This window comes from Desulfotomaculum copahuensis (genome assembly GCF_001655685.1).
GTDB lineage: Bacteria > Bacillota > Desulfotomaculia > Desulfotomaculales > Desulfovirgulaceae > Desulfotomaculum_G > Desulfotomaculum_G copahuensis.
Window position 1 is genome coordinate 1 of the sequence record NZ_LYVF01000177.1, and the last position, 46,651, is coordinate 46,651.

Below are 46,651 nucleotides of genomic sequence, written 5' to 3' on the forward strand. Positions count from 1 at the left end.
CCCTCTGGGAATTGAAACGTTACCGACGCTTCCTCCTTCGGGTGCCATACTTTCAATCGCAAAACTGCTCATTCCCTCTCATGACCGGGGAACCGGACTTGCCCTTCACCTTCTGGATAAATGTTCCTACAATGGGCAAACTATATTTAAGTGATCGGTTCAAGAAATCGAGATTATAAAGCGCATTTTTGCCGAACCAACAAGCATCTGGCATTAATTCCGGTGGATGAAGTGTGTGCACATAAACCTGCTTATGGGCATTTATTCAGTCACGACCTGTTCAAAAGGAGGTGTCTTTTTTTTGCAAGCTGAACAAGAAGCCGCCGGTGAAAACTCCCCAATTTACCTGCCTGTTTCCGCAGTGGCGGAAATTTTATACTGTCCGCGCAATTTTTATTACCGCATGGTGGAAGGGGCGGATGACAGCAACGCCCACCTGCTGGAAGGACGCCTGCAGGAAGATCGCCGCAATGAAAGAGAACGCCTGGTGCGGGAAACCTCACTGCAGATCCGTTCGGTGACCGTATCATCGGAGCGCCTGCACCTGCTGGGCGTGATTGACGCCCTGGAAGAGCGGGGGGAACTTTACCCGGTGGAATACAAAAAAGGAGTGCGCCGGGACAACCTGAACGACGACGTGCAGCTTTGCGCCCAGGCCATGGCGTTGGAGGAACACCTGGGGCGCGAACTGCCCCGGGGTTTCATTTATTACGCCGGTTCTCACGCCCGGCGGGAAGTGCATTTTACCGCTGACTTGCGGGCTTTGGTTGAAAATACTGTGCACCGGGCGATGGCCATTCTGGAGGCAGGTGAAATACCGCTGCCGTTGGGCGATAACCGCTGTCACGGCTGTGCCCTGGAACCACGCTGTCTGCCTGAAGAGACAAAATATTTACGGGGTGAGGGACAGCGGCCGTCCCGTCCCTTGCCCGGTCTGAATCCGGGCCGGGTGCTCTATGTGGATCAACCCGGCGCTTATGTGCGCCGGAAGGGGCAGAGGTTGCTGGTGACCATGGAAAAGGAAACCATGATGGACATGCCGTTGTGCAATATTGACCAGGTGGTGCTGGTGGGCGGGGTGAATATTTCCACGCCGGTAATCAAATTGCTCTTGGAAAACGGGACGCCGGTATCCTTTCTTTCCACCGGCGGGTCCTTCCGGGGTGTCCTGGAACCGGCGTTGAACCGCAACTCCACCCTGCGCCTGGCGCAATACGGCGCCTATTTTGACGGGCGCGTCCGTTTAATGCTGGCCAGGCAGTTTGTCCGCGGCAAATTGACCAACATGCGCGTTGCGCTCATGCGCCACAACCGGGAACTGCACGACCCCGAAATATCCCTGGCCGTACGCCGTATGGCCGGTTATATCGCAGCAGCGGGAGAGGCGACGGAACTCTCTTCTTTGCTGGGACTGGAGGGAATTGGTTCCCGGGAATATTTCCGGGTTTTTGGCCGCCTGATCCGGCGGGAGCTGCCTTTTGTTTTTGAAGGGCGCAACCGCCGGCCGCCCCGGGACCCGGTCAACGCCATGCTGGGTTACTGTTATTCCCTGCTCACCAGGGACATGCGCAGCGCAGCGGCCCTGGTCGGTTTCGACCCGTACCTGGGCTTCTTTCACGAGGCAAAATACGGCCGTCCGGCGCTGGCACTGGATTTAATGGAGGAATTCCGTCCAATTGTAGCTGATTCGGTGGTGTTGGCGGCCATTAACCGGGGCACGGTAACAGAAAGTGACTTCGAGCAACGCCTGGGCGGTTGTTATTTAAACGACGCCGGGCGGGCGAAAATTTACCGGGCCTACGAAGAAAAACGCCAGCAGCAGATCACCCATCCCGTGTTTGGCTACCGGCTGCCTTACCGGCGCGTGTTCGAATTGCAGGCACGCTTTTTGGCCAAGGTGTTGCAAAAGGAATTGGACGGCTATATTCCATTTGTCGTGAAGTAACGGACCAGATGTTTCGGGCAAAGCGGTTCCGGCTTTGCTGCCATTGACTTATTGCGAGCCAATTATAAAACAACGGAACAAATATTTTGGGCAAAATTCTCTATATTGGAAGGAACGAAGGTTATAATGGAGAACTATATAATTGCCTATGATATCAGAGACGACCGCCGCCGGCTTAAAATTTACAAAACGTTGAAAGACTACGCCGTTCCAGTGCAGTACAGCGTCTTCGAATGCAGCCTGCGCAAGGAGGAATACCTCATGTTGCGCTACAAGCTGGAGAAACTAATCCGGAAGGATGAAGACAGTATCGTTTTTTACCGGCAATGCCCGCGTTGCGCCGAACGGGTGGAACGTCTGGGCACCTCCCGTGATCCTTTTGGTGATGGTGTTTTCATTGTGACTGCCGCCGAGGATTAACGCTGCGCAAAAAACCCCGGGGATCCGCGGGTAAAACAATTTTATGCGCCAGTTGGTTTTTCCCCGGCTTAAATATTTTACATAATGGGGTGGAACCATTTGTCTAATCAACCTGCTAAAGAAGAAGAATTGAAATCGCGTGGCGAGCGCTGGCGGGATTGGCCCCGTTCTTCGGAGGAGGAAAGGAAAGAGGCGGAGGAATATTACCAGCGGGAAATCATGCCTTTGTTGATTGACGTGTTCGTAACCAGGGAACGGCCCAGGGTAAACAAAGAATATAGTGGCATGATTCTTTCGCTGGGCACTTCATTTGAGCCGCTGGTGCTCTCCATCCTGGCCCTGCAGCCGGCCCGGGTGTGTTTCCTTTGCACGGAGGCATCGCGCCAGTACCTTGATCCGGTTATTCAATTTACCGGTCTGGTGCCCAGTTGCTATGAGGTGCGCAAGGTGGACAAAGACAACCCGCTGCAGATTTACCAGGCGATCAAGGAAGTATATAAAGACTGGGGTCAGCCGGCCAATATCGCCGTCGATTTTACCGGCGGTACAAAGGCCATGTCCGGCGGTTCGGCTATGGCCGGAGGGGTGATCGGCGCGGAGATGGTTTACATCGCCAGCAGCAATTACCTGGCCAACCTGCGCCGGCCTTTTCCCGGTTCCGAGCATTTGGAATTCATCCCCAGCCCGTACCAGGTTTTTGGCGATCTGGAAGAGGAAAAGGCTTTCGGTATGCTGGCCCGTTATGATTACACCAGCGCACGCCGTATTTTTGAAAACCTGGAGCGGCAGGTGCCCGATCCGCGCCGCTGCCGGGTGTTGTCGCTATTGTGCCGCGCCTACGAAGCCTGGGACAACCTGGACATCCCCGCGGCCCGGGACAATCTGACCGTGCTGGTGGAAAGCGTGCGCCAGTATGCCGCAATGCAAAGGGATTTTATTCTGGCCGACAAACTGCCTGTGCTGGAGTTTCAAATGCATGCTTTGAACGTGCTGGTGCAACAGATTGAGAAGTTCGCCAAATGCCTGAAGGAAAAGAAAAACCGCGATTCCGGTCTGATTGTGGAAATATTGAACGAGCGTGAATTTGTGCTCTCCCTCATGTTTACCCTGTACTGCAACGCCCGCCGCCGTGAGGAACAGGGGAAGCTGGACATGGCCTCTTTATTGCTTTACCGGTTGCTGGAACTGATCTCCCAGGTCCGTCTGGCCGTGCATGGTTTGGATACCGGGGCGCCGGATTATTCCCGGTGTCATGCTGAAGAACTGCTGTCCACATTAAATTCCCGTTACAAGAATTTCAATGGAGGGCATGTTTTTCACACCTTACCGGAACAGATCAGTTTATTTTACGGTTACCTGCTTTTAAGCGCCATGAAAGACGAACTGGCCGCAAAGGTAAATTTGAAAAGCCTGCGGGGGCAGGTGCAGGCCAGAAACTACAACATTTTCGCCCACGGCTTTGATTTTATCGGCGCGGAGCAGTGTGCGAGATTCCGTGAATTGGTGGAAGACCTTCTTGAAGCCCTTCTGGCGGTATGGGGCGAGGACAGGTTCCAGCTGGAAGAAAAGTTTAAGTTTGTAATTCCTCAACGGGGATAGCTGAGGGCAAGAGCTTAAACTTTGGCGGTATGGCCGCGGCCGGAAAAAACAAACCATTGTTTCCGGCCGGTTGTGGGGGTCGCGGTGAGTAAATGGCCGGATGCCGTTTGAGGCGGTTTGGGAAATGATTCCGGATGGAGTGAAGGGGCTTTGGAATTTTCAGATGTAATTAAAGGCGCTCTTTTGCATGATGTGGGCAAATTTATACAGCGTACCGGCAATGAACAAAGAAAGACGCATCAGGAAATAGGGGCGGCCTGGCTGAAGGAAAGGGGCGTTCCTGAGACGGTGGCTGTTTTTGCCGCCCGGCACCACGGCCTGTTACAGCAGGATCTCCGGCGTGAGATGGTGGACGCATTTGCCCCGCCCGTGAACGAACTGGTGATTGTATACGAGGCCGACAATCTTTCTTCCGGTGAGCGGCCGGAGAAAAAAGGGGAAGGTAAATGGGAACACGCAGTCCCATTGATGTCTGTTTTTTCTAAAATTTCACTGAAACACAGAGCAGGGCAGCCGGTTTTTAATCAATGCTGGTCTTTTCACGCACTGGCCGCCGGCGGTGAAAAATTAAACTTTCCCGGCTCATACGACGCGGTGCGGGCCGGTTACGGGCCGGATGGATATGGCCGGCTCCTGACCCCATTTACGCGGGATTTTGAAAAAATAGCGCCTGCCCTGCCGGTTGATAGCCTGCTTATGCTGTTGGAGAAATATACCGCCGGCATACCTTCGGAAACGCGGGTTGTGGAAGGAAAACCGGAAAGTCTGCCCGATGTGTCCTTGTTTGACCATTTGAAAACTACGGCGGCCATTGCCGCCTGCCTTTACCGGTATTACGAAGAAACCCGCCCGGAGTTCCGGGAAGCCTGCATCAAGGAAAAAATTCTGGACCGGCGGGACCGGCGGTACATGCTGGTGGGCGGGGATTTTTCCGGTGTGCAGAAGTTCATTTATACCATCAGTTCCAAAGGGGCGCTGAAAACCCTGCGGGCGCGTTCTTTTTTCCTGGAACTGCTGACCGAACATGTTATTTCCCGTCTCTTAAACCGGATGAAACTGCCCCGGACCAATATTATTTATTCCGGCGGCGCGCGTTTTTACCTGCTCGCGCCGGCCACCACCGGGTGCCGGGCCGCCCTGGAAGAACTGGAGGCGCAAATCAACACCTACTTATATAACACGTACCGGGGACGGCTTTACCTGGCCCTGGACAAGATAGAGTTTGCCGGTAATGCGTTTTTGCCGGGAAATGAAGGGCGGCGGGACATCGCCGGGTTGTGGCAGGATCTGGCCGAAGGTTTGCGGGAAAAAAAGAACCGCAAGTTTATCGGGCAGATCGCCGGCGATCCGGACGGCTTCTGGTCTCCGGCCGGGCCGGAGGAAAAGGTGTGTGCCGTCTGCCATGATGAAGTGAGCACCACCTTGCCCCTAACGGTATTTGATGATCACGAACCGGTGGAAGTTTGCCCCGTATGCAGGCGGCTGTATGAACTGGGGGATGAGCTGCCCGGAACAAAATTTATCGCCGCATGCGAAAAGCGGCTGGAAAGGGCTTCCTGCGTACAAATTGAGGATACTTACTATGCCTTTTACCCGGCCGGGAAAAGCTTTACCCCGCCGCCATGCCGTTTGCTTTACGTTTTGAACAGCTGGTCAATTGATGATTATTTGCTCCCGCGGGCGGCGCAGCTTTTCACCGCTGACTATGCGGCCCGGCAGGGGCGCGCTTACAAGGGGTTTGACATGCTGGCCGAAGAAGCCGCCGGAGCGGAGCGGATTGGCATCCTGCGCATGGACGTGGATAACCTGGGACACGTTTTTACCTGCGGACTGCCTGGTCACGAACGTACTTTTTCCCGCCTGTCCACCCTCTCCCGGGAACTGACCCGTTTTTTCAAATTTCACCTCAATGAAATATGCCGGGGGGCGGGTGAGGGTTTTCAGCCGTTCAGGCTGCTGCCCGGCCGGGGAGAAAGGAACGTCACGGTGGTTTACGCCGGCGGGGACGATTTGTTTGTGGCCGGTTCCTGGGATCAGGTGGTGGAGCTGGCTTTTGACATTAATTTCTGTTTCCGGCGTTACACCGGCCGGAATCCCCACCTGACCATCTCCGGCGGTATGGTGGTGCATGATGCCAAACACCCCCTGTACCGGCTGGCGGAAATGGCCGGTGAGGCCGAGGAGCGGGCCAAGGACAACGGCCGGGACAGCATTGCTTTGTTTTATTCAACAGTGCCGGACTTTACCGCGGATGACCGGCCTTTATTCACGGGTACGTACAAATGGAGTGAGGCCGGGCGCCTGGTGGATGAAATATTAAAACCGGCCGTCAGCGGGCTGGCGGAAGTAAAGGATGGCGGAAAACGGGTGCAGTTCATGTTCAGCAAGGGATTTCTGCACCGCCTGGCGGCCGTGACTGATATCTGGCGCCGGGAGGGCAGGCTCTACCTGCCCCGGCTGGCCTACATACTGGCCCGGGAGGGTGAGCACAACGGCTTGAAAAACAACCGCACGTGGCAGGAATGGAAAAAAAGGATTTACCATACGGAGCTTATCGGCTGTTTGCGCACGGCAATTACCTGGATGGAGCTATTGAGCAGGAGGGGTACGGAATGAACATGCGGAACCAGCGCGGCGGGGGCGGTCAGCCAGGAGACGGCAGGGTGGTGGAGCAAATTGTCGCCGGCATTAACAGTTTAAAAAGGCTTGCCGACCTGCCGGTCGACCGGTTGGTGAAATACGCGGAGGATATGGGCAGGCACCTGGTGCAGATTAATTTAAAAACCAACCAGATCAGGAAGTTCCTTGACGCGGTGAAAAAACTGGAAGCTGTAAAAACCGCCGGAGCGGGGGGAAGCGGCAGGGAATTTTTCGACCGGGACGGGGTTAAATTGCTCAAGCCCAAACTGGCTTATGCCGCCGGCCGGCAAAGTGAGGTCAAACCATTGATGAGATTGCTGGATCCCTGCATCGACCGGGTGGAAACAAAAGAAGATTTCAAGCAGTTCGCCCGGCTGGTGGAAAGCATTGTGGCCTATCACCGGTTTTATGGCGGAAGAGATTAGGAGGGTTGGGCAATGGATGAGCGAAGGACAAGACCACTGAAGGGTAAAGTCATTCTGCGCGGCAGGATGATTTGTGATACCGGTTTACATATCGGTGCCGCCGGCAACAACCTGGAAATCGGCGGGCTGGACTCGCCGGTGGTGCGTGACCCGGTCACCCGGGAACCCTATGTGCCGGGCAGTTCATTGAAAGGCAAAATGCGTTCGCTCCTGGAAAGGAAGTTGAATCTTCCCTTTAACAGATACGGCGGCAACGGGGTCTACCGGCACGAATGTACAAACCGCGGATGCCGCGTCTGCCGGCTGTTCGGCGCCGCTGGCGGCAGGGAGGGCGATAACATCCCGGGCCGTCTGATTGTCCGGGATTTGAGTATGACTGCCGGAAGCAGGGAGCAGCTTGCGGAAATTGAAACCGGTCTGCAGTACACCGAGTGGAAATTTGAAAATTCACTGGACCGGGTTACGGCGGCGGCCAATCCCCGGCAGTTGGAGCGGGTGCCCCGGGGTACGGAATTTGATTTCGAGCTCATTTATACCGTGGAAACCGGTGACGAAGCGGTGATCAAAGAAGATCTCAATCATGTGGTGCAGTTGCTGCGTCTGGTGGAAGACGATACCCTGGGCGGGCACGGCTCGCGGGGGTATGGCAAGGTGCGCTTTGAGGTCGGCTCTTTCGAGGGCCGGCGGATTGATTATTACGCCGGGGAAAAGGATGCGCTGCTTAATCTGCCGGTTAAAACAACTTCCGAATGCACGGCGGTGGTGGATCAAATGGCAGCGTTTTTCAACCGGGAGAATTGCTGATGGAACGGTTTATAGTCAAGCTGCGGTTTATTTCCCCGTTGCACCTGGGCGGGGCGGGCATCGGCATGGAAACGGCGGAGAAATTCGTCCGTTCCGATACGCTTTTCAGCGCTTTGTGCCACGCGCTGGCCAATGTTTACGGCCGGGAGGACGCCGCGGAGATGCTGGCCGGTTTTGGCGCCGGCAAACCGCCGTTTAAAATATCGTCGGCCTTTCCCTTCAAGGGGGAGACATTCTTTCTGCCGCGTCCACTGGTTCCGCCGGTCACGATGCAGGAAACGGCGGACATGGCCGCGCACAAAGAGCTGAACCGCCTGTCTTTCGTATCCCTGGATGTTTTCCGGCCGTGGGTGCGTGGTGAAGCGGTGGGGATGGACCCGTTACCCGCCATGAAGGAAAGGTTGGCCGCTGCCGCCGTTTATCACCGGGTGCCGCGGGTGCAGCTGGACCGGGTGAGCTGCGCCTCCGGGCTCTTTCATGCCGGCCTGACGGTGTTCGGGCGGGAGGCCGGGCTGTATTGCCTGCTGGAACTGACTGACGAAGGCTGGCGGACCGGGCTGGAAAACGCTTTTACCTGGCTGGGGGAAAGCGGGTTGGGCGGTATGCGCGGGCTGGGCTGCGGCCGGTTTGTGCCGGAATGGGGCCGGCCGGGAGCGGAGTGGCGCGGGCTGTGGGAACCGGTTTCCGGTGGCGGCGCCTGGTGCCTGCTTTCTTTGCTGCACCCGGCTGCACCGGAAAGGAAAATGCCTCTGCGGGAGGCCCGTTATGAAATCGTCACCCGCGGGGGGTGGGCCGCTTCCCCCTTTGTCCCGGGTCAGGTCAGAAGAAAGACGTGCAAAATGTTTGCCGAGGGATCGGTGCTGCCCTATCAACCGGCCGGTTGTCTGGTGGATGTGACGCCCGCCGGCTGGGCGGGGTCGCACCCGCTGTACCGGTACGGCTATGCCCTGGCCGTGCCCGTGGAGGTGAAAACGCAATGCGCCGCCGGATAAAACTGAAAACAATCAGCCCCGTACATATCGGCGGCGGAACGCAGGAACTGACCCCGCTGGAGAGCGTGGTTTTGAACGGCCGCTGCTATGTGGTAAATGAGGCCGGCCTGGGCCGTGCGCTGCTGAAAGAAGGTAAGCTTGATATCCTGACCGGTGAGATAGGGAAGCAGGGTTCGCGCTTCAGTCTGGAAAACTTTTTGCGCGGGCAGGGCCTTTTAAAGCAAAGCTTTCTGGAAGGGTGTGCCGCCTATTCCTGTGAAACCGCCGCCGGCCGGACGCCTGCCGGGCTGAGGCCGTTTGTCAGGGACGCTTACGGGAGGCCCTTTGTGCCGGGTTCTTCGCTCAAAGGTGTGCTCCGCACGGCGATCCTCTACACCCGGTTGAAGAAAATGAAAAACGAAAGCCCCCGGGATTTTCAGCGCTGTTTCACTGATGTGGTGAGAGGAAAATTAAACGAATTCAACCGCGCCGAGGACTGGAAAAGGCACAGGCCCTGGTTCAAGGACGGCTTTAAACGGAACATGGCCGGGCAGGTGGAGCGGGAACTGCTTCAGCGTTTCGACCTGCCGGTGCCGGACGCACGCAACCGGCGCGGACCAACCGCCCAGCAGCGGGATGTGCTGCGGGCGGTAAAGGTTTCCGATGCCGTTCCCTTGGATAAAAACGGACTCGTTTTGGAAGAAGTGCAGGTAACAAGCATCACCGGCGAAAATGAAAGCTACGTAAAAACCCCGGTTTTCGTGGAAGTTATGCCGGCGGGAGTGGAAATTGATTTTGAGATTATCCTGGATGAAGCGATTCTTGCCGACTTTGGCGGCAACGGCCAGGCCGGCTTGCCATTTAAGACCCTGGAAGATATTTATCATATGCTGCAGGAGTTTTCCACCGGCTTATGGAAGTTTGAAACTGATTTCTGGAACGGTGTGAGCGGGCCGGGGACGGAGGAAATGCGGGAATTTTACCGCCGGGAGCCGGCCGCCATGCGGCTTGGCTGGGGTTCCGGCCTGGCTGGAACGGGCCTTTTCATGCTGTTGCCCGAGGCCCTGCGCCGGGAGTTGCGGGATGACCTGTTCGAGCCGCGCGGGCAGCAGGTTTTCCCCAAATCGCGCCGTGTGGCGGTAGCGGGAAGTCATTCCCGCCGTCCGCCGGGATGGGTTGTTACGGTGGAATAAGCAATTACGGAGGAAATTTTTTGCTGATCAGTTGTGTCATCAAATTAAGCACTAATGCAGAGCTGCTGGTGCCTCCTTCCATGGGACAGGTGCTGCACGCCTTTTTTCTAGATAGAGTCCGTAATCTGAGCCCGGAGTTGGCCGCCGGATTGCACGGCCCGGCTGCCGTGAAGCCTTTTACCGTTTCGCCCCTGTGGGGCCGGGTGGAGTTTACGGACAACCGGTGGCGGCTGTTTCCGGGAGAGGAATACGCCTTCCGGGTGACCTCGATTTCCCCCCGTCTATCAACCTGGATGCGTGATCACTGGCTGGCTTCTTTGTCAGCGGAAATTGAGCTGGCCGGAGCGCGCCTGCAGGTTGCCGGCGTCACCGTCGACCCGCAGGCGCATCCTTGGGCCAGCAGTTCGGATTACCGGGAAATTTATAACACCTGGATAAGCCGCGATGATGTACCCTACCAGTTTTCCCTTGAATTCCATTCCCCTACTGCGTTTAAGAACAGAGGGATTAATTACCCGTTGCCCGATCCACAGCATGTGTTTATGCACCTGCTGCAAAAGTGGAATCTTTATTCGCCAATCAACCTGGGGGATAATTTGTTGGCATACATTGAGGACAATGTTTTTCTGCGCTCATTTAAACTGCAAACGAAGATCATACACTTTGATCGCTACAAGCAGGTTGGTTTTACCGGGGTCTGTAGTTTTGGCATCCGCAGGCGGGAAGAAGAGATCATGGCCCGGGTGATCCATATGCTGGCCGATTTTGCCTTTTACGCCGGTGTAGGTTATAAAACCACCATGGGCATGGGACAGGTGAGAGTAGGGAGGTGATTGTTTGCATTTTGTGATTATCGGCAACAGCGCGGCCGGGGTGGCGGCGGTGGAGACGCTGCGCCGCCCGGGCGGGGGGGCCAGTGAAATCACTGTGGTTGCCGGCGAGCCGGAAACGGCCTATTCACGCTGCCTGCTGCCGGATGTGCTGGCGGGCAGGCGGGCGGAAGCTTCGATCCGGTTGCGTCCGGCTGATTTCTACCGGCGGCTTGGTGTGACGCTGTTTTCCGGCGTGCGGGCGGTGGAGCTGCAGCCCGGGGAGAAAAAGGTACTGCTGAAGGACGGCCGGGAGCTGACCTACGACCGGCTGCTTTTGGCCACCGGGGCGGCGGCGGTGCGGCCGGAGCTGCCCGGAGTGCGTGCGGACGGCGTGTTCGTCCTGCGCACCATGGCCGATGCCCGGGCGCTGTCGGCCGTGGCCCGGCGGGTGACGGCGGCGGTGGTGGCCGGCGGCGGCCTGGTGGGGCTGAAGGCGGCGCTGGCCCTCAAACTGGCCGGAGTGGCCGGGGTGACCGTGGTGGTGGCCAGCCCGCGCCTTTTGATCCGCCAGCTGGATGAGCGGGCGGCGGCCATGGTGGAAGGCGAACTGAAAGAATTCGGCGTGCAATTTATTTATAACGCCGGGGTGAAGGAGTTTATCACCGGTACCGGCGGGCGGGCGTCCGGTTGGCGGCAGGATGGCGGGCGGTTCTCACCGGGTGAACATTTGTCCGGGCATGGTCCGGATGGTGGACGGGAGTTACCGGCCGGCTGCCTGTCCGGAGTGGTCCTGGATGACAGCCGGGAACTGCCGGCCGGCCTGGCCGTGGTGGCCAAGGGAGTGCGGCCGGAGACGGAACTGGCGGCGAGGGCCGGCGGCCGGGTGGGGCGCGGCATCAAGGTGGATGAGTATTTGTGCACCTCGTTGCCGGACGTTTTTGCTGCCGGGGACTGCATTGAGGTAACCGACCGCTTGACCGGTCAACCGGTCAATTCGGCGCTGTGGACGCTGGCCTTTGAACAGGGGCGCTTTGCCGCGGCCAACATGCTGGGGCAAAGGCGGGCCTACCCGGCCCCTTTAACCCGGCTGAACAGCGCCCGCTTCGGCGCTGTGGACGTTATTTCCGTGGGCCGCTTGGACGGCCCGGAGGTGTTCACGCTGGATGATCCCCTGTCCCGCACCTACCGGCGGCTGGTTTTCGACGGCGACCGGCTGGCCGGTTTCATCCTGGCCGGCCGGGTGGACGGCGCGGGGGTGTACACGGCACTGGTGAAATCCGGCCGTCCGGTCAAACAGCATATCCGGGCGCTGCTGGGGGGCCGGACGGGCGAGGTGGCTGTAAGTGGCTTAATGGCCAGATAACGCATTGATTACTTACGTTTGGGAGGGATTTTGATGCAATCTGCTGATCCGGCCGTGCGGGAAATGCTGGACGAGGCCCGCCGGCGGGGCGTGGAGACGGTGTGGGACCGCTATGCGGCCCAGTTGCCCCAGTGCGGTTTCGGAGAACTGGGGGTGTGTTGCCGCAACTGCATGCAGGGGCCGTGCCGGGTGAGTCCCTTTGACGACGGGCCTGCGCGGGGCGTCTGCGGAGCCACCGCCGACACCATGGTGGCCCGCAACCTGGTGCGGGCCATAGCAGCCGGGACGGCGGCGCATTCCGGTCACGCCAAACACCTGGCCCACACATTGAAAAAATCAGTACAGGGCAAAGCGCCGGACTACCCGGTGCGTGACGAGGCCAAGTTAAGGGCGGTGGCCGCCCGGCAGGGACTGGAAGCGGACGGCGTGCCGGCGGCGGAGTTGGCCGCCCGGATGGCGGAAGCCGCGCTGGCCAACTTTAGCGAGGGTGAGGAGCCGCTGGCCTGGACCACGGCCACTGTGACCGCCGGACGGGTGCAGGCGTGGGAAAAACTGGGCGTTTTACCGGTGGGTATCGACAGCATAATCAGCGAAATCATGCACCGCACTCACCTGGGAGTGGACGCCGATGCGGTGAACCTGCTGCTCGGCGGGGTGGCCTGCGCGGTGGCCGACTACACCGGCTGCCACCTGGGCACCGACCTGGCGGACATTCTTTTCGGCACGCCGCAGCCGGTGGTCAGCGAGGCCAACATGGGCGTGCTCAAGGCGGATCAAGTGAACATCGCCCTGCACGGACACAACCCGGTGCTTTCCGAGGTGATCGTGCAGGTGGCCCGGCAGATGGAGGACGAGGCGAAGGCGGCCGGTGCCGCGGGCATCAACCTGGTGGGCGTCTGCTGCACGGGCAATGAGGTGCTCATGCGCCACGGCATTCCGCCGGCCACCCATTCCATTTCGCAGGAACTGCCCATGCTCACCGGCGCCCTGGACGCCATGGTGGTGGACTACCAGTGCGTCTATCCCTCCCTGGTGGGCGTGGCCGAATGCACCGGTACGAAAATCATTACCACGATGGGTATGGCCAGGATTACCGGCGCCACCCACGTCGACTTCGAGGAGGAAAACGCCGCCGCCGGGGCGCGGCAAATCATCCGCCTGGCCATTGAGGCTTTTGGCGCCCGCCGGGGCCGGCCGGTGCAGATTCCGCAATACAAGTCCCAAGTGGTGGCCGGTTTTTCCGTGGAAGCCATCGTGGCCGCCCTGTCCAAACTGGACGCCGCCGATCCGTTAAAACCGGTGATCGACAATATTGTCGCCGGCAATATCCAGGGAGTGTGCCTGTTTGCCGGTTGCAACAACGTGAAGGTGCCCCAGGATGAAAACTACCTGGTCATGGCCCGGGAACTGGCGGCGCGTGACGTGCTGCTGCTGGCCACCGGCTGCGGCGCCGGCGCCTACGCCCGGCACGGCTACCTGACTCCGGAAGCGGTTGGCGAATATGCCGGTCCGGGGCTGAAGGCGGTGCTCACCGCCGTGGGCGAGGCCAACGGCCTGGGCGGGCCGCTGCCCCTGGTGCTGCACATGGGCTCCTGCGTGGACAACAGCCGGGCGGTGGACCTGGCGGTGGCGGTGGCCAACCGGTTGGGGGTGGATACGGCGCAGCTGCCGGTGGTGGCTTCGGCGCCCGAGTTCAAAACGGAAAAAGCGGTGGCCATCGGCACCTGGGCGGTGGCCTGCGGATTGCCCACCCACCTGGGCCTGGTGCCGCCGGTGCTGGGCAGCGCCACGGTGACCGGACTGCTCACCGGCGGGATCAAGGATCTGCTCGGCGGCTACTTTATTGTGGAAACGGATCCGGTCAAAGCGGCGGAAAAACTTTTCGCGGCCATTCAGGAACGCCGCCGGGGGCTGAATCTGGCCACCCGGTCCTGGTAAGGGGGGCGTGATGATGCCCAAACAAGTTTTGATCCGCTTCGAGCGTTGCGTCGGCTGCCGTTCCTGCCAGCTGGCATGCGCGGTGGCCCACTCAGAGGCAAAAAGCCTCTACGGGGCTGTGCTGAACGGGGAAAAGCCCCGCGCCCGCGTCTTCGTGCACCAGGCCGGGGAGCACAAGGCGCCGCTCAACTGCCGCCACTGCCAGGACGCCCCCTGCATCGACGCCTGCATCGCCGGGGCCATGCACCGCAAAGCGGACGACACGGTGACCAACATTGGCGGGGAACAGTATTGCACCGCCTGCTGGATGTGCGTGATGGTCTGTCCTTACGGCGCGGTACGCAGCGACGCGGCCGGCACCATGGCCGTCAAGTGCGACCGGGAATGCAAGGATGATCAGGGCGTGCCGGCCTGTGTGCGCGCCTGTCCCACCGGCGCCCTGGTTTACGCGGAGGTGGACGCATATAGCGCCGGCAGGCGGCAGGGCGTCCTGCTGCAGGCGCTGGGCGGGGTGTAGGGAAAAGCGGCTTTTAAGGTTAAAGTCCGGCGGGGAGATTCCCGGCCGGATTTTTATTGCGTTTGGTGTTCGAATTGAATACCGCTGCCGCAAGGATGAAAGATTACAAAAGAAGGATGGGTGACTGTAAAGGTGGCCAGGGCACTGGATGTGAAAATCGAAATATCACTTAAAAAGGGTTGAGCGGGTTACTTTTCGCCGCTGCCAACCTCAATGGCGTCGCCGTCCTGCAGGGGTTCCATATAGCCGGCCGCGTGTCCGTTTAAGGTTAGCTTGACCGGTGGTTTGATTTTACCCGGATCCATTTCCAGGTGGTTGAAGATGTCGATAAAAATGTACGACCGGCGGCCGCTTAAAACCACCGGCCGGCCGTTGACAGTGACGGTGATAATGTTCTGTCCGGCGTCCGGGCCGGCCGGCGCGCCGGTTTGAACATTGTTTTCGGGGTTTAAGGGTGCGCCGTCGCTGGTGTTTTTCTCTGATTGCCGTCGTGCGGGAGACAGGCCGGGAATGCCGGCGGGTTTGGCCGGTGATTCTGTTCGCGGCGCAATATTTGCCGTATGGCGCTTGATTGCTTCTGCTTCCGGCGCAATATTTGCCGGACGGCGCCCGTTTGCGCCTGCTGCCGGCGGTCCGGCCGGACCGTCCGGAATTGTCCCGGCGCCCTCTTTTACCTGGCCCGCTACCGCCCTGCTCATTTCCATCCGGGTTTTGTTTTCGCCGCGTTCCACCCCGTCCGTCGCCGCCTGTTTTTTATCCCTGCTGCCTCCGGCTCCGGCCGCGTCCGGATGAGTTCCGTCATCCCCGCATGTCACCCGGTCTTCCGGCCGCAGGTGGTAGCCGCCGTTCACCGGCCGGCCGTTGACCAGAAAGGCCGGCAGGCGGGCGGGCTCTTCTTCGCCCCGGGCGGCCGTGTATTCCCGCCACCAGCTTTCCAGCGGCCGGACGGCGCATAGTTCCAACTCATCCCCGCTGTTGATTGCTTCCTCCGGCGCCGCCGGCCGGCCGTTGACCAGCACCCGGCCGTGCACTGCCACCGCCTCGCCGGTTATGTATACCCTAAAACTGGTGTCGGGCACCACCGCCGCCACTGTCGCCCGCGCGTCCGCGCCGTTCACCGCCGGACGCGCTGTGATGCGGTCGCCGTGGCCCACTTTGGTCTGCATATTGGCCGGCCGGTCGTTGACCAGGATTTCCGCCGGGCGGGAGAGTTCCCCGTAAATCACCTGCGGCCGGCCGTTCAAGGTGAAGGAGAGGTTTTTGCCGTTGTGGCCGATTAGCAGGCGCGGGTTGAAGCCGGTCAAGCCCAGCACGTTGGCCACGGTGAATTCTTTGGCGTTGAACAGCCGGTGCTCCACTCCGTTGACCATGATGTGGATGAAGTCATGGCCCAGTTTGCGCAGCGCCACCATAGCGATGCCCGCCACTGTCACCCCTTCCGGGCCGGCAATGCGGTCGTCGGTAACCCTTAGTACTTCCCCCAGCGCGCGCCGGTCCCGCAGCACCACCCGTTTGGCGTCCAGTTCCAGCCGCCGGGCCAGTTTCTCCGTCAGCCCGGGCACCCGGCCGCCGCCGCCCACGCAGAAGACCGTGCGGGGCGGCCGGCCGCCGTTGACGGCTAAAATCTGCCCGGCCACCTCGCCGGCCAATCGGTCCAGGGCGGGCTCAATGCGCTCGAGCAGCCCGGTACAGGAAATGGTTTCTTCCAGGCCGGTGATGTCGGTGTAGCTGATTTCCCCGCCGTGGATCAATTCCCGTTTCATCCGCTCCGCGGTATCGAAGTCCACCAGGCAGGCCTGCATGATCCCTTCGGTGATTTCATCGCCGGCCACGGGCACCATGCCGTAAGCGGTGATGGCGCCGTCACGGGTGACGGCGATGTCGGCAGTTCCGGCGCCGATGTCCACCAGGGCCAGGTTGAGCAGGCGGTAGTTTTCCGGAATGGCCACCTCGATGGCCGCGATCGGCTCCAGGGTCAGGCTCAGCGGCTCCAGCCCCACCCGTTCCAGCACCGCGTAGAGGCTGTTCACCACCGAACCGGGTAAAAAGGTGGCCAGCACTTCAACGCCCGCGGTTTTGCCCCGGTGTCCCACCAGGCTGGAAATGGCGTAGCCGTCCAGATAGTAGGAGACCACACTGTAACCGACGCAGGTGAAATCACGGGCGTCATCCGGCAGTTCGTCCGCCAGCTCCCGGTGGGCCTGCTGCACGGCGGCCATTTCCAGGGCGTTCACCTGCGGCTGGTCGATTTCTTCGTCACTGATCTCCTGATCCGTCCGGCAGCTTCTGGTGATCAGCGAACGGCCGGCGGCGGCGATGGCCACGCTGTTCAACGGGAAGCCGAGCTGCTTTTCCAGGTCCGCTTTGACCGTCCGCACCACCCCGGCCACACCGGGGATGTCGTGGATCTGGCCGTCCTGCATGGTGCGCCGGCTGTGTTCCGCCAGTTGCTGTGCGACTACTCTGAGGCAGCCGTCTTCCGGCACGGCCGCCAGGCCGATCACCGTGCGGGTGCCGATATCCAGGGCGAAGATGATGTTGGCGGGGGAAGGTTTTTGTGTCGCCATTTTACGCATACCTTTCCGGGAATGACAAATTATTCTGTGTTAATAGTATCACGGCCGGAAGGGAGGGACAATAGTCAAGGCCGGTATTGCGGGACTTTTGTCCGTTATGGCAGGAGAATTCCGGCTGCCGGCGAAATATGCCGGAAAGCTGTTGTATTAATCCAACACTGCCGGGTGGATGCCGCCGGGAAAAGTGTTTGTATGGCAGGCAGGAGCTGTTTAAACCTTATGTGGGACTTGTTGGAACATCTGAACCGGTTAACCCGGAAGCGGGGGCAAAAAGCCTGGCTGGTGGGCGGCTTTGTGCGCGATCTGATATTGGGACGGCCAGGCCGCGATGTGGATGTGGCGGTGACCGGCAGCGGAGCTGCCCTGGCCGGGGAACTGGCCGCCATGACCGGAAGCGCCTTTGTGCCCATGGATCCGGCACATGATGTTTCCCGGGTGGTCCGGAAAACAAAAGCCGGCGTGGAACAGCTGGACATCACCGGTTTGGCGCAGGTTGACCTGCTTGCCGACCTGCGCCGGCGGGATTTCACCGTTAATGCCATGGCCCTGCCCCTGGGGGATTACCTGAGCAATCCGGCGCCGACGCCGGGGCAGGGCGCGACGGTTGCGGGGAACCGGCAGGAAGAGCGTTTGAAGGGACACATTGCCGGTGATTCCGGCAAGTGTAACGGCACGGCGTGCCGCGGAAAAGAACATTTTGACGGGGGGGCTGTTTCTTACCGTGTCCGCCCCCGGGCCGGCACACCGGGAACTGTGCAACAAACCGGCCCGGCGCTGCCGCCGGACGCCCGGCTTGATCAAGATGTTTCGCCGTCGCGGCAGTATCCAACGGCAGTCCCGGAGCCCTCATCACCGGGCGAGTTGATTGGCCATGCCGCCGGTCCGGTTCCAGGTGGACTGATCGACCCCCTGGGCGGTCTCGTTGATCTGCGCCGCGGCCTGATTCGCGCCTGCGGCCCGCGTTCCATTGCCGACGACCCCCTGCGCGCCCTGCGGGCGGCCCGCTTTGCCGGGCAGGCGGGCTGGCGCATTGAGGCGGAAACGGTGCGGCTGATCCGGGCAGCCTCAATGCGCGCGGTGGCCCCGGAACGGGTGCTGGAAGAACTGGTGCACATACTGTCGCTGCCCGATGCTTGCCGGGTGATCCGGATGCTGGACGGCGAGTTGGGCATCCTGGAACAGCTTTTTCCGGAAATTGTCCCCCTGCGGCGGATGGAGCAAAACGGCCACCATGTGGATAATGTCTGGGAGCACTCCTTAAAGACGCTGCAGTGTTTCGAGACGGTTCTGGAAGAGTCCGGTTATAACCAGGGAGCAGGTGGTACGCGCAATTTTCCCCGCTATAAGCAAAGCAGTTTGGATTCGGAGATTGGAACCGTAACTGGCACTGCCCAGGGTATTTTCCAAAAAAACTCTCCCGGGACGCCGTGCCTTCCCGCCGCATCTGATGTTACGGAAGACGGCCACCGGACAGAGCCGGGAAAAGACCCCGGTTCCGGCGGTGGTTACCCGGGTGGAAACAAACGGGCCGGCAGTAGCGTATGCCTCGATCCGTCCCGGGAAGGTACCGCTGGCGGCGGGGTGGACGGGGTGGCGGGAAAGGAAGCGCACTTTCCGCCCCCGGACCCGTTCGTCTTACCCCCGCAGGTGGCCGGGCCGCTGGCCGCCTATATCAATTCCCCCCTGACCCGCGCCCGCAGCCGGCTGCCGGTATTAAAGCTAGCCTGTTTGTTTCACGATACAGGCAAGCTGACCACCCGCGCCGTAGCGGCGGACGGGCGGTTCACCTTCTACGGCCACCACACCGCCGGTGCCCCGGCGGCGGCCGCCATCGCCCGGCGCCTGCGCCTGTCCCGGCGGGAGGCGGATTTGTTGGCCGCCCTGGTGCGCGGACACATGGACCCGCTATTTTTGTACAAATCACGCCCGGTAAGCGGCCGGGCTGCCTACCGCTTTTTCCGCCGCCTGGGGGACGAGGTGCCCGGCTGTCTGCTGATCAGCCTGGCCGACATCTCATCCAGCCGCCTGGCCGCCGGGGCGGCGGCGGAAGCGGCGGCCTACCGGGACTTCATTGCCGGCATGCTGCAGCGTTACTTCAAGGAGCCGGCTGCCTCCGGCCGCTCCCGGCCGCTGTTGAGTGGCCGGGAAGTCTGCCGCCTGCTGGACATTGAACCCTCCCCCCTGGTGGGCCGGCTGCTGGAGGAACTGGCCGCCGCCCGGGCGGCCGGCGAGGTGCGCACCTGCCGGGAGGCGGAGGAGTGGGTGCGGAAGAATAAAAGTAAAATGCTTCTTGAAGATCTAACATAAACTGGTATTTAATCCTATTCCATAATTTTTTGCATTATGGGGTGAACTAGATTGACAGAAGGGAGTTTCAGCAGAAATTTAGAAAATAAATATGGCAGTAAGATTTATTTGAGCTGCTGGTTAAGTCCGCCTCAGGGTGGGCTTTTTTTGCGCAAGAATTTTTCCCACGCCCCGCGTTAAAAGATGTAATCACTGGGAATGAGGACAGGAGAGCCGGTGGACGGGTGAAAGTAAGGTGTATCATATGGGCGGCCAGCCCAAAGAAAGAAAATTCATCATTCTGCGTCAAGATTTTCAAAGTTGGGAGGACTTGAACAAATCAAAAAGAAAGAATTAAGTAGGAGTATTTTACTTAAAAACAGGTCTTCTGTCACACCAATGGTTATGCAGATTTTAAAATGAGAGGGTGGTATTAATGGATAAAAACAAAACTTTCCTAAACGGTGGGGCGTAGTAAATGACCGGGGCGGGCATCGGCACTGCAGCGTCCGGCTGGATTGGGGCGGGCATCGGCAGGAACACCGGGAAATTTTCGGTGTGCCGGGTGCAGCCGTAGGGGCGCTGATTGGCGCAGTGATCGGTACGATTGACGGAACACAAAATTCCGGGGACGATCAGCATTAAAAAGCGAGCGAAAAAATTTTCCTCCGACAGGAGGTTGTCGCTCATATCCGGTAGACTTTATATGAATTTAAGTCTGCCTGTGTCCTGCCGGCAAGGCATCCCGCGTCCGGTTGCGGTTGGGGATGTGTATTTGCCGGTATAACACCGGAGAAAAAGGTGATTGAAGTTGAAGAAAACGCTGGTTACCTTTATCGGCACCGGTAAATATAGTGAAACGACTTATCTGAATGATAAAGTTAGTGCAAAAACAAAGTATTTTCCGGTTGTGGCTGCCTTTCTTGCCTCCCCGGAGCGAATACTGGTGGCCCAGACCACGGAAGCAAGGGAGATGCACTGGGAGTCCCTGCGTAAGGAATTACTCGAACGGGGATTGCCAGAGCCGGAGGAGTTGTCCATTCCCAGTGGAAAAACAACTGCCGAATTGTGGGAAATATTCAGGAGAATCATGGCAGCAGTAGAAGGGGAAAATGAAGTTGTTTTTGACATTACCCATGCCTTTCGTGCCATTCCCCTGATTTCTTTTCTCAGTGTGGCCTATTTAAAATTTGTCCGGGGAATTAACATCACTGGTTTATATTACGGTGCCTATGAGGCCAGGGACAAGGAAAAAGAGATCAGCCCAATATTTGATCTGACCGGTTTTTGCGAACTGCTGGACTGGATTGTGGGTGTCAACACCTTTGTCAATTACGGTGCGGCACAGGAACTGGGCGGTCTGCTGCGGCGGGCGCAAAGAGCGAAAAAAATGGCCGGGGGTACAGGGCGCTGCGAATTGAACAGGTTCGGGCAGTTAATCAGCGGAATCTCTGATGCCCTGTTGACTGTGCGCCCTTTTGAGGTACTGGAAAAAACCACGCAACTGGAAAAATACCGGGCCGGTTCGGAATTAAGACAGCAACTGGAAAACGATATTCAAAACTGGGCACCGCCGTTCGGTATGCTGCTGGATCAACTGTTGAGTGATTATCTTCCTTTTGCCGGAGACAAAGATCATACAAAGGAATTAAACTTGCAAAGGCAACTGGAGATGATCCGCTGGTATGTGCATAGACAGTATATTCCCCAGGCACTTTCCTTGATGCGTGAGCTGGTAATCAGTGAGCAAATGCGCCGTTATGGCAGGCTGGCGAAAGCTTTGGATGTAGATTTGCGGGAAGAGTTTTCAAAAAGGCTACATGATCAAATAAAAAACAAAACGCCGCTGGGCAATTTATGGAGCCGCCTGCCCAATTTGCGCAACGATGTAGATCATGCCGGATGGCGCACGGATTCCATGCAGGCTCAAAAAATAATGCGTCAAACAAAGGAATGCCTTGCTTTTCTGGAAGAATATTTCAGGCAGGAAGTAGAGTTTCAACCGGAAAGGACGGATCAGGAACCAACAGTGTTGTTCAGCGCCCTGGGCATGTCTCCGGGGTTACTCTACACGGCGATCAAGCGGGTTGAGCCGGATTTCCTGCTGGTGCTTACCTCGCGGAAAGCAGCCGCTGCCCTGGATGAGATCCTGGCGCGCGCCGGCTACACCGGCAGGCATGAAGTAATCACCATCACCGACCCTCATACCAGTTTTGACCAGGTAGCGGAAGTACTGGCGAAAGTAAAACAATCTCTTGCTGGCCTACCCCGGTATCACCTGTATATAAACCTGACCGGCGGTACCACCTGCCTGCAATATATCATTTCCCGGGCGGGCAAGGCGTCAACGGACACATATGCGGCAACAACCACCGTGGCCATGATCGATCGCCGGCCGGCAGCGGAACAAAGGGAGAACCCATATGCATTGGGTGAAATGGTGGTGGTGGAGAGCAATGAGATGGGTTTGCGCTTTAATGAATGAGTACCGGGAATAATGCAGGAGGTGAGAAGCGAACGATGAATGAGCTGGTGGCGACTTACAAATTGACCACCCCTTTATTCATGGCCGGAGCAGATCAAACGGGTGCCGAGATGCGCGCTCCCTCGATCAAGGGCGCCCTGCGCTTCTGGTACCGGGCTATTGCTTTGTCTCAATTAGGCAGTTGGCAGGAGGTGCAGGAAAAGGAGCGCAAGATATTTGGCAGTTCTAAAACCGGGCAGGGGCGGTTTTTGATTACGGTTGAAAGAAAAGGGTTATCCAGCTCGAAAACCTTTGATTTTAAACACGATCAGGCGGGCATTGTCTATCTTGGTTATGGTTTGAAAGACGCCCAAAGAAAATATTTTGAACCAGGTGCTAGCATCACTGTTAAGCTGCTTTTTAAGCCGGGTTCCGGTGAAGAGACGGTTGAGCCGGTAATGAAGGCATTGATCGCCCTGGGTCTGTTCGGCGGGCTCGGTGCCCGCGCTCGGAACGGCCTGGGTTCAGTGGCGATTACTTCTTTACAAATCGATGGTGTTGAAAAATGGGACAACCCAAAAGATGAAAAAGAGCTAAAAAAAAAGATTGCAGAATTTGTGCAAAGCCTTGCTCCATTGCCGGCGGAGTTACCAGCCTATACCGCTTTTAGTGCGCAAACCCGTATTGACGTGGCTGGTGCTGACCGCGATCCGGTCAAATTGCTGGATGACATCGGCAAAAAAATGATGGTCTACCGGCGGGATATTAAGAGCGATTCCGCTTTGATCAGGAAGTTCCTGAGTGGTGGTGATATATCCGCCCATCCATACCGGGTGGCCTTCGGCCTGCCGCATAATTACTTTTTTAAATCCGATGGTAATAAAGCAAATGTTAATGCCGTTCAAAGGGAGCGCCGGGCCGGCCCCCTGTTTATCCATGTCCACGCCCTGGCCGGCGGGCGGTATGCGGCAGTACTTACCCTGTTGCCGGCGGAATTTCTGCCCGCGGAAGAACAAATAAAAATAACCGGCTCCGGCAGGGATAAAAAGTTACCGTGCCGGGTGGATTACGGGGTTATTGAAAAGTTTATGCTGCAGTTTCCCAACCGGTTGGAGGTGAGACCTTGAAAACAATGCATTTCACCCTGGGGCCGGTGCAGGGGTTTGTGGCCCAGGCCCGGCGTACACGGGATCTATATGCCGGATCCTTCTTGCTTTCTTATCTGGCCGGGCAGGCCATGTATGCCGTTATTAAGGACAGAGGAAGAATTATTTTCCCGGACGTTTACGATGAAAAAGATGAAGTCAGTGATCCCATTTTAAAAGCTATCAAGACCATGAACGAAGAGAAAAAGATAATTGCTCCCGTTCCAAAGATCGGTACATTGCCCAACCGTTTTAAGGCGCAAGTTCCGGGTGATTTTGATCCTGGTTTATGCCGGCAGGCCGTGCTTGATTCCTGGCGCAGCATCGCCGCTGAGGTGTGGAAGAGATATGTCAGTAAAGTAGCCGAAGAAAATGGTAAAGGGGTCAAGGAGATCTGGGACCGACAGGTGGAGGGTTTCTGGGAGATCAATTGGGTCATAGGTGAGGATAACAGCCTGCTTGACCGGCGCAAAAACTGGCGCAGCCACGTGCCGACCGTGGAAGCGGGGGATAAGTGCACGGTCATGGGCAACCTGCAGGAGCTTTCCGGCTACATCCGCACCCAAAAGGAGCAGCGGAAGTTCTGGGAGACGCTGCGTAAGGAATTGCCCGGACTGGAACTCAGACCCGATGAACGGTTGTGTGCCGTCGCTTTGATTAAGCGGTTATACCCGCTGGTAGCCAAAGAAACCATCGGCTGGGAACTGCCCCGCTACTATCCGTCCACCTCTTACATGGCCGCGGTGCACTGGATTGCCCGTACTATTGAACAAAAACCGGACTGGGCTGAGAAATTCGCCGACCGGGCTGGAAAGATGAACCGGGAGTACGGAGCGCGTTTCCAATGCATCGCTGCCGCGATGGACAAGCAGCCACGGGCGGCCGGCCTGGCCCGCCTGGACGGCAATTGCTTTTATGCCAGTACACTGGAAAACGACAGGCTGTGGCCGGAAGATAACTCCGTCCGCAGGGAGGAGTTGCGCGAACTGCTCAGGGAGTACGGGGAAAAGCCATCCCCTTTTTATGCCCTGCTGCTCATGGACGGCGACCAGTTAGGGGCCTTGTTGCAAGCCGACAAGGAGAGTGACGGCGCGCAAATCAGCCGGGCGCTGTTGGATTTCAGCAAGCAAGTTGGGGAAAATGTTCAAGCGCATAATGGCATCACCATTTACGCCGGCGGCGATGACGTATTGGCCTTGCTGCCCCTGGAGGACGCTCTGGCAGCGGCGGTGGCTCTACATAATAGTTATAAGGCTGTTTTTCAAAATGCTGCCATAGAAAAGGCCACTATTTCCGGGACGATCATCTACGCCCACCATCACGCCCCGCTTAAATCCGTGCTGGCGAAGCTGCATGACCTGCTGGATAAAGTAGCCAAAGACGAGACCGGCCGCGACAGTCTGGCCGTGTGCGTTTGGAAAGGGGCCGGCCCGGTGCTCACCTGGTCTGCACCCTGGGCTGCGTTGCTGGAGGAACCGGGATGTCTGGAGCAGACAAACCAGGAACAGTCAAATTTAATTGACCAGCTGGTTGATGCTTTTGTGGCTGGAGACAATAAAACTGGGGAATACAATAGTTCCTTTTTCTATAATATCCGCTCCCGGTTTGAAATTTTGGCGGATGAGAAGAAAGATACTGACCGGGCTTCTTCCCGGTTGACTGCCGGCGGGGAGCAAGGATTGTTGAAAAAAGAGGAAGATATCGTGAAATTACTCACGGCGGAATATTTGAAAAGCAGGGCGCGGGAGGAAGGCGGCCTGTCCACAGACATGGTCGAAAAGCGCATGCGGAACCTGCTGCGCCTGTGCCGCCGCTCCTGGCGGGAAAACGGCAGCCTCTTGATAGCAAAAGGCCCGCTGACAGTGGATGGAGCGCTTTTGGTTCGCTTCCTGGCCACAAAGGGGGTGCGGGATTAAGATGGATTTTAGTGGCAGGCTCTGGTTATTCAGGGCGATGGATACGTTTTTCTTCCGCGATGCTTCTCCCTTTAATGCCGGGGAGGGCGGTCAGACCGGGGCACGGAGCATGTTTCCGCCTTTTATGAGCACCTTGCAGGGCGCCGTACGCATCACCCTGGCCGCGGAAAGGGGCTGGGCACCCGAACGGCCGGAGGAATGGCCGCCGGAACTGGGGACGCCCGATGACCTGGGTCGGGTCGAGCTGCGCGGGCCTTACCTGCTCAAGGGGGAAGTTCTTCTATTCCCAATGTCGCTGCACATCCTGCATAAAGAAGATCCCGCCGGCGGGAAAGGTACTTATGCCCGTCTTAAGCCGGGTGAAGAGGTCAAATGCGATCTGGGACGGGTACGTCTGCCTGTATCGCAAAACAGTCTGTCCGGGGCAAAACCACTGGAAGATGCCTGGCTGGATGTGGAAGGCATGCAGGACGTATTGAACGGCGGGCTGCCCGGTAGTAATCATGTTTACCGCACCGATAGACTGTGGCGGGAAGAAAACCGGGTGGGCATTGAACGGGATAAAAAAAGCCGCACCGCCGCGGAGAAAAAGCTGTACTCCTGTGTGCATATACGTCCGCAAAAAGAGCTTGTGCTGGCTGTGCTGGTCAGTGGTATTCCAGAAGACTGGCATCCCGGTGCTGGCCGGGTTGTGCGCCTGGGCGGCGAGGGCAGAATGGCCCGGGTGGAGGTTAAACGGCAGGGGGTGGAGCTGCCGGACGCTCCGGAATTAAAACCGGCTGGTGGAGTGGTGCGCTTCACAGTGACCCTGATCACACCCGGCCGGTATGCGGTTGAAAAGATGCCCGAAGTAATCAGAAAGGGTCCGCCCGGTGTGCCAGGGGAATGCGTCAGTGCCTGCATCGGGAAATTGCTCACGGTGGGCGGCTGGGATTCATTGAAGCGCCGTTCCCGCCCGGCTGAACCGGTTATTCCAGCCGGGAGCACCTGGTTTTTTGAAGCGAACGAGAGCGATCTGGCGGAAATCATGTCCCTGCACAGAAAAACAGACGGTACTAACTGGGGATATGGCCAAATGCTGCTGGGAAGATGGGAGGAATAACATATGAAATCCGTTATTATGGGTTTGCTGGCGGAAACTGCTTTACATCCGGGAACAGAACAAAGTGCCGGGGTAATCGATTTGCCCGTGGCCCGGGAAGCAGTCAACGGTTATCCAGTGCTTGTCGGTTCCAGCTTAAAAGGTGCTTTGAGGGATCTGGCGGAACAGAACTGGGGGGAGAAAAACTCGCGGGTGGAAAGCATCTTCGGCAAACAGGATAACGCCGGGGCGGTGGCCGTGACCGACGCCCGGTTACTGCTTTTGCCAGCGCGTTCACTGACCGGCCACTATAAATGGGTGACCTGCCCGTACCTGCTGGAACGCTACCAGCGCGACCGGGAACTGGTTGGTATGCCTTATGATTTTAATATACCAGAAGTAAAGAAAGAGCAGGCTATGATCCACGCTGACGGTAAAAGTGATCAGCAAGATGCTTTTTTCCTGGAAGAGCTGGTTTTCAATGTAAAGCGGCAGGACCTGTCCAGTTTAATCAACAGCGTTTCCGGGCTGATCAGCCACCAATCGGTCCAAAACCGGCTGGCCGGCCAGCTGGCGGTGATCAGTGATGACGACTTTGCCTATTTTGCCCAGTATGGCCTGCAGGTTAACGCCCGCAATGTTCTGGACAATAAGAGCAAAACCAGCAAAAACCTCTGGTATGAAGAAACCATTCCGCCGGACAGTCTGTTTTACGCCCTGCTCATTCCCCGTCCGGGGGCGGATGATGTGCTGACAGAGTTACAGAAGCTGTTCACTGCACGACCTTACCTGCAGGTAGGCGGTAATGAAACGGTCGGCCAGGGCTGGTGCGCAGTGACCTGGCTGGCTGGGAAGGATGGTGGGCGATGAGCAGGACGCTGGAGCAGAAACGGGCCGCCCATGCGCTGGAAAAGGTGGAGCAGATAAAAAAGTTGCATGAAGATGAACAGAAAAAATATTCTTCATATGTTAAAAGTCTGCCGGCCGCCATTTTAATGAACGGGCTGGGACAGGCCGCCGCCGGCCTTTTGGCGCGGGCTAAGGGCAAACCGGAGGACATGCACGCCATGCTATTCGCTCACCTGGAGGAATGGCTCTGCCGGAAGAATGAAAACTCCCCTTACCAGGGAGGGGAAGGACTTATTGTGGCCATCACCGCCCGGGATCGCAATGCCTACCTGCGTGCCCAGGTAGAGGCGCTGGCCTGGCTGCAGTGGCTAAAAAAATTTGCCACGGCCTATTTAAAGCAGCCGGAGGGGGATGAGGATTGATGCTGCCGTTATATAACCACGGGCGTGTTATTCCGGGAAAATTGCCTGCCGGCGCTCATACGGGGCTTTGGTATGATAAATTTGGGGCGCAGTGGCAAAAGGAAAACGATAAATGGACATTTGAGAAGTTAAGTTGGATAAAGACAGTTACTGACGGCCGGGTCGGCCGGGCGGAACTGATCGCTGAAATGAAGAAGCGCCTGCTTCAGCTGGCCGTCTCCCGGGGCGGAAAGGTATGCTTCTTCAAAACAAGCGGCCGTTTTGTCACCGGCCTGGGCCGGGAGCACCCGGTAGAAAACGGCTTTACCTGGCATTTCCTGCTCGGCGCACCCTTTCTGCCCGGTTCTTCCGTCAAAGGCCTGGTGCGGGCCTGGGTCGGGAATTGGCAGCAGGATGAGGGTAATGTCATTAACCGGATTTTCGGTCCGGATGGAAAAAAGGAGCGGGTAGGGCGTGACTTTGACCCTTGCGATAGCAAAGCAAGAAACGTGGGCAGTGTCATCTTTTTCGACGCCCTGCCGGTCGAACCGGTCAAGCTGGAAGCGGATGTAATGACCCCTCACTATACTAAATATTACCAGAGAAACGAGCCGCCCGCTGACTGGCACAGCCCCAATCCCATCCCCTTTTTAACCGTGGCCGGCGAACAGTCTTTTGTTTTTGCGCTCGCCCCCAGGCGGCCGGAAAATAAAGATGATCAGGCGGATGTGGAGTTGGCGGCCGGATGGCTGGCGGAGGCTCTGGCCGCAATAGGCGCCGGGGCCAAAACAGCGGTTGGCTACGGGCGTTTCATCAGGGATCAAAGAAAAGAAGCGGACTGGAAACAAGAGCAGGAACGGGCCAGACAGCAGGAGGAAGAAAAAAAGCACGCCGCTGCTTTAGCTGCCCTGAGCCCCGTGCGCAGGGAAATGGAGGCGGACGGTTACAGCACGGATGAGAATAAGTTCATGCAGCTAATGACCGAAAAGTGGCTTAAACAAATGGAGTCTCCGGATGCCGCTCCGGAAACACGCCAGGAAATAGCCAGCCTGCTGGCCGGCTGGTATCAGAGAAACAAACCCGACATGTGGGAAAAACCGAATAAGAAAAATAAGGAAAAGATCGGCAGGATTAAAAATGTCCTGCAGTTTTGATACGGAGAGGGATAATTGAAAATGAAGCTTTGTCTTTTGGGGTGGGCGCTTCTATAGCTTCTCCGCCTGCTGGAAAAAGGGCGGCCCTATCGCCGCCCGAAATATTTTTCCAGCCAGTGGAAAAGCGCATCCCCGGCCGGCCGGTAACAGCCGGTGAACTGGTGGTCGCCGTCTTTGATCCAGACCAGTTCCCGGGGTTCTCCGGCCGCGTTGTAGATTAACTGTGCGTCGCTGGGTGGCACCACGGCGTCTTTCAATCCCTGGGTCACCAGCAGGGGGCGGGGGGACAGGCGGGCTGCGTCGCCGGGCACGTCGTAAAGTGACAGGTCGCGGAAAAATTCCCGGTGCAGATAAACAATCCCGTCCCCGCTGGACAGGGGCACCGGTTTCGCCGGGTCTTCCGGCAGCTCCGGGGCGAAGCCGTGGAAAAGTTTGATCAGGCGGGCCGGGGCGGCCCAGGTGCACACGCCGGCCACCCGTTTGTCCCGGGCGCCCTGGCAGATTACGGTGGAGCCGCCGAAACTGCGGCCCATGGTGACCACCTGGCGGAATCCCTGTGCCTGCGCCCAGTCCACCGCCCGGCTCAGGTCGTCGATTTGCCCGCTGAGGGTGAGGTCGCTGAACTCGCCGCCGCTTTCACCGTTGCCGGAAAAATCGAAAACCAGCACGGCCCGGCCCCGCCGGGCGAGTTCCTCGCCCAGGGCCAGCGCCCGGCCGCCGCCTTCCTTGGAGCCGGTGAAACCGTGGCAGATAATGACTATTCTTTCCGTGATCCCGGAGGGCCGGCACAATAGACCGGCCAGAGGCAGGCCGCGGGAATTGGTAAAACGGATTTTTTGCCAGGCCGGTTCTTTTTTGAGCATAAAGACATCCCTCTTTCGATGTTATAGATCTTTCTTTTCCTATACATGCGCCGGGCAACTTTTCCCGGCAGCCCCGGGCGGTTAAATAACCACTGGCGGCGTAACTGAAAGCAACCGGCCGTTGATGTCACAGCGGGATGCCTTGTCCAACGCCGGGAAAGAATGCGGCTGCTTTTCCGGGCGGGAAAATTTTCATATTCAGGGCAGGGATTCCGGCTCCGGCAAAGAAAATACATTTGATGAACGGCTGGTTTCGGGACATGCTATTCCGGAAACAAAATTTAAGGAGGAGTTTTTATGCTGCCGGAAAAACTACTGCAGGCACTGAACGAACAGATTACCTATGAATTATATTCCGCCCATCTTTATTTGTCCATGGCCGCCTATTGCGCCGGGGAGGAACTGAACGGCTTTGTCAACTTCTTCAAGGTGCAGACGGAGGAAGAAAAGTTTCACGCCATGAAGTTCTTTGATTTCATCAACGATCGGAACGGCCGGGTGAGACTGGGCGGACTGGATGAGCCGCCCGCTGATTTTGCCTCCCTGCCGGCTGTCTTTGAAAAGGCCTATGCTCACGAGCAGATGGTGACGGGGCGGATTTACCGTTTGATGGACATTGCCACCGAAGAGAAGGAGCATGCCACAATCAGCTTTCTCAAGTGGTTCATCGACGAGCAGGTGGAGGAGGAATCCACCTTTAATGGGATTATTGTCAAGCTCAAGCGCATCAGCGACGACTCCACCGGTCTTTACAACCTGGATGCCGAACTGGCCACCCGGGTCTTTACGCCGCCCGCACCCACGGTCTGAGGGAATAAGCCGGATGCCGCTGCCCAAGCTTTGATTTGAAGGAGGTCTTATGCATGGCCGGATTGTTCACCCCCCTGGAAACAGCCAAACTGCAGTTGAAGAACCGGATTGTCATGCCCCCCATGGCCAATTATTTGTGCCCGGAAAGCGGGCAGATGAGCGATGCCCTGATTGAGCACTACAACCGGCGGGCGGAGGCGGCGGTAGCCCTGCTCATTGTGGAGCACAGCTATGTACGCCCCGACGGCCGGGCGAACAAAAAGCAGCTGGGCATTCACGACGACGCCATGGTGCCCGGGTTGAAGCGCCTGGTTGATGAGGTGCACCGGCGCGGCGCCAAAACAGGCATTCAGATCACCCACGCCGGCAGCAATACCAGTGCCGCTGTGCTCGGCCGGCCGCCCCTGGCCCCCTCGGCGGTGCCCCATCCCGCCGCCGGCGGGGAGATGCCGCAGGAGCTTTCCACCGCGGATATGGCCGCGTTGAAGGGGGCTTTTGCCGCCGCCGCCCGGCGGGCCAAAGAGGCCGGTTTTGACATGGTGGAAATCCACGGCGCCCACGGCTACCTTTTGAACCAGTTTTTCTCCCCCCTGACCAACCGGCGCACGGATGAATACGGCGGTTCCTTCGAAAAGCGCCTACGCTTTCCGCTGGAGGTGGTGGAGGCGGTGCGCCGGGCGGTGGGGGACGACTACTGCGTCTTCTGCCGTTTCGGCGCGGATGACCGGATGCCCGGCGGCCTGACGACGGAAGACGCGCGCCGGGCCGCCCCGGCACTGGCGGAGGCCGGGGTGGACGTGCTGGACCTTTCCGGCGGCCTGTGCGGGGCCAGGTTGGACGGCAGCGGCTTTTTCGTCTATCTGGCGGAGGCGGTCAAGCCGGCGGTGAATGTGCCCGTGCTGGTCACCGGCGGCCTGGGCGACCCCGTGCTGGCCAATGCCGTGATCGCCGAAGGCAAGGCCGACCTGGTGGGCATCGGGCGCGCCCTGCTGGCTGATCCGGAGTGGGCGCTCAAGGCGCAGGCGGCGTTGAGCTGATCCCGTCCACAATGGCCACGCCGCTGCTGGTGCCCAGGCGGGTGGCGCCGGCGGCGATCATGGCCAGCGCCTGATCGATGGTGCGAATGCCGCCGGCCGCCTTCACGCCCATGGCGGCGGGGATGCTCCGGCGCAGCAGGGCGACGTCCGCCGCGGTGGCGCCGGCCGGTCCGAAGCCGGTGCTTGTTTTGACAAAGTGCGCGCCAGCTTGTCCGGCCAGACGGCAGGCGCGCACTTTTTCTTCTTCCGTCAGGTAGCCTGTTTCCAGAATCACCTTGACCAGCCCGTCCTGCTTTACTGCCTTTATCGCCGCGACCACTCCCCGGATGTCGGCCTCCACCAGGGCGTCGTCTCCATCCTTCAGCGCGCCGATGTTCAATACCATGTCCACTTCGGCGGCCCCCGCGCTTGCCGCCTGCCGGGCCTCCTGCGCCTTTGTTTCCGGCGTGTTCGCCCCCAGGGGAAAGCCGGTCACGGTGCACACGGCCACCGGCGAACCGGTCAGAAAGCGGGCGGCTGTGGCCACGTGCACCGGGTTGACGCATACGGCGGCAAAACCGTCCCGCACCGCCTCGATGCAGAGCCGCCGGATGTCTTCCGTGCCGGCGGTGGGTTTGAGCAATGTGTGGTCGATCATGGCGGCCAGTTGCCGTTTGCTTAAATCCATTACATAAACTCTCCTTCAGTTGAACTCTCTGTTCTAATTATAGACCGCACCGTCTCTTTCCTGCCGGTGAAGCTTCCTCACGCGCAGTTTTCAATAATTTTTACCTGAAAGGTCATATTTTTGCCTGATTGCTCAACTTGTTACGATAAGGACGGGAAAAATGATAAAATTAACCGGTACGGGAGGTGGTACGGATGGCGGAAACTACGGCCGGTGAGCCGGATTTCTCCGGTATGACCGGCCGGGTGCCGGTCCCGCGGCAGTTTGACCCGTGCCGAACATGGCATGTACTCGGACATCCAGTCACACCCCCGCTGTCATACAGCATTTAAACCGAGGCTATTAAAAATTTCTGGCAGGATTTTTGCGTTCCGTAGCGAAATCTTCATTAAAAAGATAAGCATGTTAACTATTCGGGCGACATATTTTTACGGGAGGGATAATTTTATGAAAATCATTGCCCTTTGCGGCAGTCCGCGCCGCTCACACACCCGCACGGGCCAGTTGACCAGGGAACTGCTGGCCGGGGCGGCCGCCGCCGGCGCTGAAACGGAGTATGTGGACATCGGCCAGTTGAAGCTGCATTTCTGTCTGGCCTGCGACAAGTGTCACGAACTGGGCCATTGTGTGCAGAAGGACGATTTCGAACCGTTTATGGAAAAGGTGCTGGCCGCCGACGGATTTGTGCTGGCCAGTCCGGTTTATTGCTACCAGGTTTCGGCGCAATTGAAGGTGTTCATTGACCGCCTGGGTCGCTACATTCACTGTCAGAAACTGCTGGGCAAGTACGGCGCCGTGGTGGCTACCGCCGGCGGCGACGGTCAGGAGCAAACGACCGATTACCTGAGCTTTATGCTGCTGCAACTGGGGGCGCAAACTTCCGGGCGGCTGGCTGTGACGCTGGAGGAAGACGGTCCGGTGCCGGCCGGTTCCCCCCTGCTGGCGCAGGCCCGGCAGACAGGGGCGGATCTGGTCAGGGCAATCAAAGAAAAAACGGAATACCCCGAACAGCGGCAGGCGCAGGAAGGCATCCGGGCCTATTTCTGTGATGTGGTGAACCGGCGCCGGGACCGCTGGCCGGCCGAATACGAATATTTCAAACAACAGGGCTGGCTGTAAACGGCATTAAAACTGTAAACGCTATCAGGAGTCCGGCCATCTTTACCGGGGGCCGGATTTTCATTTTGTGCGCTGCCGGCAAAGGAATAAAACAAACAACTGTCGTATTAGTCATCTACCGCCAGTTTTGTTGTCATCCACCGGTGCGGTGCCATGTTGCGGATCATAGCGCCAAAATGAACATTATACGTGAAAGGAACCAAATATGATCACTTTGGATCCGACCCGAATGTTGCTCAATCTTTCCACCTGCCTGGATTTCACCCGCCGCGGCATGGGCCGGCACCACCGGCGGGTGGCCCTGACGGCGCTGCGCCTGGGGCGGGCCGCTGGGATGGGCGGGCGGGAGCTGAATGAACTGTATGCGGCGGCGATTATTCATGACGCCGGGGCGGTGACCTGGCCGGAAAAAGCGGCGCTGGAGGAGTTCGAGGTTGCTGATCCGTGGACGCACTGCCGGCGCGGTTATGAATTCGCGTCCGGGGTGGAGGCGCTCGGCGCGGTGGCGGAAATCATCCTTTGCCACCACGATCGCTGGGCCGATCCGAATCCTTCCGGACGCTGCCGGGAGGGGATCCCCCTGGCGGCACGGATCATTCACCTGGCCGACCGGGTGAATGTGCTGGTCAATGATGATCAGTTCATTCTTGATCAGCGGGAAGGTATTTTGGCCCGGATCAAGGAAAATGCCGGGCGGGTTTTTGATCCGGACTTGGTGGCGGTTTTTATGGATGTCGCCCGCCCGGAGAGCTTCTGGCTTGACCTGGTGACGGCTTGTTTGGACGATGAATTGCTGGCGCAGGCCGGAGGGGGGAAAACGGCCGTGGATGAATCCGGCCTGCTGCCCCTGGCCCGTTTATTTTCCCGGGTCGTGGACGCCAAAAGCCCGTTCACCTGCCGTCATTCCGCGGGAGTCGCGGCGGTGGCCGTTTTTTTGGCCGGCCGGCTTGGTTTTGATGCCCGGGAACGCCTGCTCGTCGAGACGGCCGGCCTGCTGCACGATCTGGGCAAGCTGAGCGTGCCGGAACAAATCCTGGAAAAGCCGGGCCCGCTGACGAATGAGGAATTCAATGTAATCAAACAGCATACATATTATACCTACCGTTTGCTGGCCCCCGGTTTCCCCGGCCTGCCCGTGGCCGAGTGGGCCGCCTACCACCATGAAAAATTGAACGGCCGGGGATATCCTTTTCATCTGAATGCGGAAATGCTCTGCCGGGGGGCGCGCCTTATGGCGGTGGCCGATATCTTCACCGCATTAAAAGAGGATCGCCCCTACCGGCCGGGATTGTCCTGGCCGGAAATCGAGCGCATCATTTTCAACCAGGTGGTGACCGGCGGGCTGGACCGGGAGGCGGCGGAAGCCCTGTCCGGCGGCCGCCGGGAACTGACGGAAATTTGGGCGGAGCTGGCTTGCCGGCTTGACGGCACGCCGCATGCCGGGCGGCAAGTATAAAAGCCCCCGGAAGTATCCGGGGGCGGCGCAAGCCGGGCACGGGTTGCCGGGAACGGTCGCGCCGGTCCGGTATAAATGGCATCAACCGGTTGGCTGGCTGCGGCAATGCCACGCCGGCTTTGCCGGCGGGCTGATGAAACGGTGGCAAAACGCTACCCGCGCTGCACGCCGGGCGGCACCACCAGTACCGGTACGGTGGAGGAGGCAATCACGCCCCGGCTCACCGAACCGAGCAGCATGCTGGACAGGTCTCCACGCCCGCGGGTGCCGATAATGATCAGGTCCGCTTTTTCTTCTTCCGCCACCAGCACAATCTGGCGGGCCACGCCCTCCAGCGGGCGTTCAATCCGCTGCGGTGGTGCCGGCAGTCCGGCGGCTGTAAAGATTTCCGTACTTTTTTGCATGGGCACTTCCGCCTCTTCTTCAAAGGGGACGTCAATGCCGCCCAGTTGTGACACACCTTCCCCCGACCAGCGCATGACATAGCAGAGCACAAACTGATCAACCTGCGGGTGCAGGCGGACGGCCTGCCTGGTTGCCTCCAGGGAGCCCTCCGAACCGTCTACGGCAATGATTGCTTTCATAAAAATCAGCCACCTGTCTTGATATTTGCTTCCTTAAGGTATTATACTGCTCATGGGCAACTGCTGACAAGCCCGCCGGTCCCGCCACGGTGCTGACGCATTAAATACCGCAGCGACATTACCGGGCTACAGAATTTTAACCTGCAATTAATGCGCTAAAATCCCGGTTTCAGAACCGCAAGATCTCATATAGCGTCATGAATGCAGCTTATGCGGCAGTACCGGACTCACCATTACTAACGCATAAGCTGAAGGCCGGCATTAAAATTTCTTCAACATTTGTCGCTTAATTGCCATATCCGTGGTTTTTGGCGTCAGCACCGGTTTGCGTCCGGCGGGCCTGATCTGATTGTAATATCCTGAGGAGTGGGGTGTTTGTGTGCAGGCGGAGGGGTTTGCCCTGGATAATGTATCCAGGGTGCTGAACAACGGCCGGGAAATTGTGATTCTGGACGGGATTACGGCCAACTTTCCCGGCGGCGCCGTCACCGCCCTGGTCGGACCGTCGGGAGCGGGCAAAAGTTCGTTGTTGCGGCTGCTGAACCGGCTGGACGAGCCCACGGCGGGAACAATCCACTGGCGCGGGAAGCCTCTGGCGGCTTATCCGGTCCGGGAGCTGCGCCGGCAGGTGGGCATGCTTTTCCAGACGCCGGTGCTGTTTCCCGGCACGGTAAAAGAAAACCTGCTGTACGGTCCCAAGGCGGGGCATTTGGACGCGCCGCCGGACCCGGCGGAACTGCTGGAGAAGGTGGGTCTGGACAATGATTTTTTGCACCGCGCGGTGGACGGTCTCTCCGGCGGTCAGGCCCAACGGGTGGCCCTGGCCCGGGCGCTGGCCAACCGGCCGGCGGCGCTGCTGCTGGACGAACCCACTTCAGCGCTGGATCACGATGCGCGGGATGAAATTGAAGCCTTGATCAAGGAACTGCAGCAGAAGGAAGCGCTGACGGTGGTCTGGATCACACACGATGTGGCCCAGGCCCGCCGGGTGGCCGGCATGCTGGCCGTGATGCGTGAAGGGCGGCTGTTGGCCGGCGGGCCGGCGGACCAAATGTTAAATGGGGCGGCGGATCCCTGGGTGCGGGCATTCCTGTATGATGCCGGGCATCCACACGATGGATGCTGCCGGCCGGCGCATGACGAAATGTCATAATGCCGCCGCTGCGCCGGCGACGCATCCGGCTTGCGGTGGCTGCGGCGGCGGGGATGAATCAAGCTGACGGGTACGGCGCCGGCTTTTGTGTTGCGGTCTCAATCCGGACGCCGCTTTTAATTGTGGGGTGAAATAAAATGACGGATACGGCGCTGATTTCCACTCTGGCTCTGGTGCTGGTGTCCATGTTGCTCTCCTTTTGGCAGCGGCTGCACCTGGAGCGGGAGTTGCTCGTTGGTACGGTACGCACTTTTGTTCAGTTGCTGGCCATCGGTTATGTGCTCACCTTTGTTTTTCGCCAGCAACGCTGGTATTTCACGGCAGCCGTGGTGCTGCTGATGATCCTGGTGGCCGCCCAAAACGCCGCTGCCCGGGGTAAAGGCATACCCGGCATTTACTGGCGGGTGATGCTGGCCATCAGCCTGGGGGGCGGGGTGACCCTGGCCATCATGCTGCTCCTGCACATCATTCAGAGCACGCCCCGTTTCGTCATTCCCGTGGCCGGCATGATTGTGGGCAACGCCATGGTGGCGGCCGGCCTGGTTTTAAACCGCTTTCAGGCCGACATGCGCCAGCGCGGCCGGGAGGTGGAAGCCGCCCTGGCTTTGGGCGCCGCCCCCCGTCAGGCGGTGGAAGGGGTACTGCAGGCGGCGGTCAAGGGCGGCATGCTGCCGACCATTGATTCCATGAAAACAGTCGGGCTGGTCACCCTGCCGGGCATGATGACCGGTTCCATTCTGGCCGGCGCCGACCCGCTGCTGGCGGTAAAATACCAGATTATGGTCATGTTGATGATCAGCAGCGCCACCGCCCTGGCCAGTATCACACTGGGCTTTACCATCTACCGGGCTTATTTCAACCCGGCCGAGCAACTGGTGTTGCCCGGAGGGGCGCGGAAAGATTGAACAAGCGAAAATGATTTCCCCTCCGGCAACGGTAAAAATGTCTGCCCGGAGGATTTTTTATTCCCTTGACATGATCTGTTCCTTCCGGAGCGGTAAAATACAAGGCAAGAGGTGATTGGACAAATGTACACCAAGCTGTGTCCCTATTGCGGCCAATATTCATACAGCGCTTGCCTGGGCAGGTGGATCTGTCCCTACTGCGGCAAAGACATCACCGCGGTGGCGGCCGCACCGGCCGGGGTTAAAAAAAAGGCCGGTTCCAAACAAAAATTTCCGCCGGATAAAGTATTTTTCTGTCTAATTGAAGGTATTTTTCCATCCGGTGTAGAACATTTGCGTCATAATATGTTCCGAGGGAGGTATTTATAAATAATGAAGATCCTTCTGGCCGTGGATGGTTCGGAAAATTCCCTGCGGGCGGCGGAACAGGCCTTGAAATTGGCCCGTTTGAATCAGGAAGTTCAGGTGACGGCCCTTTACGTCGGCCCCTCCTGTTATGATCTGTTTCCGGAACCGGGTGTTTGCGCCTGGATTCAGCAAAAGGAACTGGACAAGGAAATCGAAACCAGGGCCGCCGCAGCCCTGGACAAGGTCAAGGAAATATTCCAACCGGCGGGAGTTCCTTTACAGACAGCGGTGGAACGGGGCGATTCCGGCAAGGCGATCTGCCGCCTGGCCGAAGAAAAAGGTTTTGACCTGGTGATCATGGGCAGCCGCGGCCACGGCGATCTGGCCAATGTCTTCCTGGGCAGTGTCAGTCACAAAGTTTTGCATACGTGCCGCCTTCCGGTGATGATTGTAAAATAATTATTACCCTGCGGGCCGGCTCCGGGTATAATAGAATATATCTTTTCGCAGGAGGAAGTTTTTTTATGTCCGCCATTCTCTCTCTGATCAGAAGCCGCTATTCCGTCCGGCATTACAAACCCGATTCCGTGCCCGCCGCGCTTCTGAATCAACTGCTGGAATCGGCGCGCTGGGCGCCTTCGGCCGGCAACCTGCAGCCCTGGCATTTTTATGTGGTGACCGGGGAAGGGGACAAGGAGGCGCTGGCAAACTTCGCCCAAAACCAGCGTTTTCTGGCCCGGGCGCCGGTATGTATCGTAGTTTGCGCGGAGCCGGAACGTTCGGCGCGGGTTTACGGGGAGCGCGGCGATAATTTGTTTTGCATCCAGGATACCGCCGCCGCGGTGCAGAACATTCTGCTCACCGCCGTTGCCCTGGGCCTGGGTGCCTGCTGGGTGGGCGCTTTCGACCAGCAGCGGGTCGGGGACTATTTGAACATGCCGGAAGGCCGCATACCGGTGGCACTGATCCCGGTGGGCTTTCCGGACGATGATCCGTCCCGGCGGCCCAAACGCCGTGAGGTGGAGGATATTGTTACCTACCGGTGACGGTATGTAAAAAATCTGTCTTTGGCAAACAAAGCCATGTTGCATAATGATGAACCGGCCCGCGGCCGGTTCTGTTTTTATGCGTCCGGACCGGTCGCCGGATGTTTTGTTGATTAAAGGTCAAGGCCGCCTCACCGGCTGTCGGCTGCCAGACAAAAGTCATTGACATTAAAAATAAATTAATACTATAATATCAGTAAACGTCTTAACCTTCTTAATCTTTCCGGGTATTACCGTTTATGCCGCCGCAGTAGGGAGCAGTTTTTAAAATGTATAGCCCGGCTATTATTTAGCAAGAGATAAAAGATTTTTACCTTGTTTCGTAAAGGAGGGGTATAAATGGGAGCTGCCCGTTTGGAAACTGCAGCCGTGGACGAACTGGAAAAGGTACTCATCCGTCAGGCCGGTTCGACAGTGCATTATCCAAAGGGACATGTTATTTTTGCCGCCGGTGACCTGGCCGACCGGGTTTACCTGATTGAAAGCGGTTGGGTGAAGATATACCGCCTGTCCGCCGACGGGCGGCGGGTGACTGTGGGCAGTATCCGCAGTCCCGGGGAAATGATGGGGCTGGCCGAGACCCTCTGGGGAGGCGAGCGTACCTGCTTTGCCGGTGCCATTAACAATGTGACCATGGTGATTATACGTAAAAATAAATTCGAAGAATTGATGGGTGCCCATCCTTTTTTGGCCATCAAGGTCGCCAAGTTGCTGGGGGCCAGGATGCGGGAAGCGGAAGGGATTATTCATGAAATGGTCAGCTGGCAGGCGCCCGGCCGCCTGGCCCTCACCTTGTTGAAGATGGGCGAGCGCTGCGGGGTGGAAACAAAGAGCGGTATTAAAATTGGCTTGCAGCTCACTCACGAGGAATTGGCCAACATGGTGGGGGCATCCCGGCAGACGGTTACCTCGCTGTTGAATACTTTCAAACACGAAAACAGCATCGCCTATGAGGGACGGGAAATCAACATTGTCAACCCGGACAAACTGGCGCGATGGATCATGTAGTAAAAGGCGGCCTCTGGAAGGCCGCCTTTTCCGGCAAGCTGCCGTCTGACGCCGGAATTAAGCACATTTGATTATAACTTAACGTTATAATCAAATGTCAAGTTAATGTCGCATATATGACACTGGGGACGTCATCTTTCCGACAGGCTGAATGTCGTTAAGATGACGTCCTTTTGTCGTCCGGCTGACATTGATGTATGCATTAATTTGTTATCTTTTAGAGAGAGTTTTGTTAAGAAATTATTAATTGAGGGGGGAGGTATATCGGTTAAGGATGGGAATAAAAACGCGGCATGATACGGGCCGGTATAAAAGTTAAGGGAAGGTTAAAACTGGTTTGTTAGGCGGGGAATTATTATGAATGTATGGATCAAAATGATTGACAAAATACTTCATCCACACCGGGGAAAACAAGAGAAACTAATGTCGCGAATGGCTGAATACAGGGAGTTGTCTTCCCTCGCCCTGGAAAGTGAAAATAAGGTCATGTATTCTTTGCTGCAGAGGGAAATGAACGAGATGTTTTGCGAATACCTGACCTGGTGTTTCCTGGACGGGATTGGTTATCTGATCCCTCATGCGCTGGTCATGTGGCTGATTAGTATACATTTTCCGTATTTCACACTGCCTTTCGACCTGCCGCTGATTGGCAGCCAGGTTGGCGTAATTGTCTGGTATCCGCTGGGCATGATTCTATTCTATGCCGCCCGCTGGCTGGTACGGAAACGTACAAGCGGTGTCCTGGTCAACCCGGCAGTTAAATAAACCGGGATAAGATTTTCGGAGGTGCAATAAATGTTCTTTCATGTAGCGGGAGTCACCGTCAACCCCATAGTCATCGTGCTCTGGATGTTGTTTGTCGGTTTCGTGTTTTCCACCATCGGCGCCGCCGGCGGCATCCTGGCCGGGGTGGGTCATATCACCATTTTCGGGATGAAAAAGGCCAATGTGATCAAGCCGATGAACCAGATCCTCACCCTGGTCAGCCCGATCATTTCCACCCCTTTGTATCTGCGGGAAAAACGGCTGGTGGTGCCGGCCGCCGTTGTCCTGGGCCTGGGCGGCATTGTCGGGGCGCTGATCGGTTCTTATCTTTCCCATACCTATCTGCCGGACATGAAGTCATATCAGCCCCTTTTCGGATTAATCACTTTCGTGATTGCCGGACGGATGTGGTATGAGCTGACCCCCGGTTTCCGGGACAGGCAGCAAAAAGTGAAAAAGGCCACCAAGGCCTTCGAAGCCAAAGTAAAGGAGCTGAAGGCGGCCGGCAAACTGAACGAGATCAAGGAAATCGGCGTGAATTTCAGTGAAATGGGCATGAGCAACACCTTTACCTTCGGCGGGGAAACTTTTCGTTATAACGCCCTGTCCCCCTTTCTGGCCGGTATGTTTGTGGCCATCATCTCGGCGGCCCTCGGGGTGGGCGGCGGCTTCCTGCTGGTGCCCTACCTGAGCAGTATGCTCGGTTTTCCCATGTTCATCGTGGCCGGTACTTCCACCATGTCCATCCTGGTTTCGTCGCTCACCAGCATCGGCAACTACCTGCGCATGGGTAGCCATCTGGATTATGCCATGATTGGTTTTGAGCTGATTGGCATTTTAATCGGTTCCTACCTGGGTCCCACCCTTTCCAAGTATATCAAGGGTATCTATCTGAAGGGCTTTCTGGCCGTAGTGCTGACTTACATTGGCATCGGTTATGTTTTTGGCGCCATTATCCAGCATGCCACCGGGATTAAAATTATCTAAGACGGAGCCGGGGGCCGGGCCTTCCGGCTCCCGGAAAACAAATCTGGAAAGCAATACCCCCGGGTTTATATATTATCCAACCGGCCTGCTACTGCCGTGCAATTTTGAAAGGAGAAGATTGAATTGACCGATCCAAAGGCACCGATGACTTATGCCGAAGCACAGGAACTGTTCGAGCGTTTGTTGAAGCTGGATTACCATCCGGTGGCGATCAAGTTTTTCAAATCAACGGAAGAAGCGGATCAATACCAGGCGGAAAAAAGGGCGGCCGCCAAGCTTACTTTCTGCCAGTTTACGGCGGCCTCCCGGATGGCCAATTATGTGCTCAAGGGGAGCAATGAAAACATATTGTGTGAAAATTGCCTGACCACTTTTGGCTATACCGCTCCTTCCGATGAAGAAGCCAAAGGTCATTTCAAGTATGTGGCGGACGAGGAGTTCGCCAGACAGGTGCTGGCCACCAAACCGCGCCTGCCGCTGGGGGAAATGAAGGTTTTCATGACCGCCCCGCTGGCCAAGACGCCGGTGGATCCGGACGTGGTCATGTTTGTCTGCAACCCGCTGCAGGCCTACCATATTCTGAACGATTACATCGGTGCCTTCAAAGTGCATCCGCTGCAGTTCAATCATACGGTCAATTCGGCGGTTTGCGGCGGCGCCGTGTGGACATATTTGAACCACAAACCGAACATGAATACGATGTGTTCCGGCAGCTATACCTCCGGTAAAACGGAAAAGGGTGAGGTAAACGTCTTCATTCCGGGTGATCAGATTCTGGATGTGGCCAGGCAGCTGGCCTACCGGACGGAGGTATCCAACGGTGCTTCCTTCCCCTGTACCGGCACCGAGTGGCCCGGGTTGGACGTGTGCAAGAAATGTCCGATGGTCCGCTTCAAGGACGTGGAATAAGCGGCGGCTTTCCCCGGCCGGTACGGATTTTTTGCCGGCCGGGTTTCTCATTTGACGGGAGGGGTGCAAATGCCGGATGTCCGTTCAAGACTGGAAGAATTGATCGATTTTTGTCATGAGGTCGGCTACCGGCATCTGGGGCTGGTTTTCTGTTGTCAGCTGGAACGGGAGGCACATGAACTGGCCCGCATATTGAAACGTCATTTCACCGTGGAAACGGCCTGCTGCCGTCTCTGCCCGTCCGGTTCCGGACAACTGGCGCGGCGCCGGGTGACGCCGGGGGAGAAAAGAATATTCGCCCTGCAGGAACTTATCGCCTATTTAAATTGTTCGCCGGTTGAGTTGCATGTGGATACCGGCCTTTGCGCCGGTCCGGACATAGTGCTGCAAAAGCACTCGCCGGTGCCGGTGACCACTCTGGCGGTGAGGGATCCCCTGTTGGGTCACGATCCGCTGGGCGCGTTGAATTCGCCCGCCTGGCGGCAAAAGTTCGGTTTAAAGTGAGGCCGGCTTACCTGAATCCGGGATCAACTTCATCATAGGAAAGGCCGGTGACCACGGTATAGTCGCCATGCCGTTTTTCTTCCGGCGTGGCCGGCAGTGCCATCAGTTCCTCATTGCCGGGGGCGAGCCAGGGTTTTTCTTTCCGGGCCGCCGGCCGGTGTTTTCTTTTTTTTGTGGTCATCATACCACCTCCGGATATATTCTGGCCGGGCAAGTGTGCCGTGATGCGCCATGTGACCGGACAGACGAAATAATTTTTTGATGTTGAAAACTGCCATCCGAAAACATATTCTGCAGGAAAATGTTTCACCGGGTAGAATTATCCGGCAATAGTTTTTTTACGGGTGAAGATTATATGTTTCAGCTTGAACGCCGCCAGCAATTGGCTGTTTTGGTTGTGCTCGCCGTGCTTGTTTTCGGCGGGGGATACCGCTATGCAGTTTGGCAGAACCGGGCCGCCGCCGGGGACAAGCCTTCCCTGGAACAGCTTGCGCCGGCGGATGCCGCCCAGTCCCCGGCCAAAGAAATTGAGGCCTATGTGGTCGGGGCGGTGGAAAAACCCGGCCGTTACCGTTTGCCGTCCGGCGCCCGTTGGGGCGACGCCATTGACCGCGCCGTGCCCCGTCCGGACGCGGCGCTGGAGGCGTTGAACCTGGCCGCCCCGCTGCCTGACGGGCAGAAGGTGGTGGTGCCCACCCGGCAGGAAGCGGCTGCGGCTAATCCGGCCGCACCGGGGATGGCGTCCGGTTCCGGCGGCGGCCATGCCGCTCCATCCGGCGGGTCGACAAACGGGACCGGCCCGTTCGCGGCCCCCGCCGCCGGCGGGGGGGGTTCCGCCAGGAGTAAGTCCGGCGGTCCGGTCGGGATGGTCAACATCAACACCGCCGGCCCCTCCGAGTTGGACGCCCTGCCCGGCATCGGTCCGGCCCTGGCCCAGCGCATCATCCAGTACCGGGAAACCAAAGGCCTGTTTAAGACTCCGGAGGATATCAAGAATGTCTCCGGAATTGGCGATAAGAAATATGAGCAGCTGAAAGACTTTATTGCTGTCAATTAATGACGAAAGCCCCTGAAGTTACGTCCGCCAGTCTTTTTCATTTGTAGGTTGCGTTCAAAAATCATGGCCGTTGGGATTGCATTATTCAAGAACAGGGAACACCGGGCGGCGAAGGGAGTAATTTTATGTATCTGGATATGATTCAACCCCTGACGGTGGGGGGAACCGGGCAGACATCCACCTTGTCTTCCTCCCGGAACGGTACGGTTGACACCGCATTTGCCGTTTTACTCTCACAAATGCTGGATGATATGAACGCTGACGGCACGGAGGCACCGGGGCCGTCCGGGGGACGCCCGGCGGGGCTGCCGGCGGCGGGACCGTCCCTGCTCACGGCCGCCCTGCTGGCTTCACTTGCCGGGGGCGGACCGTCCGGGCTGCTCGCCTGGCTTTTCCCGCTCTTCGGCCGGCCGGACGCCTTTGTCCGCGGTATGCCGGCGCGGGCGGAAGCCGCCGGCAACGGCGGCCCGGTGCCGGCAGCAGGTCCGGGATCGCCGCCGGCCGGCATTGTTTCCGGGCAACAGCCGCCGGTCCAACTGGACGGCTTGTTCAATGATGCGGCCGCCCGCTACGGGCTGGACCCGGCACTGCTCAAGGCGGTGGCCAGGGTGGAATCCGGCTGGAATCCAGCCGCTTTTTCGCCGGCCGGGGCGCAGGGCTTGATGCAGTTGATGCCGGCCACCGCCGCCGCCCTGGGTGTGGACAACCCCTGGGATCCGCGGCAGAATCTGGAGGGCGGCGCCCGCTATTTGCGTAACCTGCTGGACCGCTATCACGGCCGTACGGACCTTGCCCTGGCCGCCTACAACGCCGGCCCCGGGGCGGTGGATCGCTACGGCGGCATTCCGCCCTACCGGGAGACGCAGCAATATGTGCGCCGGGTCGCCGGCGCGCAACGCGAGTTTATGGTGTAACATATTTCCGGGGATATACCCGTAGCAAACGGCCATGATTTGAACATAACCCGCAAATGAAGAGGCTGGTGGTCGCGTCATGTTTTGTTTCCGTACCGTAGAAGCCCGCTCCTCCGGTACGATCACCGCCTTCAAGAGCGGCCATTTTTACCTTAACAGGATTTTCGCTGTAGCAAACCGTCCTGGGAACGCATGCCGGTGACCTGAAGCCGGACTGCCGGCAAACTGTGATGGTTCTGCTGTTACAAACGATCGTGCAAGTTTCGTTCTGCCTTGTGGCCGCCTTCTTCCGCCAGAGCTTCTTCCGCCTCCTTGCTCAAGGAACGCGTTTCGGCACTGTCGGTCCAGCCCGTTTCCTCCAGGCCCAATTGACTCTCGGCGTTGGACAGATCGTCCTGGCCCAGTTCCCTGGCGGTTTCCCATTTCAGATAATCCAGTTGTCTTTCCGTGCGCAGTTGATCGTTTTCTTTTTTGTGACTCATCAAATCACCCCCGTTTAGCATGGCCTCAGTAGAGCGAAAATATGCCCGTAGTTGAACGGTTCCTCCCGCGACGATGGGGACGAAGCAAATGAATAAATTTGATCCGGAGTGTTTTCCTTGCCCAACAGGCCGCTGGTCTATTTAACCCTTGCCTTTGTGGCCGGTGTGATCACAGCCGGCTGGCTCACCTTGCCCCCCGCTACGGCCCTGTTGGTTTGCGGGAGCCTTTTCATTGCCGCCGGACTGGGTTACTTTTTATGCTGGTCTTTTAACCGCTGGCTGTTCTTTGCCGTCTTTTTTTCGCTTGGCTTTTCCCTGGCCGCCCTGGCCGTGGCCGGTATTCCCCCGGATTTGGACCGCTACGACGGTCACTGGGCGACTATTGAAGGAAGTGTGATCCGTGAGGCCGATATCCGCTCCGACCGGGTTTATTATTTGCTGGATATGGCCCGGATTGTGATCGGACGGGAAGACCGGGCGCTGCGTGTGCCGGTGCTGGTGCGCGCCCCGGCGGCGGGTCCGGTTTATTCGTACGGGGATCGCTTGCGCCTGCACGGTTTGTTCACCCGGCCGCAGGATGCCGGCAATCCGGGCGAGTTTGATTACCGCGCTTATCTGGCCCGGCAGGGGATTGGGGCCGTATTTCTGGTGCGCGATCCGCCTGCCATCCGCAAACTGGGGGTGGGCGGCAACCCGGTGCTGCGGTCCGTGCTTGCCCTGAAAGAAAAATTGCTGGCCGTGAGCCGGGCCACTTTGCCGCCGGAGCAAGCGGCGCTGGTGAACGGCATTGTTTTCGGCGCCCAGGGGGAAATCGACAGCCGTACCCGGCAGGTGTTCAGTGAGTCCGGGGTGGTGCACATCCTGAGCGTCAGCGGCCTGCACGTGGGGCTGGTCCTGGGTGCCGTGCTGATTCTGGCCGGCGTTTTACGCCTGCCTCATGCCGTCACGGCACCGGCGGCCAGCGCCGTGCTGATTTTATACGCCATCCTGAGCGGTCCGGGGCCGGCGGTGATCCGTTCCACTGTGATGGCATTGATGCTGCTCTGGGCCGACCACCTGGGCCGGGAACGGGACTGGCCGACCACCCTGGCGGCGGCCGCCCTGGTCTGTCTGATCTGGCGCCCGCTCTCCCTGTACGACATCGGGTTCCAGCTTTCCTTCGCCGCCACCTGGGGCATACTTTACCTTGGTCCGGAGTTGGACCGGCTGTGCCAGCGGCTGACGCCAATGCCCGTCTGGCTGCGGGGCACTCTCTGGGTCTCTTTGGCCGCGCAACTGGCCACCCTGCCCCTGGTGGCCTTTTATTACAACCTGGTTTCCCCGGTTTCCCTGGTCGCCAATCTGGTTGCCGTACCGCTGACCGGGATAATCATGGCCCTGGGCGCGGGCGCCTCCCTGACCGGCCTGGTATTTCCCGCCCTGGCCGGTATAATCAACGCCGGCACATCATTAAACCTGACCATCTTCATGGGTTTAATCTCGCTGGTGCATAAACTGCCCGGCGGGGTGGTTTTTGTTTCCACCCCGCCGTTGGCACT

43 protein-coding genes are annotated in these 46,651 nt (G+C 58.2%); 36 read left to right on the forward strand and 7 right to left on the reverse strand.

All coding sequences use genetic code 11. From position 1 onward, the window contains the following. Window positions 1-301 precede the first annotated feature (301 nt). From A6M21_RS13490 to A6M21_RS13545, 12 genes are all read left to right on the forward strand, one after another. A complete protein-coding gene (locus A6M21_RS13490; protein WP_066669701.1) occupies window positions 302-1,945 on the forward strand; it encodes a CRISPR-associated endonuclease Cas4/Cas1 in 1,644 nt (547 codons plus the stop codon). A gap of 126 nt (window positions 1,946-2,071) precedes the next feature. Next, window positions 2,072-2,365 (forward strand): CRISPR-associated endonuclease Cas2, encoded by a 294-nt coding sequence (gene cas2 / locus A6M21_RS13495; RefSeq protein WP_066669703.1) that lies wholly within the window; start codon window positions 2,072-2,074, stop codon window positions 2,363-2,365. A gap of 99 nt (window positions 2,366-2,464) precedes the next feature. Beyond that, window positions 2,465-3,964, forward strand: coding sequence for a TIGR02710 family CRISPR-associated CARF protein (locus A6M21_RS13500; RefSeq protein WP_161486075.1), 1,500 nt, complete (start codon window positions 2,465-2,467; stop codon window positions 3,962-3,964). A gap of 150 nt (window positions 3,965-4,114) precedes the next feature. After that, window positions 4,115-6,580: a type III-A CRISPR-associated protein Cas10/Csm1 gene (gene cas10, locus A6M21_RS13505; RefSeq protein ID WP_161486076.1), complete on the forward strand. Its 2,466-nt coding sequence runs from the start codon at window positions 4,115-4,117 to the stop codon at window positions 6,578-6,580. Next, window positions 6,577-7,029 carry a type III-A CRISPR-associated protein Csm2 gene (gene csm2, locus A6M21_RS13510; RefSeq protein WP_161486077.1) on the forward strand — a complete coding sequence of 151 codons (453 nt, stop codon included), beginning with the start codon at window positions 6,577-6,579 and terminating at the stop codon, window positions 7,027-7,029. The genes cas10 (A6M21_RS13505) and csm2 overlap by 4 nt, the downstream gene beginning before the upstream one ends. Before the next feature lie 12 nt (window positions 7,030-7,041). After that, window positions 7,042-7,833 carry a type III-A CRISPR-associated RAMP protein Csm3 gene (gene csm3 / locus A6M21_RS13515; RefSeq protein WP_066669707.1) on the forward strand — a complete coding sequence of 264 codons (792 nt, stop codon included), beginning with the start codon at window positions 7,042-7,044 and terminating at the stop codon, window positions 7,831-7,833. Then, a complete protein-coding gene (csm4, locus tag A6M21_RS13520) occupies window positions 7,833-8,825 on the forward strand; it encodes a type III-A CRISPR-associated RAMP protein Csm4 (RefSeq protein WP_066669708.1) in 993 nt (330 codons plus the stop codon). The genes csm3 and csm4 overlap by 1 nt, the downstream gene beginning before the upstream one ends. Next, a complete protein-coding gene (gene csm5, locus A6M21_RS13525; RefSeq protein ID WP_066669709.1) occupies window positions 8,810-9,997 on the forward strand; it encodes a type III-A CRISPR-associated RAMP protein Csm5 in 1,188 nt (395 codons plus the stop codon). Before csm4 ends, csm5 begins: the two co-directional genes overlap by 16 nt. Before the next feature lie 20 nt (window positions 9,998-10,017). After that, the gene (gene cas6, locus A6M21_RS13530) at window positions 10,018-10,830 is read left to right on the forward strand and encodes a CRISPR-associated endoribonuclease Cas6 (protein ID WP_066669711.1); all 813 of its coding nucleotides are present in this window, start codon (window positions 10,018-10,020) and stop codon (window positions 10,828-10,830) included. A gap of 13 nt (window positions 10,831-10,843) precedes the next feature. Then, window positions 10,844-12,172 (forward strand): NAD(P)/FAD-dependent oxidoreductase, encoded by a 1,329-nt coding sequence (locus A6M21_RS13535; protein WP_242868858.1) that lies wholly within the window; start codon window positions 10,844-10,846, stop codon window positions 12,170-12,172. A 33-nt stretch (window positions 12,173-12,205) separates the two neighbouring features. Next, window positions 12,206-14,110, forward strand: coding sequence for an anaerobic carbon-monoxide dehydrogenase catalytic subunit (cooS, locus tag A6M21_RS13540; protein WP_066669715.1), 1,905 nt, complete (start codon window positions 12,206-12,208; stop codon window positions 14,108-14,110). 13 nt (window positions 14,111-14,123) lie between these two features. Beyond that, window positions 14,124-14,627 carry a 4Fe-4S dicluster domain-containing protein gene (locus tag A6M21_RS13545; RefSeq protein WP_078060690.1) on the forward strand — a complete coding sequence of 168 codons (504 nt, stop codon included), beginning with the start codon at window positions 14,124-14,126 and terminating at the stop codon, window positions 14,625-14,627. Window positions 14,628-14,815: 188 nt separating this feature from the next. Here A6M21_RS13545 and A6M21_RS13550 read toward each other — a convergent pair whose 3' ends face one another. Beyond that, window positions 14,816-17,194, reverse strand: a complete 2,379-nt coding sequence (locus A6M21_RS13550) for a cell division protein FtsA (protein WP_066669719.1) — start codon at window positions 17,192-17,194, stop codon at window positions 14,816-14,818. A gap of 228 nt (window positions 17,195-17,422) precedes the next feature. On the opposite strand from A6M21_RS13550, the gene A6M21_RS13555 reads away from it, so the two are divergent. Continuing rightward, window positions 17,423-19,510: a tRNA nucleotidyltransferase/poly(A) polymerase-related protein gene (locus tag A6M21_RS13555; RefSeq protein ID WP_066669721.1), complete on the forward strand. Its 2,088-nt coding sequence runs from the start codon at window positions 17,423-17,425 to the stop codon at window positions 19,508-19,510. A 393-nt stretch (window positions 19,511-19,903) separates the two neighbouring features. Here the strand turns inward: A6M21_RS13555 and A6M21_RS13560 are convergent, their stop codons facing one another. Then, window positions 19,904-20,179 carry a hypothetical protein gene (locus tag A6M21_RS13560; protein WP_066669723.1) on the reverse strand — a complete coding sequence of 92 codons (276 nt, stop codon included), beginning with the start codon at window positions 20,177-20,179 and terminating at the stop codon, window positions 19,904-19,906. Between the two features lie 115 nt (window positions 20,180-20,294). On the opposite strand from A6M21_RS13560, the gene csx2 reads away from it, so the two are divergent. From csx2 to cmr6, 7 genes are read left to right on the forward strand one after another with little or no spacing between them, the layout of a single operon-like run. After that, on the forward strand, window positions 20,295-21,974 hold the full coding sequence (gene csx2, locus A6M21_RS13565) for a TIGR02221 family CRISPR-associated protein (RefSeq protein WP_078060694.1): 1,680 nt from the start codon (window positions 20,295-20,297) through the stop codon (window positions 21,972-21,974). A 35-nt stretch (window positions 21,975-22,009) separates the two neighbouring features. Further along, window positions 22,010-23,080, forward strand: coding sequence for a type III-B CRISPR module RAMP protein Cmr1 (gene cmr1, locus A6M21_RS13570; RefSeq protein WP_066669727.1), 1,071 nt, complete (start codon window positions 22,010-22,012; stop codon window positions 23,078-23,080). Between the two features lie 5 nt (window positions 23,081-23,085). Continuing rightward, window positions 23,086-25,014: a type III-B CRISPR-associated protein Cas10/Cmr2 gene (cas10, locus tag A6M21_RS13575; protein WP_066669765.1), complete on the forward strand. Its 1,929-nt coding sequence runs from the start codon at window positions 23,086-23,088 to the stop codon at window positions 25,012-25,014. Window position 25,015: 1 nt separating this feature from the next. Next, window positions 25,016-26,116 carry a type III-B CRISPR module-associated protein Cmr3 gene (locus A6M21_RS13580; protein ID WP_066669729.1) on the forward strand — a complete coding sequence of 367 codons (1,101 nt, stop codon included), beginning with the start codon at window positions 25,016-25,018 and terminating at the stop codon, window positions 26,114-26,116. Window positions 26,117-26,119: 3 nt separating this feature from the next. Further along, entirely contained in the window at window positions 26,120-26,965 is an 846-nt protein-coding gene (gene cmr4, locus A6M21_RS13585) for a type III-B CRISPR module RAMP protein Cmr4 (protein ID WP_066669731.1), read from the forward strand. Then, window positions 26,962-27,366 (forward strand): type III-B CRISPR module-associated protein Cmr5, encoded by a 405-nt coding sequence (gene cmr5, locus A6M21_RS13590; RefSeq protein WP_066669733.1) that lies wholly within the window; start codon window positions 26,962-26,964, stop codon window positions 27,364-27,366. Before cmr4 ends, cmr5 begins: the two co-directional genes overlap by 4 nt. After that, the gene (gene cmr6 / locus A6M21_RS13595; protein ID WP_066669735.1) at window positions 27,366-28,499 is read left to right on the forward strand and encodes a type III-B CRISPR module RAMP protein Cmr6; all 1,134 of its coding nucleotides are present in this window, start codon (window positions 27,366-27,368) and stop codon (window positions 28,497-28,499) included. Before cmr5 ends, cmr6 begins: the two co-directional genes overlap by 1 nt. Window positions 28,500-28,585: 86 nt before the next feature. Here cmr6 and A6M21_RS13600 read toward each other — a convergent pair whose 3' ends face one another. After that, a complete protein-coding gene (locus tag A6M21_RS13600; RefSeq protein WP_066669737.1) occupies window positions 28,586-29,362 on the reverse strand; it encodes an alpha/beta hydrolase in 777 nt (258 codons plus the stop codon). A gap of 297 nt (window positions 29,363-29,659) precedes the next feature. On the opposite strand from A6M21_RS13600, the gene A6M21_RS13610 reads away from it, so the two are divergent. Together A6M21_RS13610 and A6M21_RS13615 are read left to right on the forward strand one after the other, a co-directional pair. Further along, complete coding sequence (locus A6M21_RS13610) at window positions 29,660-30,172, forward strand: ferritin (protein WP_066669741.1); 513 nt, start codon at window positions 29,660-29,662, stop codon at window positions 30,170-30,172. Window positions 30,173-30,225: 53 nt separating this feature from the next. Then, window positions 30,226-31,209, forward strand: coding sequence for an NADH:flavin oxidoreductase (locus A6M21_RS13615; RefSeq protein ID WP_066669743.1), 984 nt, complete (start codon window positions 30,226-30,228; stop codon window positions 31,207-31,209). On the opposite strand, the gene deoC is transcribed toward A6M21_RS13615, so the two are convergent. Then, a complete protein-coding gene (deoC, locus tag A6M21_RS13620) occupies window positions 31,184-31,876 on the reverse strand; it encodes a deoxyribose-phosphate aldolase (RefSeq protein WP_066669745.1) in 693 nt (230 codons plus the stop codon). The two genes, A6M21_RS13615 and deoC, sit on opposite strands and share 26 nt — an antisense overlap. Window positions 31,877-32,323: 447 nt before the next feature. On the opposite strand from deoC, the gene A6M21_RS13625 reads away from it, so the two are divergent. Together A6M21_RS13625 and A6M21_RS13630 are read left to right on the forward strand one after the other, a co-directional pair. After that, window positions 32,324-32,995 (forward strand): flavodoxin family protein, encoded by a 672-nt coding sequence (locus tag A6M21_RS13625; RefSeq protein ID WP_066669746.1) that lies wholly within the window; start codon window positions 32,324-32,326, stop codon window positions 32,993-32,995. Between the two features lie 205 nt (window positions 32,996-33,200). Continuing rightward, window positions 33,201-34,451 (forward strand): HD domain-containing phosphohydrolase, encoded by a 1,251-nt coding sequence (locus A6M21_RS13630; protein WP_066669747.1) that lies wholly within the window; start codon window positions 33,201-33,203, stop codon window positions 34,449-34,451. Between the two features lie 152 nt (window positions 34,452-34,603). Here the strand turns inward: A6M21_RS13630 and A6M21_RS13635 are convergent, their stop codons facing one another. Continuing rightward, the gene (locus A6M21_RS13635; RefSeq protein WP_066669748.1) at window positions 34,604-35,035 is read right to left on the reverse strand and encodes a universal stress protein; all 432 of its coding nucleotides are present in this window, start codon (window positions 35,033-35,035) and stop codon (window positions 34,604-34,606) included. A 379-nt stretch (window positions 35,036-35,414) separates the two neighbouring features. Here A6M21_RS13635 and A6M21_RS13640 point away from each other — a divergent pair, with 379 nt between their 5' ends. From A6M21_RS13640 to A6M21_RS13685, 9 genes are all read left to right on the forward strand, one after another. Next, window positions 35,415-36,188: an ABC transporter ATP-binding protein gene (locus tag A6M21_RS13640; protein ID WP_078060700.1), complete on the forward strand. Its 774-nt coding sequence runs from the start codon at window positions 35,415-35,417 to the stop codon at window positions 36,186-36,188. A 137-nt stretch (window positions 36,189-36,325) separates the two neighbouring features. After that, window positions 36,326-37,093, forward strand: a complete 768-nt coding sequence (locus A6M21_RS13645) for an ABC transporter permease (RefSeq protein WP_066669750.1) — start codon at window positions 36,326-36,328, stop codon at window positions 37,091-37,093. Between the two features lie 372 nt (window positions 37,094-37,465). Next, window positions 37,466-37,900 carry a universal stress protein gene (locus A6M21_RS13655; RefSeq protein ID WP_066669753.1) on the forward strand — a complete coding sequence of 145 codons (435 nt, stop codon included), beginning with the start codon at window positions 37,466-37,468 and terminating at the stop codon, window positions 37,898-37,900. Window positions 37,901-37,965: 65 nt separating this feature from the next. After that, a complete protein-coding gene (locus A6M21_RS13660; protein WP_066669754.1) occupies window positions 37,966-38,487 on the forward strand; it encodes a nitroreductase family protein in 522 nt (173 codons plus the stop codon). A gap of 339 nt (window positions 38,488-38,826) precedes the next feature. Further along, window positions 38,827-39,495, forward strand: a complete 669-nt coding sequence (locus A6M21_RS13665) for a Crp/Fnr family transcriptional regulator (RefSeq protein WP_066669755.1) — start codon at window positions 38,827-38,829, stop codon at window positions 39,493-39,495. Between the two features lie 357 nt (window positions 39,496-39,852). Beyond that, window positions 39,853-40,260, forward strand: coding sequence for a hypothetical protein (locus tag A6M21_RS13670; protein ID WP_066669756.1), 408 nt, complete (start codon window positions 39,853-39,855; stop codon window positions 40,258-40,260). A 30-nt stretch (window positions 40,261-40,290) separates the two neighbouring features. Beyond that, window positions 40,291-41,247, forward strand: a complete 957-nt coding sequence (locus A6M21_RS13675) for a sulfite exporter TauE/SafE family protein (RefSeq protein WP_066669757.1) — start codon at window positions 40,291-40,293, stop codon at window positions 41,245-41,247. Between the two features lie 123 nt (window positions 41,248-41,370). Beyond that, window positions 41,371-42,156, forward strand: coding sequence for a DUF169 domain-containing protein (locus A6M21_RS13680; protein ID WP_242868857.1), 786 nt, complete (start codon window positions 41,371-41,373; stop codon window positions 42,154-42,156). Between the two features lie 69 nt (window positions 42,157-42,225). Further along, window positions 42,226-42,660, forward strand: coding sequence for a DUF1847 domain-containing protein (locus A6M21_RS13685; RefSeq protein WP_066669760.1), 435 nt, complete (start codon window positions 42,226-42,228; stop codon window positions 42,658-42,660). A gap of 7 nt (window positions 42,661-42,667) precedes the next feature. Here A6M21_RS13685 and A6M21_RS18970 read toward each other — a convergent pair whose 3' ends face one another. Then, on the reverse strand, window positions 42,668-42,841 hold the full coding sequence (locus tag A6M21_RS18970) for a hypothetical protein (RefSeq protein WP_201721902.1): 174 nt from the start codon (window positions 42,839-42,841) through the stop codon (window positions 42,668-42,670). Between the two features lie 174 nt (window positions 42,842-43,015). Here A6M21_RS18970 and A6M21_RS13690 point away from each other — a divergent pair, with 174 nt between their 5' ends. Together A6M21_RS13690 and A6M21_RS19305 are read left to right on the forward strand one after the other, a co-directional pair. Then, window positions 43,016-43,717: a ComEA family DNA-binding protein gene (locus tag A6M21_RS13690; RefSeq protein ID WP_066669768.1), complete on the forward strand. Its 702-nt coding sequence runs from the start codon at window positions 43,016-43,018 to the stop codon at window positions 43,715-43,717. Between the two features lie 125 nt (window positions 43,718-43,842). After that, a complete protein-coding gene (locus tag A6M21_RS19305) occupies window positions 43,843-44,631 on the forward strand; it encodes a lytic transglycosylase domain-containing protein (protein WP_282434545.1) in 789 nt (262 codons plus the stop codon). Between the two features lie 242 nt (window positions 44,632-44,873). Here A6M21_RS19305 and A6M21_RS13700 read toward each other — a convergent pair whose 3' ends face one another. Next, a complete protein-coding gene (locus A6M21_RS13700) occupies window positions 44,874-45,113 on the reverse strand; it encodes a spore protein alpha/beta (protein WP_066669761.1) in 240 nt (79 codons plus the stop codon). Window positions 45,114-45,230: 117 nt separating this feature from the next. On the opposite strand from A6M21_RS13700, the gene A6M21_RS13705 reads away from it, so the two are divergent. Beyond that, on the forward strand, window positions 45,231-46,651 hold a 1,421-nt coding region (locus A6M21_RS13705; RefSeq protein ID WP_161486078.1), incomplete at its 3' end, for a ComEC/Rec2 family competence protein.

What these genes read in the sequence shown, in the direction of transcription:
- A6M21_RS13635 (WP_066669748.1), bottom strand. Translation starts at nt 35,035, where the DNA reads ATGAAAGCAATCATTGCCGTAGACGGTTCGGAGGGCTCCCTGGAGGCA.
- A6M21_RS13600 (WP_066669737.1), bottom strand. Translation starts at nt 29,362, where the DNA reads ATGCTCAAAAAAGAACCGGCCTGGCAAAAAATCCGTTTTACCAATTCC.
- A6M21_RS18970 (WP_201721902.1), bottom strand. Translation starts at nt 42,841, where the DNA reads ATGACCACAAAAAAAAGAAAACACCGGCCGGCGGCCCGGAAAGAAAAA.
- A6M21_RS13660 (WP_066669754.1), top strand. Translation starts at nt 37,966, where the DNA reads ATGTCCGCCATTCTCTCTCTGATCAGAAGCCGCTATTCCGTCCGGCAT.
- A6M21_RS13675 (WP_066669757.1), top strand. Translation starts at nt 40,291, where the DNA reads ATGTTCTTTCATGTAGCGGGAGTCACCGTCAACCCCATAGTCATCGTG.
- A6M21_RS13555 (WP_066669721.1), top strand. Translation starts at nt 17,423, where the DNA reads ATGTGGGACTTGTTGGAACATCTGAACCGGTTAACCCGGAAGCGGGGG.
- cmr6 (WP_066669735.1), top strand. Translation starts at nt 27,366, where the DNA reads ATGCTGCCGTTATATAACCACGGGCGTGTTATTCCGGGAAAATTGCCT.
- cmr5 (WP_066669733.1), top strand. Translation starts at nt 26,962, where the DNA reads ATGAGCAGGACGCTGGAGCAGAAACGGGCCGCCCATGCGCTGGAAAAG.
- A6M21_RS19305 (WP_282434545.1), top strand. Translation starts at nt 43,843, where the DNA reads ATGTATCTGGATATGATTCAACCCCTGACGGTGGGGGGAACCGGGCAG.
- A6M21_RS13670 (WP_066669756.1), top strand. Translation starts at nt 39,853, where the DNA reads ATGAATGTATGGATCAAAATGATTGACAAAATACTTCATCCACACCGG.
- A6M21_RS13550 (WP_066669719.1), bottom strand. Translation starts at nt 17,194, where the DNA reads ATGGCGACACAAAAACCTTCCCCCGCCAACATCATCTTCGCCCTGGAT.
- cas10 (WP_066669765.1), top strand. Translation starts at nt 23,086, where the DNA reads ATGCATTTCACCCTGGGGCCGGTGCAGGGGTTTGTGGCCCAGGCCCGG.
- A6M21_RS13545 (WP_078060690.1), top strand. Translation starts at nt 14,124, where the DNA reads ATGCCCAAACAAGTTTTGATCCGCTTCGAGCGTTGCGTCGGCTGCCGT.
- A6M21_RS13610 (WP_066669741.1), top strand. Translation starts at nt 29,660, where the DNA reads ATGCTGCCGGAAAAACTACTGCAGGCACTGAACGAACAGATTACCTAT.
- cas2 (WP_066669703.1), top strand. Translation starts at nt 2,072, where the DNA reads ATGGAGAACTATATAATTGCCTATGATATCAGAGACGACCGCCGCCGG.
- cmr1 (WP_066669727.1), top strand. Translation starts at nt 22,010, where the DNA reads ATGAATGAGCTGGTGGCGACTTACAAATTGACCACCCCTTTATTCATG.
- A6M21_RS13700 (WP_066669761.1), bottom strand. Translation starts at nt 45,113, where the DNA reads ATGAGTCACAAAAAAGAAAACGATCAACTGCGCACGGAAAGACAACTG.
- A6M21_RS13625 (WP_066669746.1), top strand. Translation starts at nt 32,324, where the DNA reads ATGAAAATCATTGCCCTTTGCGGCAGTCCGCGCCGCTCACACACCCGC.
- csm4 (WP_066669708.1), top strand. Translation starts at nt 7,833, where the DNA reads ATGGAACGGTTTATAGTCAAGCTGCGGTTTATTTCCCCGTTGCACCTG.
- csm5 (WP_066669709.1), top strand. Translation starts at nt 8,810, where the DNA reads ATGCGCCGCCGGATAAAACTGAAAACAATCAGCCCCGTACATATCGGC.
- csm3 (WP_066669707.1), top strand. Translation starts at nt 7,042, where the DNA reads ATGGATGAGCGAAGGACAAGACCACTGAAGGGTAAAGTCATTCTGCGC.
- A6M21_RS13655 (WP_066669753.1), top strand. Translation starts at nt 37,466, where the DNA reads ATGAAGATCCTTCTGGCCGTGGATGGTTCGGAAAATTCCCTGCGGGCG.
- cmr4 (WP_066669731.1), top strand. Translation starts at nt 26,120, where the DNA reads ATGAAATCCGTTATTATGGGTTTGCTGGCGGAAACTGCTTTACATCCG.
- A6M21_RS13665 (WP_066669755.1), top strand. Translation starts at nt 38,827, where the DNA reads ATGGGAGCTGCCCGTTTGGAAACTGCAGCCGTGGACGAACTGGAAAAG.
- cooS (WP_066669715.1), top strand. Translation starts at nt 12,206, where the DNA reads ATGCAATCTGCTGATCCGGCCGTGCGGGAAATGCTGGACGAGGCCCGC.
- A6M21_RS13630 (WP_066669747.1), top strand. Translation starts at nt 33,201, where the DNA reads ATGATCACTTTGGATCCGACCCGAATGTTGCTCAATCTTTCCACCTGC.
- A6M21_RS13685 (WP_066669760.1), top strand. Translation starts at nt 42,226, where the DNA reads ATGCCGGATGTCCGTTCAAGACTGGAAGAATTGATCGATTTTTGTCAT.
- A6M21_RS13560 (WP_066669723.1), bottom strand. Translation starts at nt 20,179, where the DNA reads ATGAGCGACAACCTCCTGTCGGAGGAAAATTTTTTCGCTCGCTTTTTA.
- A6M21_RS13690 (WP_066669768.1), top strand. Translation starts at nt 43,016, where the DNA reads ATGTTTCAGCTTGAACGCCGCCAGCAATTGGCTGTTTTGGTTGTGCTC.
- A6M21_RS13615 (WP_066669743.1), top strand. Translation starts at nt 30,226, where the DNA reads ATGGCCGGATTGTTCACCCCCCTGGAAACAGCCAAACTGCAGTTGAAG.
- A6M21_RS13645 (WP_066669750.1), top strand. Translation starts at nt 36,326, where the DNA reads ATGACGGATACGGCGCTGATTTCCACTCTGGCTCTGGTGCTGGTGTCC.
- deoC (WP_066669745.1), bottom strand. Translation starts at nt 31,876, where the DNA reads ATGGATTTAAGCAAACGGCAACTGGCCGCCATGATCGACCACACATTG.
- A6M21_RS13580 (WP_066669729.1), top strand. Translation starts at nt 25,016, where the DNA reads ATGGATTTTAGTGGCAGGCTCTGGTTATTCAGGGCGATGGATACGTTT.
- csm2 (WP_161486077.1), top strand. Translation starts at nt 6,577, where the DNA reads ATGAACATGCGGAACCAGCGCGGCGGGGGCGGTCAGCCAGGAGACGGC.